We start from the raw sequence: 56,940 nt of genomic DNA on the forward strand, positions 1-56,940 counted from the left end.
GGGCCGCCGTAGGCGACGTCGACCTGCTGCGCCGAGGCGACGCGGCCGCTGTCCCAGACGTCCTTCCCGCCGGCGGAGACGACGAGCTGGTACGCCGACTGCCGCTGCTGCGCGGCCGCGGACGTCAGCTTCCAGCCGAACCGCGGCTGCGCCGGGTCGACGCCGAGCGGGTTCACCCGGTTCGCGACGGTCGCGCTCGCGACCGACAGCGGTGACGCGGCGGCGGGGTCCGGAATGGTGACACGGGTGCCCCACGGCATGGTGCCGTAGGCGCCGAGATCCTCGGCGTGGGTCCAGGTCCCGTCGGCGAAGCCGGGCTGTTCCCAGCCCTCCGGGACGGTCGGCGCGCTCTTCCAGCCGGTCCCGGTGGTCAGTTCGGTGGTGCCCGCCGCGGTCGTGATCCGCAGCCGCCCGAGCAGGCCGGCCGGGCCGGCGGCGTTGCGGACGGCGACGGCGAGGGTGTTGACGCCGGGCGTCAAGGCGGGCCGCAGATCCACCGGCAGCGCCGTGCGCCACGAGTCCGCGGTGCGGGCCGCCGAGGCGAGCGGCGTGCCGTTGAGCCAGACGTCGGCGGTGTCGTCGCCGGTGAGGACGAGCCGGGCGTCGGTGACCGCGCCGGCCGGGACGGTGAACGTGGTGCGGAAGTACCGGGTCCCGGCCGGCGCGGCGACGCGGGCGTTGCCCTCCGGGAACCAGATCCAGTGCGCGCCGCCGAAGTCCACCGGTGGCGCGGCACCGGCCGGGGGCGCCGCGGCGACCGGGAGAACGAGGACTGCGGCGAGCGCGGTGGTGGCGGCACGCCAGAGCTTCGAGGGCAGCATGCAGGCTCCCTTGCGGGGGGACGGCGCCGGATTTAGAACGTTTCAACCCAACGTGCCTGGTGACTGTAACCAGAAGCTCACGCCCCGGCAATACTCCACTGGTATGCACCAATGCGGGTCCTCGCGACGGCCTAAATCGTTTCAGGACGGCGGTGCCGCCGCAGCCGGATGACGGCGATGACCACCGCCGTGCCCGCCAGGACCAGCACGATCGGCAGCGCCGTCGGCCGCCACGGCCAAGCCCGGCCTTCGAAGACGACGCCGTCGGCGGGCAGCTCCAGCACCTTCGCTGTCCACCGGGCGGTGGCGACGTCGGTGCGGCGGGACAGCCCGCTCACCGCCGTGTCGTAGGGGAAGCCCGGCCGGTCGTGGACGTACTCGGGTGCCGGGCCGCCGGGCGGCGGGGTGACGCCGCGCGTGGCCCCGGGTACGAGCAGCCGGTCGAGATCCGCCGTGGCGAGGGAAGCCCGGGGCAGGAACGTCAGCCCGTGCCGCGACCGGATCGGACCGCCGTCGGCGCTCACGGCCAGCGTGCGCGAGGACAGCGACTGGCCTTCGGTGTCGAACACCGATGCCAGTTCGACCTCACCGACGCCGTCCGCGAGCAGGACGCCGATGGTGTCGGGGTTCCAGCGGAACCCGGCGTTGACGAGCGCGGCCGCGTCCGGCATCCCGGCCGGTGGGTGCACCGGCACCGCGGTGCCGTAGCGGCGCCAGCCGATGGCCGCCGCGGCGCCGGCCGCCACCTCGCGCCCGGCGAGCCGCTCGACCCAGTGCAGCGTGCCGTCGACGCCGGAGAGGATCCCGGCGGTGGTGACGACGGCGCCGTCGTCGACGAACCGCTCGCCGCGCACCCACCGCACCGCCGGGTACTCGGCGGCCCAGTCGTCGACCTTCAGCCAGTGCGCGGTGGCCGGCCGCCCGTCGAGCAGCCCCGCGGAGGCGAGCACCGCGCCGCCGTTGCAGACGCTCAGCAGCTTCGAGCCGCGGGCGGCCTGGTCCCGCAGCCAGGTGGTGACCGGTTCGGTGCTCGGCTCGCCCACGTCCGGGAACGCCGGTACGACGACGAGGTCCGGCGCCCGGGAACCGAGGCGCGCGGCGAGGCCCGCGAAATCGAGGTCCGGCACCAGGTCCAGGCCGCCGGTCAGCGGCTTCGGCTCGCGGTGCGGGGCGACCGTGTAGACGTTGAACCGGCCGGTGGCGGCCAGGATCTCGTAGGGGGCGAGCGCGTCGGAGACGACGGCACCGCGGTCGCCGACGACGACCACCGCGGTCGGTTTGGCCGGGTCGTGGGGGACCGGCGCCGCGGCGGGGACGGGCCGCGGCGGGCCGGCGGCGTAGAGGGCGTCGAACGCTCCCAGCGCGGAGACGGTCGCGCCCACGGCGGGGACCACCAGCACGGCGGCCACCGCGGCGAAGGCGAAGGCGAGGCGCTTCAGCACGGTCAGTGCCAGTACTCGGCGCGGCGCCACACCATGGCGGCCAGCATCAGCGGGAACATGACGACGTGCCCGGCGACCATCAGCGTGCCGCCGGAGACCGCGCCCAGCCAGTACGGCACGAGCAGCGCCACGAACGGCAGGTACATCACCGCGGCCATCTCGGCGATCCGCGGCCACGAGTGGCGGCGCAGCGCCATGGCCAGGACCATCGCGACGGTCATGTTCGTGGCCATCACGAGGGCGCCGACGTCCGGGCGCTCGAGCCAGGCGGCCGGCCACAGCGGGCCGAGCGCCACCATGCCGATGAGCATGGCGACGACCATTTCGACGTAGTGGCCGGTGAACCGGACGAGCTTGCGGGCGGTGGTCCGGGTGGTTTCGGTGGTGGTCATGGTTTCCCTCCAGGTTCGTTCCTGGACGAGAATCGCGCCCGGCGGCCGTGCGGCCAGGTGCCGGAAGTCATGACCGGGGGTCATGGTCTACAGCAGGCCGAGGTCCCTCGCCCGCAGGGCGGCCTGGGTGCGATCGCGCGCGCCGAGCTTGCCCAGCACGTTGGTGACGTGGTTCTTGACCGTGCCTTCGGCGAGGAACAGCGCGGCGGCGATCTCCCGGTTGCTGCGGCCGTCGGCGAGCAGCCGCAGCACGTCGAGCTCGCGCTCGGACAGCGGCACCACCAGCGGCTGGGGCCGCGGCTGGGTCGGGTCCGGCAGCTGCGCGAACCGCGCGACGACCTTCGCCGCCACCGAGGGCTGCAGCACGGACTCCCCGCGCGCCGCGGCCAGCACGGCTTCGACCAGACGCGCCGACGAGACGTCCTTCAGCAGGTAGCCGACGGCGCCCGCGCGCAGGGCGGCGAAGACGTCTTCGTCGTCGTCGAAGGTGGTCAGCGCGATGACCCGGATCTCCGGGTGGTCCACCCGCAGCCGCCGGGTCGCGGCCACGCCGTCGAGCACCGGCATGCGCAGGTCCATCAGGACGACGTCCGGAGCCAGCGATGCGGCTTCGCGCAGGGCTTCGTCCCCGTTGCCGGCTTCGCCGACCACGTCGATGCCGTCGTGGGTGGCGAGCAGGGTGGCGAGGGCTTCGCGGAACAGCGCTTGGTCGTCGGCGAGCAGGACGCGGACCGGCGTCATCCGGGGATCTCCATGGTCAGGGCGCTGCCGCGGCCGGGGGTCGAGGTGAAGGCGAGCTCGCCGCCGAGGTGGGCGGCGCGTTCCCGGAGCCCGATCAGGCCGAAGCCCGGCGACGCGCCGCCGTCGCTGCCGCGGCCGTCGTCGCGGACCTCGACCCGGACCGCCGCGGCGGCGTAGTCGAGGACGACGTCCACGGTGGCCGCGCCGGCGTGCTTGCGGACGTTCGTCAGGCCTTCTTGCGCGGCCCGGTAGAGCGCCTCGCGCGGCTCGTCCGGCAGCGGGCGTTCGAGGCCGGTCACGGTGAGCCGGGCGGTGACGCCGGCCGCCGAGGTCTCCTCGGCCAGGGCTTTCAGCGCCTCCGGCAGCGGCGGGACCGGTCGCGGTTCGCGCAGCGCCCGCACCGAGCGGCGCACCTCGGCCAGCGCGGTCTCGGCCTGCTCCTGCGCTTTCGTCAGCACCTCGTCGGCCTTGGCGGGGTCGGTCGGCAGCACCGCCCGCGCGGCCTTCACCTGCATCTGGACGACGGTGAGCGAGTGCCCGAGCCCGTCGTGGATGTCGCGGGCCACCCGGTTGCGCTCCTGCGCGGTCGCGAGCCGCTCCGCCTGGGCCGCGTAGTCGCGGAGTTTCGCGTGCGCTTCGGCGAGTTCGGCGCGCGAGCGCTGCTCCCGCAGGTGCAGTTCGGTGATGATGGCGGCGAACAGCACCGAGATGAGCGTGCCGATGCCTTCCCGCAGCCCTTCGCCGAGCGACATCCCGAGGTGCACCAGCGGGACCACGGCGATGACGAGCGCGATCGCGGGCCGCGGCAGCCGCAGCAGCACGCACTGGCTGACCAGCACGACGAGGAACAGCGTCGTCCCGACCCCGGCGTCGATCGTGAAGAGCACGAAGGCCAGCGGCAGCTGGACGGCGACGTAGGCCGCGCTCCAGGCGAGCCGTCCGCGGTCGCGCACCCAGCCGAAGCCCGCCGTGGCGAGCAGGGCGAAGACCGCGCCGAGCACGAGCGCGAGCCGGGGTTCCCCGGAGCCGAGGACCCCGAGCGCGATCGACAGCAGGGCGCCGCAGGTCAGCACCCCGAGGGCCCGGTTCATGCGGTCACTGTGGAGGCTGCGGCGCCCCGCGGTCAACCACGAAAGCGCTCACACGGCCGTTCGACACCCCGGCGCTTACGCTGGAACCGACGGCGAAGCCGATACGGGGGTTTGACATCGATGTCAGTGCTCTGGGGCGTCTCCTTCGACGCCACCCCGCTGTCCGGGGTCGTGGTCGAGTTCCTCAAGACGGCGCGCCGCTTCGCCGCCCGGGGGTACGACGTCCACCTGGACCTCGGGTACGACATCAAGGCCGACAAGGGCGCGTTCTTCCGGCCCTACCGCGACGAGGCCCGGCTGCTGCCGGAGTGGGTCACCCTCGACCGCGTCGAGGGGGTGGCGCGGATCCGGGGCTACGACCGCGGGTTCGTCGACCGGGTGCTGACCCGGTTCGTCCAGGCAGGCGACCGGACGCTGCGGCCCGAGATCGACCGGATCGCCGCCGAGCTGGCGGACCGGATCGTCGCCACCTGGGAACGTCTCGGCGTGACCCTGGTGATGGTGGAGAACGGGACCCTCCCGGAGAACGTCGCCTACACCGAGGCGCTGTACGCCGCGATCGACCGCTACGGCGCCCGCCACCGGCTCGGCCGGTTCGTGTTCTGGCGCGACCACGACCTGATGTGGCAGAGCGAACCCGGGATCGCGAAGTACGGCACGTTCCCGTACCCCGGTGTCCCCGCGCCGCGGAACTCCCCGCACATCCACTACTTCGCCCTGCACGAGGAGGCGAAGGCACGGACGCTGGCATGGGTGCCGGAGCTGGCCTGCCTCGACGTCCTGCCCAACTCCTTCGCCATCGCCCCCGCGCGGATCGACGAGCGCAACGCGGCTTTCCGGCGTGACCACGGCATTCCCGCGGACGTCCCGCTGCTGGCCCGGATCACCCGGATCATCCCGCAGAAGCGCCTCGACCGGGACCTCCACCTGCTGGCCCTGCTGCCGGACGCGTGGCTGTTCGTCGCCGGCGACGTCGACGAGACGCCCACCGAGCACGCCCGGCTCGTCGAGCTGGCCACGGACCTCGGCGTGCGGGACCGCGTCGTGTTCGGCGGCTGGCTGACCCCGTACGACACGACGGTCCCCGGCCGGTACTCCGTGCGGGACCTGCTGGCGCACGCCACCGTCGTGTCGTTCCTGACCTCCTACGACTACGAGAGCTACGGCAACCCGGTCAGCGAGGCGATCGCGTCCGGGACGCCGTACATCACCAGCGGGTACGAGCTGTACGACGTCGTCTACGGCCGCCACGGGTTCCGGGCCCCGGTGCTGGACATCCGGGCCCGCGACCTGCCGGACGCCGCGTTCGCGCGGGAAGTCGCCGAGCTGATCACCGACGAAGGGACACGGGCGGAAGTGGTGCGGGTGAACTCGGAACTCGGGCAGGCGCGGTTCGGCGCGCGCGTCGTCGACGACCTCGTCGACCGGCTGTACCCGCCGCCGATGGGCGCGGCGACGCGGCTGAGCGTCGTGCTGCCGGTGTACAACGAAGCCGCGAACCTCCCGGAGGTGCTGCGGACGCTGCACGACCAGCGTGCCGGGGACGCGCCCCTGGACAAGAGCCGCTACGAGGTCGTGCTCGTCGACAACAACTCCACCGACGACACCGTCGCCATCGCCCACGCCTTCGCGGCCGCGCACCCGGACCTCGCCCTGCACGTGATCCACGAGCCCGAGCAGGGGGTTTCCTGCGCGCGCCGGGCCGGCATGGACTTCGCCGCGGCCCGCAGCCGCAACCGGCCCGACAGCGACCCGGGGGAGCGGTTCTACCTCGTCTCCGCGGACGCGGACTGCCGGGTCGATCCGCAGTGGCTGAGCGAGCTGTTCGCCGCGATGGAGTCGAGCAAGGCCGCCATCGGCGTCTGCGACTACTACTACAACGCCGAGCACTTCCGGGGGCGGCCGCGGCTGTGGGACGCGATCCAGCGGACGCTGCGGTGCCGCGCCGTCACCTTCGCGCTCTTCGGCGGCTTCCCCGACGGCAAGGGCTTCGCCGTCGAGCGCGACGCCTACGAGCGCGCCGGCGGCATCGAGATCTTCTACCAGCTGCAGGACGGGAAGTTCGTCAACCACCTCTCCGACGACTGGGACTTCGGCATCAAGGTCGCCAGCGGCGGCGACGCGATCACCTACGCGCCGCGCTCGCGCGTCGAGATCAACCCGCGGCGGGTCGACCACGCCATCGACGAGGTCATCGCCGGCCGCGCCTACGGCTCCGACGGCATCATCGTCATGCGCGACATCCGGCCGTCGGCGCCGTCGGAACCGGTCGACCTCACCGAAGCCGAGGCCCGGCAGGCGTGGGAGTTCTCGATCAAGGACTTCACCCCGAAGAACACCATCCTGCCGGTGCTGCTGACGCCCACGCTGCTGGAGGACGACGCCGTCATCGCGTTCTTCGGGCCCGATCTCGCCGCGCGGCTGGCCCGGCGGATCAGCGAGATCCGGCACGAAATGCGGGTCGTCGACTTCACGCCGATCCACGCCTACAAGACGCCGTCGTACCGGCTGTACTTCGAGTTCGCCGACGAGTTGTTCGCGTGCCTGCGGCGGCACGTCGGCGAGGACATCGGCGTCCCGCCACCCCTCCCGCCGTGCCTGGCGGAGGTGCCGTCCGCGCGGTTCGCGGAATTCGTCCGCTACTACTGCGAAGACCGGGAGTCGGGCGAAGCCCACAACTACTTCGGCAACGGAGGGGTGTTCTGATGAGCCTGGGCTACGAAGAGGCGATCGGCTCGCTGCACACGATCGACCCCGCGTGGCCGCGGCCGGCCGTGCTCGACGTTCTCGAAGCGCCGGAGAACCGGCACCTGCTCGACTTCGTGCAGGAGGACCCGTTCGGGGCGCACGTGTTCCCGGGCAACGTCCCCGGCACGCCGGCGGAGTTCCTGCGCGACCTCGACGCGCAGCTGGCCGCGTCCGCCGGGCCGATCCACCTGTGGTCCTACATCCCCACCTGCGCCTACCGCTGCCGGTTCTGCCAGTACCCGGTGGTGCTGGTCAAGGGCAAGATCGAAAAGGCGGCGGACTGGGTCGACCTCAACATCGCCGAGGCGCGGCTGTGGCTCGAGGCCGTGCCGCACCTGGCCGGTGCCGAGGTGGGGGAGTTCAACGTCTTCGGCGGTACACCGTCGCTGCTGCCGGAGCCGGAGATCCGCCGCCTGCTGGAGTTCTACCGGTCGAACTTCGGGTTCACGGCCGACACGACGATCCGCTTCGAGGGCGACCCGAGCACGTTCACCCCGGCCAAGCTCGAACTGCTGCGGGAACTGGGCTGCACCAAGCTGTCCAGCGGCGTCCAGTCGTTCGACGACCACGTGCTGACCCTGTGCGGGCGGGAGCACACCGCGCGGATGTGCGTCGATTTCGTCCGCAACGCGAAGGCCGCGGGGTTCGAGTGGGTCAGCATCGACCTGATGTACGGGCTGCTCGACCAGACTCTCGACAGCGTCCGCCGCGACCTCGACGTCGTGCTGGAAAACGAAGTCACGGCGGTGGTGTGCACGAAGCTGCACCTGGCGTCCTACAGCGACACCCGCACCGGCGTCACCGGGGAGAAACCGGCGGCGTGGCAGCTGCCGTCCTACCGGGACAAGCTGGTGCGCGACGGGCACCGCTGGCCCACGCTCGGCGAGCAGTACCAGATGCGGGAGCTGCTCACCGAAGGCCTGCGCGCGGCCGGGTACACCGAACACCCGACGATGTACTTCGCGCGGGACGGCCTCGGGCCGGAGAAGTGGAAGGCCATCATGGTCGACCAGGACAAGCAGGGGCCCGAGGTCGCGATCGGGCTCGGCGGCAGCTCGAGCTGCCGCGCGTCCGAGGCGATCACCGACGTCAACTCGAAGCGCTACACCGAAACCGTGCGCTCCGGCGGTATTCCGCTGGGTTCGGCGACCAAGTTCACCCCCGAAGCGCAGGAAGCCCGGGCGGTCAAGATGGCGCTGACGACGCTGCAGCCGGTGCGGGATTCCGTGCACCGGGAACGCTTTCCGGGCCGCTCGCTGTTCGCGGAACCGTGGCTGGGCAAGTTCCGTTCGCTGGAATCGCGGGGCCTCGTCCGGTTGTCGCCGGACGTCGTCGAGCTGACCCCGGCCGGGGAAGTGCTCGTCGAGGCGATCATCACCACCGAACTCTGACTCACTACATCGGGTGACAGAAGGCTCGCGGTGCGCGACCCGGGCGGGCACCATGGATCGGAGGACGTGCCAGTACCGAGATCGGAGCGTGGATGAGCCGAACCGTTGCCGGACACGCTGAACAGGGGCGGTGGCGAACCCGGCTCGCGGCGGCGGGCGCGCTGGTCGCGCTGGCTCCGGTGCTCGTCGCCCCGCCCGCTTCGGCCGCACCGGACTATTCGCTGGCCGCGACGAACTACGCGGGCACGCAGATCGCGGCGCACGAAGGCGTCCACGGGAGTCCGCGCGCCGACGCCCCCGAGCAGACGCTCGGCCACGACGTCAGCGGGCACCAGGGCCCGGTCGACTGGTCCGCCGCGGCCGGCGCCGGCGCGAAGTTCGTCTACGTCAAGGCGACCGAGGGCACCGGCTTCGTCAACCCGCAGTTCAGCCAGCAGTACGACGGCGCGCACGCGGCGGGCATCATCCGCGGCGCGTACCACTTCGCCCGCCCGGACGTCTCGGGCGGCGCGGAGCAAGCGGAGTACTTCATCGCCCACGGCGGCGGCTGGCGCGCGGACGGCACCACGCTGCCCGGCGCCCTGGACATCGAGTACAACCCGTACGGCGTGCTCTGCTACGGCAAGAGCCCGGCCGACCTGACGGCGTGGATCGCGGACTTCACGCGCACGTACCTGGCCAAGGTGAAGCGCAGCGCGCTGATCTACACGAGCACGGCGTGGTGGAAGGTCTGCACCGGCAACACCGCCCGGTTCGGGAACACGGACCCGCTGTGGCTCGCCCGCTACGGCCCGGACGTGGGCGAGCTGCCGGCGGGCTGGGACAAGCACAGCATCTGGCAGTTCGCCCGCAGCGGCACCCTGCCGGGCGACCAGAACTACTACAACGGCCCGATCGGCCGGGTGCAGGCGCTCGCGAAGGGCTAGCGCCCGCGGGCGCGCAGGTCCGGCCACGGCGGCCGGTGCACCATGGCGATTCCGGCGAGGGTGGCGGCGACCAGCCCGACGCCCACCCCCAGCAGGGCGACGCGGGTGGCGTCGTAGGCCGGTTCCCACTTGGCCTGGCCGTCGCGGACGGCGAACACGCCGACCGGCCGGTGGACCGGGAGCACCGTGGTGCCGTCCGGGGTTTCGTACGGGTCGCCGAAGACGCGCGGTTCGGTCATGTCCACCATCGAACGGGAATCCCGCGTCGCTGACAAGATCGGACAAACCCTTGTCGCCTCCGTGACCGGCTGCTTACGATCGGCCGGGGAGCTGGTCGTCATTCGTCCTTTGTGGACTCAGGAGGCGTCGTGCGCAGGTTCGCCCTTCTCGCCGCGGTTTCCGTCGCCGCGGCCGCCGTCGTCTCCGCTCCGGGCGCCGCCGGGGCCGGGCGGGCGTGGTTCACGTCGTGGGCGCAGTCGCAGGACGGCCGGGCCGACACCGCCGTGACCGGCCAGTCGCTGCGGATGATCACCCACCTCAGCCAGGGCGGCGACGCCGTGCGCGTCCGGTTCCAGAACACCTTCGGCACCGGGCCGCTGACCATCGGGCACGCCACCGCCGGGCCGAGCGCGGGCGGCGCCGCGGTGGCTTTCGCGCGTGAGCTGACCTTCGCCGGCCGCCCCGGAATCACGATTCCCGCGGGTGGCGAGGTCTGGAGCGACGAGACGAGGCTCTCGACGCGTCCCGATTCGGACCTCGCGGTGAGCATGGCGGTCGAAGGCACCGCCGTGCCCGGCCGCCACGGTGCGGCGTTGCGCGACAACTACCTCACGCCGGCGGGCTCGGGCGACCACGCCGCCGACGTCTCGGGAGACGCTTTCACGGCCACCGTCGGGTCGACCTACGTCGTCAGCGCGGTCGACGTGCACAACGCGGCTTTGCGGGGCGTCGTCGTCCCGTTCGGCAGTTCCGTCGTCGACGGCATCGGCAGCACCAACTGCGGCCCGGGCTGCACCCAGCCGGGCGCGAACCGCCGGTGGACCGACGACCTGGCGCGGCGGATGGTCGCCTCGTCCGCACCGTTCGCCGTCGCCAACGCCGGCGTCTCGGGCACGACGAGCGCCCGGTCGTGCCCGGCGATGCCGCCGTCGGTCGCCGGCCTCGACGCCGTGAGCCGGCTCGACCGGGACGTCCTCGCGCTGCACGGCGTCACGGCCGTCATCTACTACTACGGCACCAACGACCTCGCGTACGGCTGCGACGCGGCGGCGATCCTCGACAGCTACCGGGCGGTGTTCGCGCGGCTGCGGGCGGCCGGCATCTCGGTGTACGTCACGCCGAGCACGCCGAGGCCGGGGTACGGCGATCAGGCGAACCTGGCCCGGCACGAGATCGCGCTGTTCGTCCGGCGCGGGAACACCTGCGACGGCACGTGTTCCGGCGTCGTGGATTTCGACACGGTGCTGGCGGATCCGCTGAAGCCGAACAGCATCCTGCCGGCGTACGACAACGGCGACGGCATCCACGCGAACGCCGCCGGCCAGCAGGCGCTCGCGGACTTCGTCTCGGTGCCGATGCTCACCCGTTCCGGGCCGGGTTCCCACCCGATGAGGTGACTCGGCGAGTCGGAACGACGGGACTGTGCCTGCGGGTCAGCAGAGTACCTCCGGTGATGAACGAGTCGATGGACGACGCCGGGTGCTGCCTGCTGTCGGTGGCCTGGAACGTCGCCCCGCTGGCCGAAGGAAGCCCCGGTTCCCGCCGCGCCGACCTGCGGCGCACGGTGGTGGCGGCGTGCCGGACGGCGGGCCACGGCGCCCGCGACTGGGCGGCGCGCCACGGGACGGGCACGGAGGCGGAGTACCGGCCGTTCCTGCAGCTCGCCGACGTCGCCTACGAGATCGCGACGCTCCTGCTGCTGGTCGAGGACTTCCTGGTGCCGGACCTGGAGCGCGAACACCGCCGCTGGGCGGAGATCGAGGAGCTGACCACCCGGCTGACGGAGCTGTCCGAGTGGACGGCGGCGTTCCTCTTGTCAGGCGCCCCCTTACGGCTGTAAGGTCCGGCCTGACAAGGGAGGTTTCCGTGAGTACTGCGGTGTTCGCGCGTTGTTCGTTCTGTTCGAAGCCCAACACGGAGGTCGACACGCTGGTCGCCGGGCCGGGGGTGTTCATCTGCGACGGGTGCGTCCAGCTGTGCGTGTCGGTGATCGACGGAAAGCCGGCGGACGCACCGCTGATCGCGCCGTGGGAGCACGATCTGCCGCTCGAGCAGGTGCTCTCGAACCTGACCCCGGTCTCGGCGGCGAGTGCCCAGGTCCAGGAGAACCTGGCGGCGTGGGTGGGCAAGGCCCGTGCCCTGGGCGGCACGTGGTCCCAGATCGGCGAGGCCTTGGGGATGACCCGCCAGTCGGCGTGGGAGCGGTTCGCCTAGACCTTGACGCCCACCCCGGCGTAGAGGCCGTCTTCTTCGGGATCGACGACGGCGGCGAGCCGATCGGGCCGCCAGTTCGCCGACGTGGTCAGCCCGGGTTCGACGAGCTCGAAGCCCTCGAAGAGGGCAAGCACCTCGTCCTTCGTCCGTGGGTAGATGTGGTTCTGGGTGTTGCGCATGGTCTCGGCCACCCGCGGATCGCTCAGGACGGCGAAGTCGTTGGTGAGGTGGGTGAGCGCGAGGTGGCTCCCGGGCGCCAGCGCGTCCCGGTAGGCGGCGAACACCCCGCGAACCTCGGGCAGGTAGTGCCCGAGGGTGATGGCGAGCAGCCCGACGGGCTTGCGCAGATCGAGCAGCCGTTCCACCTGCTCGGACTTCAGCACGGCTTCGGTGTTCGTGGCGTCGGCTTCCAGGGCTTCGGCGTGGGGGTTGTCCTTGAGGAGCATGCGGCTGTGCGCGACGGCCACGGGTTCGTAGTCGACGTAGACCACCTTGGCTTCGGGATCGACGTCCTGGGCGACTTCGTGCACGTTGCCGACGGTGGGGATCCCGGAGCCGAGATCGAGGAACTGCCGGACGCCCTGGTCGAGCATGAACCGCACGACGCGCCGGAGGAAGGCCCGGTTCCTCCTCGCCACGGCGGCGACCTGCGGCTGGATGGCCTCGAGCTGGCGGGCGACCTCCCGATCGGGCGTGAGGTTGTGCGCCCCGCCGAGCAGGTAGTCGTAGATCCGCGCGGCGCTGGGCCGCGAGAGATCCGCACCGGCCGGAATCCAGTCGGCACCTTCGTCGTCGGTCACGGTCATCCCCTCCCGCTCGGCGGCTGCGCCCACCCTATCGACCCGGCGGTGTCCCGTCAGGGGCCGCTCCGCCCCGGTCCTGCGGGCGATACGGACGCCGGCTCCTTGGTGCGCACGCTCGCGAGTGCGGGGTGGCCGCGGATCGCGTCGGTGGCCTGCCGCCAGGCGGGGTCGCCGGCGACCAGCGCCGATCGCAGGTAGGCCCAGGTCATGCGCTGGGTGACGGCGAGCCGTTCGGGGTCTTCGTCGTCGGTCTCGGCGAGGCTGTAGCCCATGATGCCGCCGAGGTAGTGCTTCGCGCCCGGGAGGGTCAGCAGGGCGTCGGCGCCCGGGCTGAGGTGGTAGGGCTCGGCGTGCCAGGCGGCGCCGCGGGTGGTGGCGACGGGGTTGCCGTCCTGGTCGCCGTAGACGACCAGGGTCCGGGTGCGCAGGTGGGAGAAGTCGGTTCCCAGCTCGGGGTACCGCTCGCGCAGGGTGTCCGTCATGCCGTCGGCGCTGCCGGTCGAGGCGAGCAGCACACCGGCGCTGATGCGGGGATCACGCAGGTCGGGGCCGGTGCCGCCGGCCGGATCGGTGGCCCGCGCACCGAGCAGCGCGGCGACGGTGTTGCCGCCCGCGGAGTGGCCGACGGCGGCGACGCGCGCCGGATCGAGCCGTCCGGCGACGACCGGTGCCTGGGCCTCGACGACGTTCAGGTTGTCGAGGATGAGGCCGAAGTCGTCGATCCGGGAGCGCCAGAACAGCGGGTGGCCCGGAGCGTTCTCGTCCAGGCCGAGTCCGCCGCCGGGGGAACTCAGATGGGTCGGTTGGATGACGGCGAACCCGTGGCTCGCGTAGAAGTCGACGAGGGGTGAGTAGCCGTCCTTGGACTTCAGGTAGTACGAACTGCCGCCGCCGTGGGACAGCAGCACGATCGGCAGGGCGTCGCCGTGCAGGGGTGCGGTGATCCGCAGCTCCAGCGGGAGGCCGCGGTCGGGGGCGGGCAGGGTGACCGGGTTGACCGAGACGGTCGGTACTGCCGGCGGGACGGGGATGCGCCGGGCGAGCCGGACGTGGTTGTCGGTCATGGACCTACCGTGCGGCTGGTCGTCGTGATCAGCCAGGACCGATCCGGTCCTGGCTGCGGCCGCGTCCGCGTGGGCATACTGGTGAGGTGATCGACCGCCCCGGACTCGCCGCGTTCCTGCGTCGACGGCGGGCGGGGCTTTCGCCGTCGGATGTCGGCCTGCCGGAGACGTCGCGTCGCCGGACGCCCGGCCTGCGCCGCGAAGAGGTCGCCGTGCTGGCCGGCGTGTCGAGCGACTTCTACGCGCGCCTGGAGCAGGCTCGCGGCTCCGACCCGTCGGAGTCGGTCGTGGCCGCGCTCGCTCGCGCGTTGCGGTGCACCCCGGACGAGAAGGACCACCTCTTCCGGCTCGCCGGTGTGCCGGTTCCGCCGCGCCAGGTCGCGCGTCACCTCGACCCGGGACTGCGCCACCTCGCCACGCACCTGGACGGCCTGCCGACGTGCGTCTACAACGATCTCGGCGAGGTGCTTTACACCAACGCGCTCGACGACGCCCTGCACGGCCGAGACGAGCTTCGCCCCGGCCGGGACAGCAATGTCTACTGGCGGTGGTTCACCTGCCCGGCCTCCCGCGATCGCGTTCCGGAGGCGGATCGGGCCCGCCTGTCGGCGGCGCACGTCAGCGACCTCCGCGCCACCTACTCCCGTCGCGCCGAAGACGCGCAGATCACCGGGCTGGTCGACGACCTCGCGGCGCACAGTGCGGAGTTCCGGATGCTGTGGGACCGGCACGAGGTGGCCGTCCGCCGCGTCGATCTGAAGGAGGTGCGGCACCCCACGGTCGGGCTGGTCCGGTTGCGTTGCCAGGTGCTCGTGACGCCCGAAACCGGTGTCCGGATGCGGATCCTCCTGCCGCTGGAGGGAACGGACGCCGCCGAGAAGCTCGAGCTGCTACGCGTGCTCGGCACGCAGAGGTTTTCGAGGCGGAGCGAAGACGCCGGTCACGCGCCACAAGGCCGCGCGCGGGGTGCCCACCACCGGTGAGGGCCGGCCGCCGCGTCAGGTACCCGCCGGCACGAGCGGGTCGACGAGGATGATCCTTCTCATGCGCAGAAGGGGAGGAGCCGGTGGGGTGTGGCGATTCGTGCCCAGGAGGGCATCGCGCGTAGGTCGTGAGGGGGACCCGGCCTCGGCGACCGCGCGGCTGCCGGGTGATCCCGTGCTCGCCGGGCTGTTCACGGTGCTGGCGTTCGTGCCGTGGATGGGCGCGATGAGCTCGCAGTTCGGTGACCTGCCTGCCCGGCCGTCCGACGCGTTCGCGGTCGTTCTCGTGCTGGCGCAGACCCTTCCGATCGCCGTGCGCGGCCGAAGGCCTGTCGCCTGCCTGGTCGTCGTCGGCGTCTCCTGGGCGCTTTACCAGGTGCTCGCGTACCCGCCGCAGTTCGGCACTGTGACCCTCTACCTCGCGCTGTACACGGCGGCGGCCCACCAGCGTCGCTTCCGGACCGCCACGGTGGTCGCCACCGTGACCGCGTACGCGCTGTTCTCGCTGCTCGTCCACCAGCTCGGTTCGCCGTACGGCCTGGCCGACTTCCTGGTCTTCCTCGTGCTGGTCGCCCAGTGCTGGGTGATCGGGGCGTACGTCCGCCGGTACCGGGAGGGTGAGCGGAACCGCCGCCGCCTGGCGGAAGCCGAGGCGGCGGCGGGGGAGCGGACCCGCATCGCGCGGGAGCTGCACGACGTCGTGACCCACCACGTGACCGCGATGGTGGTGCAGGCCGACGTCGCGCAATTGGTCCCCCAGCGGGAAGACGTGCTGCGGGTCATCGGCGACACCGGGCGGCGAGCCCTGTCCGACCTGCGGGCCCTGCTCGAGGTGCTGGAGGAGCCGCGCAGCGTACGAGAGCTGGTGGAGCACAACGCGCAGCCCGCCACCCTCACCGAGGAGTTCGATTCGCGGACGCTGCCGCCCGTCCTCCGGCTCGTCGTCTACCGCGTCGTCCAGGAAGGGCTGACCAACGCGGCCAAGCACGCGGCCGGGCAGCGGACCACGGTGCGGATCGCGCGGGACGGGGACACCGTCGAGGTCGAGGTGACCAACGCGGCGGGGACGCCGGTCGGCGGCCTCTCCGGCGGCCGCGGGCTCGCCGGGCTGCGGGACCGGGTCGGCGCGCTCGGCGGCACGGTCACCCCGGAGCTCCTGCCGGACGGCGGCTTCCGGCTGTGCGCGAGGATTCCCGCATGACAATCCGGGTGCTGGTCTGCGAGGACCAGGAACTGGTCCGGACGGGCTACGTCGCGGCGTTCGACTCCCAGCCGGACATGGTGGTCGTCGGCGAGGCCGCCGACGGGCCGGCGGCGGTCGAGGCCGTCGCCCGGCTCCGGCCCGATGTCGTCGTCATGGACATCCACCTGCCGTTGCTGGACGGCATCGAGGCCACCCGGCGCATCGCCGGGCCGGGCGTGCCGGACGCTCCGAAGGTGCTGGTGGTGACGACCTTCAACGTCGACGAGTACGTCTACCGCGCGCTGCGGGCCGGGGCCGGCGGGTTCCTGCTGAAGGACACGCCGCTGGCGGAGCTGATCCAGGGCGTCCGCACCGTCACCCGCGGCGACTCCCTGTTGTCGCCGGCCGTGACCAGGACCCTGATCGGCCGCTTCGCCGGTCGCATCCGGCCGGGGGAGACCGGCCACGCGCGCCCGCTCGACGTACTCGCCCCGCGTGAGCTGGAGGTCCTGCGGCTCATGGCCGGGGGTCTGGCCAACGCCGAGATCGCCGAGCGGATGACGATCAGCGTGCAGACCGTGAAGACCTACGTCTCGCGCATCTTCGCCAAGCTCGACCTGCGCGACCGCGTGCAGGCGGTCGTGCTGGCCTACCGCAGTGGCCTGATGGACGGCGAGGCTTGATCGCCGTGTCGCGGCGTCGCGGGAACGAACCTGCCCCGCCTGCGGGCCGCGACGAGCATCGCGCAGCCCGCCAGGCCACCGATGAGCACGGCGAAGGCACTGGCCTCGGGACCGAACTCGCCGCCGCTGACGAGCGTCGGACCCGAGGTCACGCCGCGCAGGAGGCCGCCGGCCGTGCCGGTGGAGCCGGACACCGTGGTGCCGAAGATCCCCGACTGCGCGAAGTTCCAGCCGAGGTGGAAGCCGATCGGGAGCCACAGGCTGCGGGTGAGCGCGAAGCACCCGGCGGTCAGCACCCCCATCTCGACCGCGAGCGCGACCGCACCCCACACCGTGGCCTGCGGATTGATCAGGTGGAGCCCGCCGAAGACCGCGCTCGACACGGCCACCGCCACGAGAGTGCCGGTCCGTTCCTCGAGAACGCGGAACAGCACCCCGCGGAACAGCAGTTCCTCACAGGTGGCGATGCCGGTCATCAACCCCAGCGTGGCCACCACACCGGCCGCTGAGCCCCAGCCGGCGTGGTAGCCGCCGCACGCGAAGATCAGCAGCATCACGAGGGAGAAGAGGCCCACTCCGAGCGCGACTCCGCGCCCCGCCTGCCGCACGAGGTCACGGGGGGCGACCTCCGTGGCCGTCCGTTGTTCCAGCCGGCCCACGACCTTCGTGTACGCGAACAACGCGATCGCCGCCGTGGCGACACCCGACACCAACCCGGTGACCGGGTTCCGGGCGGCTTGCACGTTGAGCCAGGCGAAGCTTCCGTCGATCACCACGAACAGCGTCAGCAGGACCGCAACCCTGATCCAGGCGGCCCCGCGCCGGTGGACCGGACCGGTCCGGCTTCCGGAGAACCCGTTCTCGACAACCATGTTCGCTCCTTCGGCACCAGCACGGACGTGCGTCGACGCGAAGAAAGCTATGCAGGATCCGGGCGCGGGAAATCACTCCGCGGGGGACAGGCGTTGTCCCTCCCGGGAGCGACAACGGGTCCCGAGTGCATCAGGGGGCCGGCCCGGCGTCCTCAGGAAGCCGGGACGTCCGCCGGTGACCGGGTCAGCCGCCGCGCCGCCTCCACGACGAAGGCTCGCCGCCGGGCCCGCTCGTCCGGGTCGTCGGCCTCGGCGCCGGTCAGCATGGTGGCGAGCTGCGGGACGCTGAACCACCACGCCGCGAGCCCGATGATCATGAACATGAGGTGGCCGGCGTCGATGCCGCCGGCGACGGACCCGTCGCGTTGGGCCTGGCCGGTGGCGGCGACCTTGCGGCTGTAGTGCTCGACGCGCGCGGTGGCGTTGACCGGCGGCGCGCCCCGCAGACCTTCCCACAACAGCAGGCGCGCCAGTTCGGGGTGGTCGCCGTAGTAGTCGAAGGTGCGGCCGGCGACCTCGCCCATGTCGCCGAAATCCACGCCGTCCGGCGTGACGACGCGGGAAAGTTCCTCCAGTGCTTCGGTGAGCACCTCGTCGAAGAGGGCGTCCTTGTCGCCGAAGTAGGCGTAGAGCCGCTCCTTGTTGACGCCGGCGCGGGCGGCGATGCGGGTCACGGTGGTGCCGTCGGACCCGTGCGCGGCGAACTCGACCATCGCCGCTTCCCTCAGCAAGCGGCGCGTGTCGTCGACGGTTCGCTTCATGGCCGAAGACTAACACCGACGCCAACGTTGCCGTTGGTGAAAGCGGCCTGTTATGGTCAGACCAACACCAACGTTGGCGTTGGTGACCTGAGACAGGAGAGTGCCGATGAAGCCGATCGAGGCGACGGCCTACACCGACCGGGACGGCATCGTGGACGCGGTGACGCGGATCGTCGAGGGCATCGACTTCGGCGACGAAGAGCTGCTGCGTTCCGCCTTCACCGAGGACGCCGTGTTCGACCTCGGCGGCATCGACGCCAGCATCCACGTGTTCGAGCCCTACGTCGGCCGCGAACAGGTCGTCGAAACGCTGATGCGGACCGTGGGAACCGCGATGGACACCTTCCACGCCTTGGCCAACATCCGGGTGTGGGTGGACGGCGACACGGCCCACCTGACCTGCTACCTCATCGGACAGCACCACCGGAGCGGCGAAGGGCCGTCGGTCGAGTTCCAGGACCACCTCCTGCTGGGCAACCGGTTCGAGACCGACCTGGTCCGCGACCACGACCGCGGGTGGCTGGTCCGCCGCAACCGGGTCAGCTCGCGCTGGTCGGTGGGCAATCCCGCGGCCGCCAAGATCCCGCCGACACCACGACCGGGAAGTGAGGACCGCGCATGCGGGCGATCGGCCTGACCGAGTTCGGCGGCCCCGAGGTGCTGCGGGTGATCGACCTGCCCGACCCCGTCCCGGGTCCCGGTGAGGTGCGCGTCCGCGTGCACACCGCGGCGGTCAACCCCACCGACGCCATGCTGCGCGCCGGTGTCGTGCAGGCCTGGTTCGGGGGCCGGCCCGGCCCCTACGTGCCGGGCATGGACGCGGCCGGCGTGGTCGACGCGATCGGCCCGGACACCGAGACCGCACTCCGGCCCGGCGACCGGGTGATGGCGATCGTCCAGGCCTACGGTCCGCGCGGCGGCGCCTACGCGGAATTCGTGGTGGCGCCGGTGGAATCGGTGGTTCCGATGCCACCCGGCGTGGACTTCCCGGCCGCGTGCACGCTGCTGATGAACGCGCTGACCGCCCGGCTCGCGCTGGACGCGGTCACGGTGCCGGCCGGCGGCACCGTCGCGGTGACCGGCGCGGCCGGCGCCTTCGGCGGGTACGCGGTGCAGCTGGCCAAGGCCGAGGGCCTGCGGGTGTTCGCGGACGCCGCGGACGCCGACGTCCGGCTGGTGCGCGAACTGGGCGCCGACGAGGTCGTGCCCCGGGGCGACGACGTCGCCGTCCGGTTCCGCGCGCTCGCGCCCGACGGCGTGGACGCCTTGCTCGACGGCGCGGCCCAGCACGAACTGGTCGTCGCGGCGGTCCGCGACGGCGGCGGGCTGGCCGTCGTCCGCGGCTGGGACGGACCGGCCGGCCGCGACATCCGGCTGCACAAGGTCTTCGTCCCCGACGCGGTGACCGATCACGCCCGCTTGCTGCGGCTGCGGGACCAGGCCGGCGCGGGCGAGCTGACGCTGCGGGTGGCCGACGTGCTGCCGGCCGGCCGGGCCGCCGACGCCCACCGACGGCTGGCCGAGGGCGGCGTCCGCGGCCGCCTCGTCCTGGACTTCACCACCATCTGAGCCGATCGGGCGGCCGGCCGTACCGATGCGGCGGCAACGAACCCGATTTGCGGCGTCCCACCGGGGTCCGTTCGAACCGGTCGCCGATCACCGGTCGGCGATGGCGGCGACGAGGAGCCTCCGGAGCTCGCGCCGATCCCGCTGGTCGAGCCCGGCCAGGACGCGATCCTCGGCCTTGGCCACCTCGGGGTCCAGGCGCGCGAGCATGGTCACGCCCTCCCGGGTCAACGTGGCGGGCAACGACCTCCCGGAGGGCACCGTGGCCGGTCGCGTCACCAAGCCGCGGTCCTGCAGCCCGCGAACCACCTTGTTCATCGCCTGGGGCGACACCTGGGCCTCGCGGGCCAGCTGGGCGTTGGACTTCGGGAACTGCGCCAGCATCCGCAGGCAGAGGTACTCGGGCCCCGCCAGCTCCGACGGCTCGAGCACCGCGGCGGCCACTTCCGCGCGCAACGCCGCCGTGACCCGGTGCAGCAGATAGCCGAGCGGTTCATCCCGGAAACCTTCCATGTCAACCATGTTGACATATATCAACCTGGTTGACATCGTGGGAGGTATGACACGCCCATCCAGCGACGCTCTGTACGACTCCGCCTATCGAGGCCAAGCTCCCGAGATGGGGCCGGGCTCCCGGCCGCCGTGGAGCCTCGGCGAACCGCAACCTGAGATCGCCGCCCTCATCGACGCGGGCGCGTTCCACGGTGAAGTCCTCGACGCCGGCTGCGGTGAAGGCGCGACCTCGCTCGCCCTCGCCGAGCGGGGCTTCACGACCGTCGGGCTGGACCTGTCGCCGACCGCGATCGCGCTCGCCCGTGCCGAAGCCGCCCGGCGCGGCTTGGCGAACGCCGGCTTCGCGGTCGCCGACATCAGCACCTTCACCGGCTACGACGGCCGGTTCGGCACCATTGTCGACAGCACCTTGTTCCACTCGATGCCGGTCGAGCTGCGCCGGCCCTACCAGGAATCGATCGTGCGCGCCGCCGCGCCGGGTGCGTCCTACTTCGTGCTGGTGTTCGACAACGCGACCGTGCCCTCCGGCCGGGTCAACTCGGTCTCCGCGCGGGAACTGCGGGAGGTGGTGGGCGCGTACTGGACGATCGACGAGATCCGGCCGGCCCGCATCCACGCCAACGTCCCCGAGAACTTCCCGGACTTCGCGGACTTCGCCGGCACGGACGTCCGGAACGAGGGCAACGGCCGCAAATCGACACCCGCCTGGCTGCTGTCGGCGCACTTGTCCTGACCGGGACGTCGTGGCGGGTACCCGCCCGGTTTTGTCCCCCACGAGAGCGACATCCAGGTGCCTGCTCAGGGGTGACGTTTCCGGGCCGTCGGAACACTAGCGTTCGGTGATCGACATCGGGCGGAGACCGATCGCCGCGGCCGTGGGGGGTGCAGAGGATGGGGGAGACCAGCGAGCCGACCCTGCGCGAGGCGTTGGCCGATTTCCTGCGTCGGCGCCGTGACGCGTTGCCACCGCAGGCGGTGGGGTTGCCGGTCGGTCCGCGGCGCCGCACACCGGGACTGCGCCGGGACGAGGTGGCGCGCCTGGCGAACATGTCCGCGACCTACTACGAGCGGCTGGAACAGGGCCGTGGCCCGCAGCCCTCCACCGCCATCCTCACCGGGCTCGCGCGCGCGTTGCGGCTGGACCCGGCCGAACGCGCCTACCTGCACCTGCTGGCCGGGCGCGCCGAGCCCGCGGCGCCGTCGCCGGACGGTGCCGTCGACCGCCGGCTCCTGTCGGTCATGCACGCGATGGAAGCGACCTCGCCGGCGTTCGCCGCCGACGATCTGGCCACCATCCTGGCGCAGAACGAGTTGCACGCGACGCTGTTCGGCCCGGTCGCCGGCCTGCCCGGCGGGGAGGGGAACCTGTTCTGGTGCTGGTTCGTCTCCCACCGCTGGCGGCGGGCCATGCTCAACCCGCCGGACCAGCAGGAGGCCATCGGCCGCGCCTACGTCGCGGGCCTGCGTGTCGTCGCGGCGGAACGGGGCTACGACGCGGCCGCGACCGCACTGGTCGGCCGGCTCCGGGCGGCCAGTGAGGAGTTCGCGCGGATGTGGACCGAGCACCGGGTGGCCAAGCCGTCGTCTTCGATGGTCGTGACCGTGGTGGACGAGCGTGTCGGCCGGCTGGACTTCGATCCCGCGCTGCTGGTCGGCCCCCGGTCACGTCAGCGCCTGCACTCCCTGCACGCCGCCTCCGGGACACCCACCCGGCAGCGGGTGAGCAGGCTCCTCGAACTCGTGCGGCGGCACTGATATCCCCGTATCGATAGTGCGTGGTTAGTTCCCCACCACCGGACGTAGCGTTTCAGGGAGAAGCTGACCGTCCGTTCCGAGTGCGGCAACTGATGCTTTGGGGTGTCGAGTTTGGATGACAGTCTCCTCGATCGGGCTCTCAGCAGCGCATACCAGCCAGGTGTGCTGTCTGTCGAAATCGAACACAGCACGCTGCCGGCCATGCCGCAGCCGCTGGAATGGTGGAGACGAACGCCGGGCGTGAGCGCCCCCGTCGACACCGAGGCGCTCGACTGGGTGCACGGCGGGGACGTCATCGACGTCGGGTGCGGGACGGGCCGCCATCTGGAGATGCTCGCGCGACGAGGCGTGCGTGGGCACGGGGTCGAGGTGAGCCCAGCCGCGGTGGCACTCGCGAAGGCGGCAGGTGTTTCGTGCGTCGAAGCCGACGCGTTGTCCTATCAGCCCTCGCACCCGGTGGACACCGTGATCGCCATCGGCGGCAACGGCGGATTAGCGGGCACTCTCGAGGCGCTGCCCGGGTTTCTGCTCCGGCTGTCATCCTGGCTGACCGAAACCGGCCGCCTTGTGCTCACCTGCTCGGACTGGACCAAGCTGCCGCCGGAACGGCTGAACGGCGACGATTCGCCCTCCCGCGCCTATCCCGGAGACGTGCGGATGAGGTTCCGGCTCGGCGACGAAGCCGGCCCGTGGTTTCCCTGGCTGCTTGTCGACGCCGACACTCTCGAGCGGGTCTGCTCGTCGGTCGGCTTGCGGATCGCCGAGCGCAAGCAGTGGCTGGGCGGCGCGGTCCACGGCGCCCTGATCGAGCGGGCTTCCGCCACCTGACCGCCCGCGAAGAGCCGGCGCACGGCTCCCCAGTTTCCCTGAAGCGTTCAGGGAAAACCGTGAAAAATCCGTAACCGGAAGGAACACGCCCATGAACTCCCTGGTGCTGCCCACGGCCGCCGAACTGGAAGCCGACATCGCGGACACGCGTCCCGAGCAGTTCTCGGCTTACATTTCCGTCTTCACCGAGGCGGCGTACGAGAACAGCGAACTCTGCGGCTGCTGATTCGCGCGTAGGGCTGGTGGCCCCGCTGTGCGGTGGCCACCAGCCCCGGCCCGCGGGTGCGCGGTGGACCCGAGATTCCGGCACGACGGCATGGGAGGAAAATGACACGGCAGATGGCTCGTGCCGGGGGAACGACCACCGGCCGGGACGACCCGGGCTCGGTCAAGGTGGTGTTCGACGGAACGCATCGAAGCCGCCTCCCCGAACAGACGTGGCAGTGGATCAGGCCGAAGCTGCCTGGGCTCGGCATCACCCGCGTCGCGGAGGTCACCTGGCTCGACGAGATCGGCATCCCGGTTTTCCAGGCCGTCCGGCCCAACGCCCGCACCCTGTCGGTCTCGCAGGGCAAAGGGATGAGCAAGACACTCGCCCGCGTTTCCGCCGCCATGGAGGCGGTCGAGTTGTGGCACGCGGAGCACCCGCTGCCGGCCCCGACGCAGGTGGGCACGGTCGAGGAGGTGGAGCGCGTGGTCGGCTATCGCGTGCGGGACCTTCCCCTGACCGGGCGGCACTACCTCAATCCGGACGCGACCCTGACCTGGCGGACGGCGCACCTGGTCGACGGCAACGCCGCGTCCCTGGTGCCGGCGGATCTGGTTCGGTTGGACTACCGGTTCGACCGGCGATGGCTCCCGCCGCTCTTCCGGGCCAGCAGCAACGGGCTGGCGAGCGGGAACACCCTGGCCGAGGCGCTGCTGCACGGCATGTACGAGACCGTCGAGCGCGATGCCATGGCGCGCGCGGGGTCGGGGAGCCAACCGCGTGCGGTGGATCCGGAGACCATCCACAACGCCGGCCTGGCGGCGCTTCTGGACCGGTACCGTGCCGCCCGGGTGCATGTCCGCATGCGCTTCCTGGACAACCCGTTCCGCATCCCGGTGTTCGACACACGGATCTGGAGCGACGCGTTCCCGGCGACGTTCGCCGGTGCCGGTGCGCACCTGGACGCCGCGGTCGCCCTGTCACGCGCCCTCACCGAAGCGGCGCAATCGCGCGCCACGGCCATCGCGGGGGCGCGGGACGACATCGGCAAGGCGCCGTACCGGGAGGCCCGCGTCTTCGGCGTCCGGCGCTCCTCGGAGTCCCCGCCGTTCGCCGGCCAGGGCGAACCGGATCTTCCGTTCGACGCCGTCGAGTCCTCGCCACTGTCCACTTTGGACGAGGAAGTGGCGCACGTCGCCGACAGGATCAGAGAAGTGACCGGTCACGCCCCCTTGTACGTCGACCTGACGCAACCCGGCATCGCGATCCCGGTGGTGCACGTCGTGTGTCCGGGAACTGCCCTGCAAGACCATTGACGAGAATTCCTCCAGCAGAGCGGACGATCATGCCCCGATGCCTCCTCTTCGTCGGCCCGAGTCTGCCGGACGCCGCCGAACTCGTGCGCAACCCGGCCGTCGAGGTGCTGCCACCCGTGTCCGCGGGCGACCTCCCGCGGCTGTCCTTGGCCGCCGGTGACGTGGTCGGCATCGTCGACGGCTACTTCCACCAGGTCGGCGCCGTCCGGCACAAGGAAATCCTGGCGTTGCTGAGCGAGGGTGTCCGGGTGCTCGGCGCCGCCAGCATGGGCGCGCTTCGCGCTGCTGAACTGGATAGCTTCGGCATGGAAGGAGTCGGCCGGATCTACGCGGACTACCGCGACGGACGGTTGGAGGCGGACGACGAAGTCACCCTGCTGCACAGCACGCCGGAGGAGGACTACCGGCCGCTCTCGGAACCGCTGGTGTGCATGCGGGCCACGCTTTCTCAGGCGGTGGAAGACGGTGTTTGTGACAGCGCGACCGCGGCACGGCTGGTCGCCACCCTGGCCGGCTGGCCGTTCGGACGCCGCTCCTACGGCGGCCTCGTCGCGGCCGGCCGGGAAGCGGGCATCGACGCTGACGTGGTTCGCCGGTTGCGTGAGTACTGCGTCACCCACCGGCTCGACCCGAAACGCGATGACGCACTCCTGGTGCTCGACGCCCTGCAGCGGGCGAGTCACGGCGAGCACTCCACACCGTCCGCCGTGCCCGCGGTCAACCGCACCTCCTTCCTCTACCTCTGGCAAACCGCCGCGTCGGGCCTCGACATCGGCGACTCCCCGCACCACGGTCACCTCGGAGCGCTGCGTGCCTGCCAGCTGTTCGCGGAGGAGTACCCCCGGTTCCACCGGGAGGTCGTCCTTCGTGCGCTGGCGACGGCGTGCGCCGAGGAATGCGGGCCGATCCCGCCCGACGGCGACGACGCGACCCTGGCGCGCATCGCACTCCGGCACGGCGAGCACCGCGGTCTCTACCGGCTCCCGGCCGATCCGGCCCGGCTCGGGTTCCTCGCGCAATGGCTGACCGGGACCGAACGTGACACCCTGGGCCCGGCCGAGCAGCTGATCACGTTCCTCGTCCGCAGTTTCCGCGTCAATCCCGGACTGACCTGGGAGGAACTGTCGATCCAGCGGCTGCGGGACCGGCCTTCCTGGAAGGACGCGCGCACCATCGTCCAGCTTGCCTGGGAGGTCAACGACCGCGTGTTCACCGAGCACCAGGAGCGCCACGTGAACGACCTGTCGTCCGAGAAGATCCTCGACCTGTTCGCCCGGCGATGGGGAGTCGCCCGCGCCGACCTCGAGCCGGCCGCGATGGACCGCGGCCTGGAATCGCTGGACAGCTTGACCATGGCGGCTCGGGCCTTCTACCTGCTGGCGCGCTACAACCCGGATCTCGTCCGGCTCGAGATCGCTGCCGTGTAGTGCCTAACGAACCGGGCCGGATCGACGGGCGGCGACCGGCCAGGTACTCGGCATGGTCCTGGGCGAGGAGCTGCATTCGCCCGCACCCAGGCCCGAGCCGTCTCACAGCAGCTTGTCGAGGGTGATGGGGAGGTCGTAAATCCGCTTGCCGGTGGCGTGGTGGACCGCGTTCGCGATCGCCCCCGCGACGCCGGTGATGCCCACTTCGCCGACGCCGATCAGGCCGAGCGGCATCGTCGGGTCCGGGTCGTCGAGGTAGCCGACGTCGATCGGCGGGATGTCGGCGTGCACCGGGACGTGGTACTCGGCGAGGCTCGGGTTCATGATCCGTCCCGTGCGCGGGTCGACCAGGGTCTCCTCGGCCAGCGCCATGCCGATGCCCATCACGATCCCGCCGCGCAGCTGGCTGGCCGCGGTCTTCGCGTTGATCACCCGGCCGACGTCGAACACCCCGACCCACCGCGACACCCGCACCTCGCCGGTGTCCGGATCGACGCGCACCTCGCAGAACTGGGCTCCGCAGGCGGCTTTCATCCACCGCCGCTGGTCGCGCACGAACTTCGCCATGAACTTCAGCTGCCCGGCCACCCGGCCGAACCGGGTGTCGGAGCCGACGGCGGCTTCGACCGACGGGACGCCGGCCTTGGCCAGGATCGTCGTCGGGCTCATCCCGGTCGCCCCCGAGCGTTTCGCCAGCGTGTCCAGTTCCCGCTTCAGCTTCTCGCACGCGGCCAGCAGGCTGTTGGCGATGCTCGCCGTCTGCATGGACCCGCCGGCGCCGGGGCTCACCGGCAGCGTGGAGTCGCCGTACTCCACCCGGACCGCCTCGAAGGGCACCCCCAGTGCGTCGGCGGCGATCTGCGCTTGCGCCGTCGCGCCGCCCATGCCCATTTCGTGGAAGCCGCACCGCACCAGGACGGTGCCGTCGACGGAAAACCGGACCGTGACGCTGGCGGGGAGCTGCCAGGAGGGGTGGTAGGCCGACGCGACGCCCATGCCGACCAGCCACCGCCCGTCGCGCATCGATCCCGGTTCGGGCGTCCGGTCGGCCCAGCCGAACCGCTCGGCGCCCCGCGCGTAGGCCTCACGCAGCATCCGGTGCGCGAACTTCTTGCCGTCGATGGGGTTGACCGCCGGTTCGTTCCGCATGCGCAGCTCGATCGGGTCGACGCCGACCCGGTAGGCGAGCTCGTCGATCGACGCCTCCAGCGCGTAGGTTCCGATCGACTCGCCGGGCGCGCGCATCGAGGTGTTCGAGAGCAGGTCCAGCTCGACCAGGTTCTGCTGCACCAGGATGTTTTCCGCCGCGTAGAGGTGCTTCGACTGCGACGTCACCTGCTCGGGTCCGCCGCCGACCCGCCCGGTGCGCGTCACGCTGGTGTGGATGAGCGCGGTCAGCCTGCCGTCCGTGCCGGCGCCGAGCGCGACCCGCTGCGTGGACGGCGTGCGCCCGCCGACCGTTCGGTAGACGCCTTCCCGGGTGAGCGCCAGCCGGACCGGCCGTCCGGTCGCGCGGGCCGCCAGTGCGGCGAGGATCGTGCCGGGCCAGACATTGACCTTGCCGCCGAAGCCGCCGCCGACGAAGGGGGCGATCACCCGCACGTTCGCGGCCGGGACGCCGAACCGCAGGGCGAGGTGCGTGCGGAGCCAGTCGATGCTCTGCGTGCCGTCGTGGACGGTCAGCCGGTCGCCGTCCCAGGCCGCGGTGGTCGCGTGCGGCTCGAGCGCGTTGTGGTGGTGCGTCGGCGTGGTGAACCGCAGGTCGAGCGCCACCGGGGCCGCGGCGAGGGCGGCCTCGGCGTCCCCCTTCTTCGCTCCGCCGGGCATGATCATGGTGCTTTTCTGCGGCTTCGCGTGCTTTTCCTCGGCCGCGAAGTCCACAGTGGACGGAAAAGTTTCGTAGGTCACGGTGACGAGCCCGGCGGCTTCGCGAGCGGCGTCGAGGGTGTCGGCGACGACGACCGCCACCGGCTGGCCGTCCCAGTGCACCTCGTCGGTGTTGAGGTAGTCGACCGAAGTTCCGGAGACCAGGGTGCTGAGGTTGAGCGGGCTCACCTTCGGGGCCGGTTTCAGCGGGGGAGCGTTCAGGTGGGTGAGCACCGCGACGACGCCGGGGACGGCCGCCGCGGCCCCGGTCTCGATCGCGGTGATGCGGCCGCGGCTGACGGTCGAGTGCACCAGCGCCGCGTGCGCCAGGTCGGGGAGGGGGTACTCGGCCGAAAAGAGCGCGGCGCCGGTGGTCTTGGCCGTGCCGTCGACCCGGTCGATCGGCCGGCCGACGACCGGGCCGCCGGTCGCCGTCGCGGGCAGGGTCCTGGTCATGCCGCACTCCCGTCGGTGAGCAGGCGGCGCAGCGTCGCGACGATCGTGCGCTGCGCCAGCTCGATCTTGAAGGTGTTGTCCGGTCGGCCTGCCGCGGGCGCGAGCTCGGCCGCGGCCGCCCGGTGGAACGACTCTTCGGTCGCCGGTGCGCCGAGCAGGATCCGTTCGGCCTCGCGGGCCCGCCACGGTTTCGCGGAGACGCCGCCGAGCGCCAGCCGGACGTCGGTCACGACGCCGTCTTCTGTCTCCATCGCGGCCGCGACGGAGACGAGGGCGAAGGCGTAGGACGCGCGGTCGCGCACCTTGCGGTAGCGGGAGTGCGCGGCCACCGGCAATGCGGGCAGCTCGACGGCGGTGATCAGCTCGTCCGCGGCCAGTGCGGTCTCGACCTGCGGCGTGCTGCCGGGCAGGCGGTGCAGCTCGGTCAGCGGGATGCGGCGGACGCCGCGCGTGCTCTCCACCTCGACCGTCGCGTCGAGCGCGGCGAGCGCGACCGCCATGTCGGAGGGGTGGGTGGCGATGCAGTGGTCGCTGACCCCGAGGACGCCGGCGTTGCGGGCGAACCCGCCGATCGCGGCGCAGCCGCTGCCCGGGGTGCGCTTGTTGCACGCGGCCGCCCCGTCGTAGAAGTACAGGCACCGGGTCCGCTGCAGCAGGTTGCCGCCGACGGTCGCCATGTTCCGCAGCTGCGCCGAAGCGCCGTTGAGGACGGCCTGGGCGAGCACCGGGTAGCGGGTCCGGACGCTCGCGTGGGCCGCCAGCCTGCTGTTGCGGACCAGGGCGCCGATCCGCAGGCCGCCGCCGGGCAGCTGTTCGATCCCGGTCAGCGGCAACCGGGTGATGTCGACGACCACGTCCGGCTGCTCGACGTCCTCCCGCATCAGGTCGACGAGGTTCGTCCCGCCGCCGAGGAACTTCGCGTTGGGCTCGGTCGCGATCGCGCGGAGCGCCGTCTCGACGTCCGGAGCGCTCAGGTAGGTGAACGACTTCATCGCGCGACCTCCTGGATGGCCTGGACGATCCCGTTGTAGGCGCCGCAGCGGCACAGGTTGCCGCTCATGCGCTCCCGGATCTCCGCGTCGGTCAGTTCGCCGGGACCGGCGAGGTGTTCGGTGACCGCGCTCGGCGCGCCCTCCGCGTGTTCGGCCAGCATCCCGATCGCCGAGCAGATCTGGCCGGAGGTGCAGTAACCGCACTGGAAGCCGTCGTTGCGGACGAACGCCCGCTGCAGCGGGTCGTCGACGCCCTCGATGGTGGTGATCTCGCGGCCGGTGTACTGCACGGCCAGCGCGAGGCAGGAGTTGATCCGCTCGCCGTCGGCGAGCACGGTGCACGCGCCGCAGGCGCCCTGGTCGCAGCCCTTCTTCGTGCCGGTCAGCCCCAGCCGATCGCGCAGCGCGTCGAGCAGGCTGACCTGTGGTGGGAGATCGAGCAGCTCGTCGACCCCGTTGACCCGCAATCGCACCTCGACCACATGGACCCCTTCGTTCGCGGTGGATCTCGCCAAACTAACAGGACGCCGTTCTCTTAACAAGAGGACGTTGTTCTGTTAAGTGGACCGTATGATGGCTGAGAAATGTCTCAGTCGATGTTCATGCGGGCCAGGCGGCCGGAGCAGAAGGAGCAGCGGCGCGCGGCCATCCTCGCGGTGGCCCGTGAGCTGGCCCTCGAATCCGGCGTGCGCAACGTGACCTTGGGCAGCGTGGCCAACGCCGTGGGGCTGGCCAAGTCCAACGTCACCCGCTACTTCGGCACCCGCGAGGAGATCTACCTCGAGCTGGCGTCCGCGTGCTGGCGCGACTGGGCGGACGAGGTCGGCCGCCGGCTCGCGGCCGGGGACGACGTCCTCGACGTGCTGGCCGAGACGCTCGCCGAACGGACGCTGTTCTGCGACCTGCTGGGCCACACCGCGACGTCGCTGGAGCACAACGTCTCGGTCGAGGCCGCCCGCGACTTCAAGCGGGTGGTGCTGGGCACCGTCGCCGAACTCGGCGCGGTGGTCGCCCAGGCGCACCCGGACTTGACCGAGGGTGAGGGGTTCGAGCTGGTCGCGGCGGCCAGCGGCTTGGCGGGGATGCTCTACCCGGCCGCGAACCCGCCGCCGACGCTGCGCGAGGTCTACGCCCAGAACCCCGACCTGGCCGCGGCGTGCGTGCCTTTCGTCCCGACGCTGAAGCGCGCGCTCGCCGCCTTGGCCGCCGGGCTGCCGTCCCTGCGCTGACGACCCCGGCAACGGGGAACCGGCGGCGAACCTAGCCGGTGTCCGCGGCGGGGTTCCGGTGGTGGGCGAGGCCGTCGAGGAACACCCGCACCAGCCGCTCCGCCGGCTCGCGCGTGACCAGTCCCGGCACCAGTGCCGCCTCGTGCATCTCGAACAGCAGGGCCAGGTCGGCGGGTTCGATGTCCGGGCGCACGGTGCCGTCGCGCTGGGCCGCCTCCAGCGCCGGGCGCAGCAGCGAGACCAGGGCGTCGGCGTGCCGGCGCCGGCTGCGCTCCGGCAGCTCGCGGAACAGCCGCACGAGCGGGCGGCGCCGGGCCTGCATGGCGAGCACCGATCGCAGCAGTTCGCGGAACGGCTCGCGGCCGCGGACCTGCGTCTTGAGCGCGGCGAGGTGGTGGGCGGCGACGGCGAGGGCGAGCGCCGTGCGGTCGGGGAAGTGGCGGTAGACGGTCGCGCGGCCGAGGCCGGTGCGGCGAGCCACGTCGTCCAGTGCGACGTCGGCGTCTTCGCTGAACGCTTCGTCGGCGGCGCGGAGGATCGCTTCGCGGTTGCGCCGGGCGTCGACGCGCTGGGGCACGGCCGCGGACGGTCGCACTGCGCGCATGGAACGGCACCCTACTCGCGAGTAGTGAGACGGGCAATCCGTTCCATCTCTCGGTTCGGGTTCCTACAGTCACCCAAAGTCACCAGCACCGCCGGAGGAGCCCGCCCATGCGCACCCTGAACCGCCGTACCGTTCTGCAGGGTGCCGTGGCCGTCGCGGGCGTCGCCGCGCTCGGAGCGGGCCGCGTGCCGGTCACCCGGGAGGAGCACCGGGTCGTGATCATCGGGTCCGGGTTCGGCGGCGGGGTCACCGCGCTGCGACTCGCCCAGGCCGGCGTGCCGGTGCTGGTGCTCGAACGCGGCCGGCGCTGGCCGACCGGGCCGGACGCCGAGACGTTCCCGCACCCGACGTCGGCCCCCGACAAGCGGATCTTCTGGCTGGGCTCGGCGCCCGCCTTGCCGGGCCTGCCGTCCCTGCCGCCGTTCGAGCGCTACACCGGGCTGCTGGAGCAGGTGAGCGGCCAGGGCATGAACATGATGTGCGCGGCAGGCGTCGGCGGCGGATCGCTGGTCTACCAGGGCATGACGCTGCAGCCGACGGCCGAGCTGTTCCACGCCTGCTTCCCCGAACAGCTCGACTACGCGCGGCTGGACGCCGAGTACTACCCGCGCGTCGCCGCCATGCTCGGCATCGCCACCGCTCCGGACGCCCTCGTCGAGAGCACGCCGTACAAGGCGTCCCGGATCTTCGCCCGCAACGCGCGCAACGCCGGCTATGCCGTCGAGAAGATTCCGATGCCGATCGACTGGAACTTCGCGCTGCGCGAGCTCGACGGCGAGATGAAGCCGTCCTACACCAACGGCGACTGCGCGCTCGGGGTGAACAACGGCGGCAAGCACTCGGTCGACGTCACCTACCTCGCGGCCGCCGAGGCCACCGGCCGCTGCACCGTCGCGAGCCTGCACAACGTCACCGGCGTCGCGCTGGCCCCGGACGGCCGGTGGGAGGTCCGCGCCGACCGCATCGACACCGCCGGGACCGTGCTCGAACGGAAGGTCCTGACCGCGAAGGCGCTCGTCATGGCGGCCGGCACGGCGAACACGACGCGGCTGCTGATGCGGGCGGGCGCGAAGGGCGACATCCCCGACCTGCCCGACGCACTCGGCACCGGGTGGGGCAGCAACGGCGACCGCATCTACACCTGGACGAACCTCGCCGACGACTTCGGTGCCCCGCAGGGCGGCCCGGTCGTCTACGGCAGCAAGGAGTGGGACGATCCCGCGACGGCCAACACCGTCATCCAGGCGTCGCTGCCGCCGCTGCCGGACCTGCGGACCACGATGCTCGTCGGCTACGGCATCAGCGAAGGCCGCGGCCGGTTCGTCTACGACGCGGCGAAGGACGACGCCGTCCTGCACTGGCCCGCGAACACCGACGCGAAGCTGAGCGCCCGCATCCACGAGCGGATCACCCGCATCGCCGGCCCGCTCGGCGTGCTGCTCGACACCACCGCCCTCGTGCCGAGCACCTGGCACCCGCTCGGCGGCGCGGCGATGGGCTCGGTCTGCGACCTGAACGGGCGCGTGCTCGGCCACCGCGGCCTCTACGTGCTCGATGGCGCCTTGATGCCCGGCACGACCGCCGCCTGCAACCCGTCGATGACCATCGCCGCCCTCGCCGAGCGCGCGCTGGACCACCTGATCGCCGAAGACGTCGACCGCGTCTTCTGAACCCGAGTCGGACTCAACGAGGAGTTCCCGTGCGCAAGAGGTCCCTCTGGACGGTTCTGCTGGCCGTCGTCGTCACCCTGTCGTCCACGGTGTCCGCGGGCGCCGTGGCCGCCGACCCGCCCCGCGGCCCGGACGGCGACGCCTTCTACACACCCCCGAGCCCGCTGCCGGACGGCGCCGACGGCGACGTCGTCCGGTGGCGGCCGCTGCCGGACTCCGGAGGTGCCAAGGGCTACCTCGTGCTGTACCGGTCGAGGTCGGCGACGGACACGCCGATCGCGGTGTCGGGCCGGGTCCTCGTGCCGGCGGCGCCGTGGACGGGCGCCGGCCCGCGCCCGATCGTCTCGGTGGCCAGCGGTACCCGCGGCATCGGCGACCGCTGCGCGCCGTCGAAGTTCCAGCCGGACTACGAGAAACCGCTGTTCGTCGACGCCATGCTGAGCCGCGGCTGGGCCGTCGCGATCACCGACTACGAGGGCCTCGGCACGCCGGGACGGCACACCTACGTCGTCGGCCGCTCGGAAGGCCACACGGTGATCGACGCCGCCCGCGCGGCCACCCGGCTCCCGGCCGCCGGCCTGGCGCCCGGCGGGCCGGTCGCGTTCTCCGGCTACTCCCAAGGTGGCGGGGGAGCGGCCTGGGCGGGCGAGCTGGCGCCGTCGTACGCACCGGAGCTGCATGTCGCCGGCATCACGGCCGGCGGCACGCCGGCGAACCTGGACGTGGTGGCCAAGAACCTCGACGGCGGCGTCGGCTTCGGGTTCCTGCTGCTGGCGTCCCTCGGCCTGGACGCGGCGTACCCGGAGTTGAATCTGCCGGCCTACCTCAACGACCGCGGCCGCACGCTGTACGCGACCCAGCAGGACGCGTGCGTCGACGCGGTGTTCGGCTACGCGTTCGGCCACATCGCCGACTACACGACGTCGAACCCGCTGACCACGGCGAAGTGGCAGGCACGGCTGGCCGAGAACGAACTGGGGGCCCACCCGCCGCAGGCACCGGTCTTCCTGTTCCACGGCAGCCTCGACGAGATCATCCCCCTGTCCCAGGCCCAAACCCTGCGACGCGAATACTGCGCGGCCGGCGTCGACGTCAAGTGGGGAACCTACCTCGGCGAGCACGTGACAACGCTGGCGTTCTCCGCGGGCGACGTCGTGAAGTACCTGGCCGACCGGTTCGCGGGCAAGCCGGCGCACTCCGACTGCTGAGCGAATCCGACGTTACGACGGAAGGCCGACCAGGCAGCTGACCATGTCGTTGAAGGTCTTCGTGTTGTTCGGGTAGTCGACGTAGACGGTGGAGAAATCGGCGTACTCGGTGTGCGCGCCGACCAACAGCGTCGGCCCCTGGCACGGGACGTAGTACCGCTCGTGGAGCTGGAACGGCCGGCCGGTGTTGTTGATCACCGAACTCGCCGAGTTGTCGACGCTGCCACCATTGTCGTAGCGCGCCAGGGACAGCCGCAGGATCTGCCCGTCATCGACGTAGCGTCCGCCGGAGAAGTAGCTGTTGCGGAACAGGCAAACCCGGTCGGCGGGGCAGGCGGGATTGTCCGCGGACGCCGGCGGCGCGAGGGCTGTCAGCGCCGCCGCTGCGAGCACGGGCACCGCGGCCGCGGTGAACGCGTGCCGAATCGTCTTGGGAAGGTTTTTCGTCGGCATGAATAGCTCCTGCTTCGTCCGAAGGTCTCTTGGGAAAGCCTAAGGAGGAACGTGGGGAAGAACAGCGGCATTCGGGTGGATTTGCGGTGAATGGATGACGGTATTTATCCCGTGGTGGCAGCGCTGCGGGTATTCTCTTCAGTACCATTTGCGGGGAACTGGAATGTGGGTAGTTTTGCCGAATTCATCGGGCAATCGGGTTTATCGATGCTGTCGTGGTCGCGTCGTTGCCGGGGTCGTCGCGCCCGCTTGAGGGTGGGATCTGAGCTGCCCGGGCGAGCTGCGGGCGGAAACGAAAAAGGCCACGCTCACTTGCGTGAACGTGGCCGATCCGGTCGGGCTGACAGGATTTGAACCTGCGACCCCTTGACCCCCAGTCAAGTGCGCTACCAAACTGCGCCACAGCCCGGACCCGCACTCCCTGAGTGCGTGAGAAGTACTTTAGCGTGCCCTCGGAACGCCTCTGCAAGCAGGGTCCATAGTCGCCCTGACCTGCGGGAACAGGTCAGGGCCACCAGATCATGCCGGGTTGGCGGCGTGGGTCAGGGTCTGCCATGCGACGAACAAGTTGTTCGAGCCCGCCGGGCGCTGGCGCTCCGTCAGCGTCTGCGTGTTCGTCATCGCGATGCCCATGCGCGTGTTCAGCGCGTTGAAGCCCACCTCCGTCACCGGGCCGAGGCCCAGGTTCAAGTGGCCCGAGCACAGCCACGACGGCACCGCCGCGCCCAGCTGGTACTTCGACTGGAAGCCCAGTGCCTGACGGAGGCGCGTGCCCACGTCCGTTCCGTACACGTCCTCGCCCTGGATGCGGAGCGTCTCCGCCACGTCCGCTATCGCCGCTATTCCGTAGCCCGTGTGGGTGAGGTCGCGGCAGGTTTCCTGGGTCAGGCCGTCCACGAACGTCGACTGGCCCTGCCAATAGCTCACGATCTGGTCCCGGGAGGTGAGGCCGCTGCCGGGGACCGTCTTCGGGAGTGCGCCGTCCGTGGACAAATACACGTACGCCGCGACGCGGTTGCGGTAGCGCGTTACCGCCTTGTCGTAGCTCGTCCTGTCTTCCAGGAACACCGCGATGCCGACCGCGGCCTCCATCATGGACAGTTCCCAGTTGCCGTTGTTGTTGGTGCCGTTGATGACCTTGCTCAAGTACACATCGCGCAGCATCGTCGCGAAGCGGCCCGAGTTCGGCCAGCTCGAATACGTGTACTTGATGATCTCCGCCGCCCGCGGCCACGACGATCCCGCCCAGCCCGTCTGCAGCGGGGCGTTGCTGTTCGTGTGGCTCGTGATCACCGCCGACCACGCGTCCATCAGTGCGATCGCCTTCTGCGCGTAACGCGTGTCGCCCGTGATGTACCAGATCAGCGCGTCCGTGTACGCCGCTATCGCGTCTTCGCGCTCGTCCGTGCAGCCGTAGTTCGGGTTCGAGTACGAGCCGCATTCGACCACCGCGCGCGGCTTCGGGGTTCGCGACAAGGATGCGTAGGGACTGGCCAGTGCCTGGTCGTACGCCGCTTTCCACGGCTGGGCGCCGGCGTTCACCTTGGCCTTGACGAAGTCCAGCTGGGGACGGCTCACCAGCACGCCCGGGTGGGTGAACGTCGCCGGGGCCGCGGGCGCCGGGGTGGCCGTCAGCCCCAGGAGCAGGGGGACCAACGCGAGGACCTTGCGGAAGCGGGACATGGCTCTCCTCGAGACGACGGTGTCTTGGGGTGCGCGCCGACCCAGTGTCATGGTCCAGACCACAAGTGGTCAAGCTTTTCCTTGTGTCCCAAGGAAAGCGTTCAGCCCGCTGAACAGACGTGTTCAGCGGGCTGAATCCGTGCGGGACGCGGTCAACGCCCGGAGAACGTCGCCTTGCCCGGTCCGTCGGCGAGGAACGACTTCACGGCGCTGCGCAGGTCCTCGGTCTCGAAGAGCTCGGCCGCGATCGTCGTGATGTGGGCGTTCGCCTCGGGGACGCCGCCGGCGGCGAAGTGGTCGAGGACGCGCTTGGTCGCCGCGTGGGCGCGAGTCGGTCCCTCGGCCAGGCGCCGCGTGAACGACCGCGCCGCGTCGTCGAAGCCCTCGTCCGGCAGCACACGGTTGACGACGTTCCAGCGCTCGAGCGTCGCCGCGTCGTAGGTGTCGCCGGTCATCACGAACTCCTTGGCGCGCCCGATGCCTGCGCGCGCCGCGAGCCGCTGGGTGCCGCCCATCGTCGGAGTCAGGCCGACGACCTTCTCGACCAGGCCGAACTTCGCGCGCTCCGCCGCGAGGATGACGTCGCAGGCCACAGCCACTTCGAACGCCCAGGTCAGGCACAGGCCGTGCGCGGCGAACACCGTCGGGAACGGCAGGGCCGCGATCCTGTCCGGCACCGCCAGCATCTCGTCGAACAGCACCTTGGCCTCGGCGGGCGAGCCCTGGGCGTCGAACAGCGAGACGTCCACGCCGCCGCTGACGATCTTGCCTTCGGCGCGGATCAGCAGTGCCCGCGCGGGTTCGGCCTCCAGCTCGCCGATCGCCGAGGCGAGCGACGCCTGCAGCGAAGCCGTGTAGAGGTTCAACGGCGGAGCGTCGACGGTCAGGACGGCGAGCCCGCCGTCACGATCGAGGCGGGCCTGCTCGGTCATGGTCACCCTGCTTCTTCGGCTTCGACGATGTCGTCCCAATACTGCTGGGCCTCGGGGCGCCAGTCGACGTGTTTGTGATGGAACAGTTCCGCCGCTTTCGTGCCGCTCCACTTCGCCGGCAGCAGCTCGGCCGGCAGCTGCGGGTCGAGGAACGGGAACCGCCGCCACTCGTGGACCAGCTCGGTCTGCGCGCGCAGCACCGCGCGGCCGCCCGTGGGGTGCAGGCCGGTGAACCGGTCGATGAAGTCCTCGTAGCGGTCCTTCAGCTCGGTCAGATCCCAGGACCGGGCGACCATGGACTCCTGCTCGCCGACCTCGCCGTACGCGGCGGTGAAGGACATCGCCTGCGCGTCGAGGCCGAGCTCGCTGACGATCTGCTGGGCCTCCCGCTGCCGGGACAGGTCCGGGCTCACCCAGACCCCGGCGACCGGTGAGCCGAAGCCCGCCCAGGTCAGCCGGGTGCGCAGCCGGTGGCGCAGGTCGCGCTTGGCCTCCGGCACCGAGACGATCAGCATCAGCCACTGCCCGTTCCAGTGGCGTTCCTCGCGGCCGAATGCGTAGATCCGGTCGGCGCCCTCGGTCAGCAGGCGGCGCCCCGGCGGCGTCAGCGACCAGCGCACGCGGCGCCCGACGCGCTCGGAGACGACCCAGCCCTCGGCGGCGGAGCGGGCCAGCGCCTGCCGCGCCGACTTCTCCTCGACGTCGAGGATGCCGAGCACCTCGACGAGCATCGACGTCCAGACCGGCTTGTCCCGCGGCAGCGCGTACTCGCCGAGGACGGTCATCAGCAGCGACCGCGCGCTGGCGTGACTGACCTCCCGGCGCCGGCTCACCGTCGGCCGTGGCGCGGACGGGCGGCTTTCCCTCGGCTTCGGCCTGCGGCCGAGGGTGACCGGGGGAGCGGGCTCGCCCATGCTGTTCACCGACCTCACTGTGTTGCGGCACTGACAAGCTGCGGGACTGACAACCGAACAGGGTACCCACAGTGAGTGATCAAAGCGCCACGGGACACACACCGTCGGTGGTTTTGACCTTGATCTGACCGTTCACCACGAGGTCGTAGACTCGGCTACCTCATGAGCGCAACTCTCGTCGCGAAGGACCTGGCCGCGGGCCACGGTGACCGCATCCTCTTCTCGGGCCTCGATCTCGTCGTCGCGCCCGGGGACGTCGTCGGCCTGGTCGGGGTCAACGGCGCCGGCAAGTCCACGCTCCTGCGGACCCTCGCCGGGCTCGCGAAGCCGGACAGCGGCGAGGTCCGGCTCACCCCGCCGACCGCGACCGTCGGCCACCTGCCGCAGGAGCCCGAACGGCGCGAAGGCGAGTCGGTGCGCGCGTTCCTGGCCCGGCGCACCGGCGTGTCGTCGGCCCAGGCCGAACTCGATTCGGCGACCGAGGCGCTCACCGCGGGCGCCGCGGGCGCGGACGACCTGTACGCCGCGGCCCTGGACCGGTGGCTCGCCCTCGGCGGCGCCGACCTCGACGAGCGGGCCGCCGAAGTGGCCGCCGACCTCGGGCTGGCCGTGGACCTGGACCAGCCGATGACGGCCCTGTCGGGCGGCCAGGCCGCGCGGGCGGGGCTCGCTTCGCTGCTGCTGAGCCGCTACGACGTCTTCCTGCTCGACGAGCCGACGAACGACCTCGACCTGGACGGCCTCGCCCGCCTGGAGCGGTTCGTGTCCGGCCTGCGCGCGGCGACCGTGCTGGTCAGTCACGATCGCGAGTTCCTGGCCCGGACGGTGGACCGGGTCGTCGAGCTCGACCTGGTCCAGCAGCAGGTGAACGTCTTCGGCGGCGGGTACGAGGCGTACCTCGAAGAGCGCGAAGTCGCCCGGCGGCATGCGCGCGAGGACTACGAGGAGTACGCCGACACGAAGGCCTCGTTGGAGGCGCGGGGGCGGATGCAGCGGGCGTGGATGGAGAAGGGCGTCAAGAACGCCCGCCGGAAGCAGCCCGACAACGACAAGGCCGCGCGCAAGTTCCGCACCGAGGCGACGGAGAAGCAGGCGTCGAAGGCGCGGCAGACCGACCGGATGATCGAACGGCTGGAGGTCGTCGAGGAGCCGCGCAAGGAGTGGGAGCTGCGGATGGAGATCGCCGCGGCACCGCGGGCGGGCGCGGTGGTCGCGACGCTGCGCGGCGCGGTGGTCCGGCGCGGCGAGTTCACGCTCGGCCCGGTCGACCTGCAGATCGACTGGGCGGACAAGGTCGCCATCACCGGGGCGAACGGGGCGGGCAAGTCGACGCTGCTGGCGGCGCTGCTGGGCCGGGTCGCCCTTGCGGACGGGGCGGCGGCGCTGGGGCCGGGTGTCGTGGTCGGCGAGGTCGACCAGGCGCGGCGGCTGTTCTTGGACGACGTCCCGCTCGCTTCGGCGTTCGCGCGGGAGGTGCCGGAGCTGGCCGACGCCGAGGTGCGGACGTTGCTGGCGAAGTTCGGCTTGAAGGCCGCGCACGTACTGCGCTCCGCGGCGACGCTTTCCCCGGGCGAGCGGACCCGGGCGGCCCTGGCGTTGCTGCAGGCGCGCGGGGTGAACCTGCTGGTGCTGGACGAGCCGACCAACCACCTGGATCTGCCCGCGATCGAGCAGCTCGAGGCGGCGCTGGACAAGTACCCGGGGACGTTGCTGCTGGTGACGCACGATCGCCGGATGCTCGACGCGGTGCATGTGACGCGCCGGCTGGTGGTTGAGGGAGGCAAGGTCACCGAGCGGTGATCTTGCCGTTGTGAGCGGTGCGCTAACCGAGAGCATTGCTCTCTGCCGGGAGTAGCGCTCTGGAAATGGATCACTGCTCTCTTATGGGATCGGTGCTTCCCATCCAGTGGTGGTCGGCGGGTGAGTGCCGCTCTTCACGGTGGCAACGCTCGCTCTTGTGTGAGAGCGCTGCTCCGGACGCGGAGCAGTGCCTGTAGGTAGGTGAGAGCACCGCTCCAAACTGGAGCAGTGGGCGCAGGCGAACGAGAGCAGTGCTCTCAAGTTGAAGCACTCGCTAGCGCAGAGTGAGAGCGGCGCTCTCGATTTAAGCTGCTGTAACCCGGCGAGAGCGGTGCTCTCGATAGAGAGCGTTGCTCTTGCGGAAATGGTTCGGTGAGACCGTGGTGGAGAGCACTGCTCTTGACGGCGTCCGCGACCGTCGAACACTGCTCTTGACGGGGGTCCGCGATCGCCGCGCTGACGAGAGCGGCGCTCTCCAGTGCATGCCCTGCTCTGATCAGACGGTGAGCAGTGCTCTCGCGAATGAGCGCTGCTCTCCTGTCAGGTGAGAGCAGTGCTCTCGCCAACGAGCGCTGCTCTGTGGCTAGGTGAGAGCGGTGCTCTCGTGGGGTGCGCTGCACTCCGGTGCGGATGAGCAGTGCTCTCGCAGGGCGGACTCTAGTGCAGGTGAGCAAAGCTCTCGGAGGTGAGCAGTGCTCTCGCGGGCGGCGGACTCTAGCGCGCGTACGTGCTCGACTCCCCGGTAAGCACCCATGCCCAGGTGCTGGTCAAGAAAAGCAACCCAGGCCAGGCGGGACATCCCGCTCACCGGCGTGGCCGCCGCCAAGCGGGATGTCCCGCTCGCCCGTCACGGCCGGTCGCTCAAATACCCGCCCATCGTCTTGAAGTACTCGTGCGCCGGCAGGTCGGTCCCGTCCGCCGTGCGAACGCGCTCGACGAGCAGGCCGGGGGACCGGCCGCGGCGGGCGTCCGGTCCGGCGACGATCACCACGCCGTCGCCTTCGCGGATGAAGATCCGGCCCGGCGTGCCGCCGTAGTGGCCCTGCGACACCGACGCTCGAATGATCCGCAGTTCCTCGCCGCGGTGGTAGGTGAACGCGTTCGGGTACGGGTCCGCCAGCGCGCGCACGAACCGCTCGATGTCCGCCGGCGGCTGCGTCCAGTCGATCAGGCTGTCCCGCTTGGCCCGCTTGTGGAAGAAGCTGGCCTTCGATCGGTCCTGCGGCACCGGCGTGTACCCCGTCTCGATCAGCGAGATGGCTTCGGCCGTGATCGGGGCGATGAGGTCGACCGTGCGGTGGAACAGGTCGGTCGTGGTGTCGGACGGCCCGACCGGGATCGCGCGCTGCAGCACGATGTCGCCGGCGTCGAGTTCGCCGTCCATCATGTGGGCGGTGACGCCGACTTCCGGCTCGCCGTTGATCATGGCCCAGATGAGCGGCGAGAAGCCCGCGTACGCCGGCAGTAGCGAGTCGTGGATGTTCAGGGTGCCGTGCCGCGGCAGCTCGAAGATCTCCGGTGGCAGCCAGGTGCGCCAGTTGTTGGCCACGATCAGGTCGAGGTCGGCGGCCTTCAGCTCGGCCAGCAGCTCGGCGTCGTCCGGGCGGTTGCGCAGCAGGACCCGGATGTCGTGCGCGGCGGCGAGGTCGGCGACCGAGTCGGCCCAGATCCGCTCGTAGGCGTGGTCGCTCTTCGGGTGCGTGACCACGAGGGCGACCTCGTGGCCGGCGTCGATGAGCGCCTGGAGGGTCCGGTGCCCCCAGGTCTGGTAGCCGAACATCGCCACGCGCATTCGAGAGTGCCTTTCATGGTCGGGGGACGAACATCACCACGAACGTACTAGGCGAGGCTCGCCTAACTTAGGTTAGGGTTCCCTGAACCGTACCGGAGCGCGCGAGGGAGCAACATGACTGCAGAGGTCCCGATCTACGACATCGTCGGCGTGGGCTTCGGACCGTCGAACCTGGCCCTCGCGATCGCCCTCGCCGAGCACAACACCGGACCGGGGGAGCCGGTGACCGCGCACTTCCTCGAGCGGCAGCCGCGGTTCGGCTGGCACCGCGGGATGCTGATCGACACCGCGACCATGCAGGTGTCGTTCCTCAAGGACCTGGTCACCATGCGGAACCCGACCAGCGAGTTCAGCTTCCTCAACTACCTGCACGCCGCCGGGCGGCTGGTCGACTTCATCAACCACAAGAACCTCTTCCCGCTGCGCGTGGAGTTCCACGACTACTTCGAGTGGGCGGCCGCGAAGGTCGACGACGTCGTCTCCTACGGCACCGAGGTCGTCGCGGTGACGCCGGTGTACGACGGCTCCGAAGTCGCGTACTTCGACGTCCGGGCCTCGGACGGCTCGGCACTGCGCGCCCGGAACCTGGTGGTGGGCACCGGCTTGCGGCCCCAGCTGCCCGAGGGCGTCACCGCCGGCGACCGGATCTGGCACAACAGCGAACTGCTGTTCCGCGTCGACGCCTTGCGCGGTGCCGACCCGAAGCGGTTCGTCGTGGTGGGGGCCGGCCAGAGCGCGGCCGAGGTCGCCGCGCTGCTGCACGAGGAGTTCCCGCGCGCCGAGGTGTGCGCGGTGTTCGCCCGCTACGGCTACAGCCCGGCCGACGACAGTTCGTTCGCGAACCGCATCTTCGACCCCGAAGCCGTCGACCAGTTCTACCGCGCGGGCGAGCCGGTGAAGGACCGCCTGATGCGCTACCACGGCGCGACGAACTACTCGGCCGTCGACATCGACCTGATCGACGAGCTCTACCGGCGCGTCTACCGCGAGAAGGTGCTGGGCGTGGAACGGCTGCGGCTGTTCAACGTTTCGCGCCCGGTCGAAGTGACCGACGCGGGAACGGTGACGGTCGAATCCCTGACGACCGGTGCGCAGACGGTGCTGGAGGCCGACGCGGTCGTCTACGCCACCGGATACCGGCCCGCGGACCCGACGCCGCTGCTCGGCGAGCTGGGCCCGCGGTGCCTGCGGGACGAGACCGGCCGCCTCCGCGTCGAGCGCGACTACCGGCTGGTGACCGACGCGCCCCTGCGCGGCGGGATCTACCTGCAGGGCGGCACCGAGCACACGCACGGCATCACGTCGTCGCTGCTGTCGAACACCGCCGTGCGGGTGGGGGAGATCCTGCAGTCCGTCGTGGACCGCCGCGTGGTCGCGGAGCCAGCCGGGGAGCTCGCGGTCAGCGCGCGCTGAGCTGCTCGCGGAGGATGTCGCCGTGGCCGGTGTGCCGGGCGAGTTCCTCGATGAGGAACAGGTAGACGAAGCGGAGGGTGACTTCGCCGACGGCCGGGTGCGTCCACCGGTCGTCGAGCGAGAAGCCCGCCGCGATTTCCCGTGAACGCGCGCTGGTCCGCTCGTACTCGGCGATGACGTCGTCGACCGTTTCGTCGTCGGCGACGGCGAAACTGGGGTCTCCGGGCGTCGAGGGGCCGTCGATCTCGGCTTCGCCGAGCCCGGCGATCAACCACTGGAACCACCGGCGCTCGGCGACGGCGGCGTGCTTGACCAGGGCGATCGGCGTGGTCAGGGACGGGACCAGCCGGCGCCGCGCGTCCGCTTCCGACAGGCCGCGCGCGTTGTCGACGAGCGCGCGGCGGTTGCGGTCGAGCATGGCCTCCAGTAGTTCGCGCTCGGAGCCGGTGGTCTTTTCGGGCAGCACGTACACGGCGATCAGCTTCCTGGTGGGGGATCCGGCCGGATCGGTCCTCGGAGACGGTGAGGAAGGCCGGGCCCCAGGATAGCGTCGATCCCGCGTCCGTGAACGGCTTTCAGGCCTGGTGCGCCGGCGCCGGGTGGTGGCGGCTGATCGGGATCACCATCGGGGTGCCGCTCACCGGGTCCGGGCTCACCCGGCAGCGGACGTCGAAGACCTCCTCGACCAGGTCCTCGGTGATCACCGACGCCGGCTCGCCGGAGGCCACCACGCGGCCCGCCTTCATCGCGATCAGGTGGTCGGCGTAGCGGCAGGCCTGGGGCAGGTCGTGCAGCACCATCACCACCGTGCGGCCTTCGGCGCGGTTGAGGTCCACCACCAGGTCCAGCACGTCGATCTGGTGGGCCAGGTCCAGGTAGGTCGTCGGCTCGTCGAGCAGCAGCACCGGCGTGCCCTGCGCGACCGCCATCGCGATCCACGCGCGCTGGCGCTGGCCGCCGGAGAGCTCGTCCACCGGACGGTCGGCCAGGTCGGTCAGCCCGGTGGCCGCCAGCGCGGAAGCGACCGCGCCTTCGTCCGATGTGGACCATTGGCGCCACCAGCTCTGGTGCGGGGCGCGGCCGCGGCCGACGAGGTCGGCCACCGTCATGCCCTCGGGCGCCACCGGGGACTGCGGGAGGATGCCGAGCCGCTGGGCGACCTGGCGGGTCGGGAGGTCCTGGATGGAGCGGCCGTCGAGGTACACCCCGCCCGCCTTCGGCGTCAGCAGCCGGGCCATGGTGCGCAGCAGCGTCGACTTCCCGCACGCGTTCGCCCCGACGATCGCGGTGATCTTGCCGGGCGGGATGTCGAGGTCGAGGCCGTCGATGACGACCCGGTCGTCGTAGGCGACGCGCAGCTCCCGCACGCGCAGGGACGGTGTCATCTTCTCAGCCTCCGGAGCCGGATCGGTTGGCCCTGGCCAGCAGCCAGAGCAGCAGCGGGGCGCCGAGCGCGCCGGTCACGATGCCGACCGGCAGCGGGGACGCGGTGACCGTGCGGGCCAGGAGGTCGCCGCCCAGCACCACGACGGCACCGGTGAGCGCGGACGCCGTCAGCGGCGGGGACGCCTGGCGCGCCAGGCGTTGCGCGATCTGCGGCGCGGTCAGCGCGACGAACGAGACCGGGCCCGCGGACGCCGTCGCGAAGGCCACCAGCCCGGCACCGGCCAGCAGCAGCCCCAGCCGGACCGGCTGCACCGGCGTGCCGAGGCCGGCCGCGACGTCGTCGCCGAGCTGCAGGGTGCGCATCCACCGCGAGAGGGCCAGCACGAGCGGCAGCAGCACCACCAGCGCGCCGGCCAGCGGGACGACGTGCTCCCAGCCGCGGTTGGCGAGATTGCCGACCAGCCAGCCCATCGACGCCTGCGCTTCGGTGATCTGCGCTCGGCTGAGCAGGTAGTCGGTCAGGCTGGTGCACATCGCGAAGATCCCGATGCCCACCAGGATGATCCGGTAGCCGGTGGTGCCGCGCCGCCACGCGAGGACGTACACGAGCAGGCCGGTCAGCAGCCCGCCCAGCAGGCCGAGCGTGGTGGTGCCGAGGCCGCCGCCGAAGCCGAAGGAGATCCCGGCGACGACGGCGGTGGCCGCGCCCGCGTTGATGCCGATCATGTCCGGGCTGGCCAGCGGGTTGCGCGTGACGGTCTGGAACACCGCGCCGGACGCGCCGAACGCGAGCCCGGCCAGCAGCCCGGTCAGCGCCCGCGGCAGCCGCAGCTCCCGCACGATGTAGCCGGTGCCGCTGTCGCCACCGCCGAACACGGCGGACAGGACGTCGGACACGCTCAGCGGGACGTCGCCGATCGTCATGCCCACGCAGAACAACGCGAACGCCAGCACGGCGAGCACCAGCGAGACGGCGACCGGCCGGAGCCGGATCCGCCCGGACACCGCGGGTTTCGCGAGGCGGAAGGTGACGCGGTCGCGCCGCACCTGCAGCAGGCTCATCAGGCCTCCACCAGCTTGCGGCGGCGGACCAGCCAGATGAAGAACGGCGCGCCGAGGAACGCGACGATCACCCCGGAGCGCACCTCGCCGGGCCGGGCCATGACGCGGCCGAGGATGTCCGCGGCCAGCAGCAGGCACGGCGCGAGGACCGCGGTGTAGGGCAGCAGCCACCGGTGGTCGGGCCCGACGACGAACCGCACGGCGTGCGGGACGATCAGGCCGAGGAACACGATCGGGCCGGCGACCGCGACGGAAGCGCCGGTCAGCAGCGTGATGGCCAGTGCGCCGCGCAGCCGCAGCGGCCCCAGCCGCCGCCCGAGGGCCACCGCGACGTCGTCACCGAGCGCGAGGCTGTTCAGCGCGGGTCCGCTCGCGATCGCCAGCACGACGCCGGCGACGAGGAACGGCAGCACCCGCAGCAGCGAACCGCTGTCGACGCCGGCCAGCGAACCGGCGGACCAGAACCGGTAGCGGTTGAGCGCCACGGGGTCCGACAGCACCATCGCGCTGGTGAACGACCCGAGCAACGCGGTCACGGCGGCCCCGGCGAGGGCGAGCTTGACCGGGCTCGAGCCGCTGCGGCCGCGGGTGCCGAGGAAGTAGACGGCCGCGGTGGCGCCGAGCGCGCCGGCGAAGGCGAACCAGATGTAGCCGTAGAGGGAGCCGACGCCGAGCACGGTGACGGAGAAGACGATGGCGAACGCGGCTCCGGCGCTGACGCCGAGCAGGCCCGGGTCGGCCAGGGGGTTGCGGGTCAGGGCCTGCATGACGGTGCCGGCCAGGCCCAGCGCGGCGCCGACCAGCACGGCCAGCAGGGTTCGCGGCATCCGGACACTGTGGATGATCACCGCGTCGGTCGAACCGTCGTCGTGCCGGAGCACCTGCCAGACGGCGCCGAACGAAATCTCCTTCGACCCCAGCCAAACGCTCAGCAGGCACAGGAAAACCAGGACACCGAGAGCGGCCAGCAGACCGAGGGCGCGGCCCGTGTGTGGCGGGCGTCGCTTGAGAGCGATCCCTCCGGGGTCTGTTCGCACCGCACCTCCGACTGGTACTCATTTTAGGTAAGGCTAACCGATGGTACAGGAGTGCATCCTCACCATCTGTTTGTTAGGGTCACCTAACTTCGCGTCCCGATCGGGGCGCCGTGAGCAGCGGGAGGCTGGTCTACCGGTGAGCAACGGTGACGCTGTGCAGCAGCAGGTGTCGAGGCTCGGATTCTGGCGCGACCGGCTCGCTTCGGCGCCGAAGGAGCTGCCGCTGCCGGTCGACCGGCCGTACCCGGCGGAGCCCGGCGCGCGGGCGCGGCTCACCCGGCCGCGGCCCGCGGCCGACGAGGCGGCCCTGCTGGCGGCGTTCGCCGTCCTGCTGTCCCGGTACGCGGGCACCCCGGACGTCGTGCTCGGCATCGGCGCGCTGGTGCCGCTGCGGGTCGACCTCGGCGGCGCGCCCGGTTTCGCCGACGTCGTCACCCGCGTGCGCGAGGCACGGGATGCGGCGCTGGCCCACGAAGTTCCCGTGGACGACCTGATCGGCGAGCTGGCACCCGAGCCCGGCCGCGGGGGATCGGTGCTCGTCAACGTCGGCTTCGGCGCGGAAACCGCGCTCCCGCTCGACCTGAACCTGCTCCTCGAGGGTGACGTGCTCGTCGCGGACTACCGTGCCGACGTCCTCGACGAATCCACTGTGGACCGCATGCTGGACCACTTCGGGCACCTCCTCGCCGACGCCCACGATCGTCCACAGTGGCCGGTGACCCGGCTGGACCTGATGACGGCGCCGGAACTGCACCGCGTCCTCGAAGAGTGGAACGACACGGACCTCGCGGCGCCCCTGGCCACGCTGCCGGAGCTGTTCGCCGCCCGCGTCCGGGAGGCACCGGACGCCGTGGCCCTCGTCTTCGAGGACGAGGAACTCACCTACGCCGAACTCGACGTCCGCGCCAACCGGCTCGCCCACGCCCTCGTCGGCCGCGGCGCCGGGCCGGAACGGGTCGTCGCCCTCGCCGTGCCGCGCTCGCCGGAGATGATCGTGGCCGAGCTCGCCGTGCTCAAGGCCGGCGCCGCGTACCTGCCGCTGGATCAGGACTACCCGGCCGAACGCCTCGCCTTCATGGTCGCCGACGCGCGCCCGGTGTGCGTGGTGACCACCGGCGAGCTCGCCGGCCGCTTCGACGGTGACGTCCTGCTCCTCGACGAGCTGGACACCGACGGCGAACCGGCGACGGACCCGGCCGCGGCGATCGTCCCGGCCAACGCCGCCTACGTCATCTACACCTCCGGCTCCACCGGGCGGCCCAAGGGCGTCGTCGTCTCCCACGCGGGGGTCGCGAAGCTCGTCGCGACGCAGTCCGAACGCTTCGGCGTCGGCCCGCACAGCCGGGTGCTGCAGTTCGCGTCCCCGAGTTTCGATGTCGCCTTCTGGGACCTGTGCCTGGGCCTGCTCTCCGGCGGCCGCCTGGTGATCGTCCCGGCCGAACGCCGGGTGCCCGGTCCGGAGCTGGCCGAATACGCGCACGCGCACGGCGTCGACTTCATGATCCTGCCGCCCGCCCTGCTCGCCGAATTCCCCGAGGACTGCGACCTGCCCCGGGACAGCGTGCTGCTGGCCGGCACCGAGCGGGTGTCGCCGGAGCTGGTGCGCCGGTGGGCGCCGGGGCGGCGGATGTTCAACGCCTACGGCCCGACCGAGGCGACGACCAACTCCACGCTCGGCCTCTGCGATCCGGAGATCGCCCCCGGCTCGGCGGTGCCGATCGGGGTGCCCGACCCCGGGACCCGGGCGTACGTCCTCGACGCGGCCCTCGCGCCGGTGCCGGTCGGGGTCGTCGGCGAGCTATACCTCGCGGGTTCCGGTCTGGCGCGCGGGTATCTCGGGCGTCCGGGGCTGACGGCGGAGCGGTTCGTGGCGGACCCGTTCGGGTCCGGTGGGCGGCTCTACCGCACGGGTGACCTGGTGAAGTGGTTGCCGGACGGCCGTCTGGTGTTCCTGGGCCGGGCCGACGACCAGGTCAAGATCCGCGGCTACCGGATCGAGCTGGGCGAGATCGAGTCGGTCCTGGCCGAGCACCCGCGCGTCGGCCAGTCGGTCGTCGTCGCCCAGGACGGGCAGCTGATCGCGTACGCGGTGCCCGTGCCCGACCGCGACCAGGCGGCCGAGCAGGGCCACGTCGACGAATGGCACGACGTCCACGAGGAGATGCTCGCCGGTTCCCACGGCATCGAAGAGAACTTCGCGGGCTGGAACTCCAGCTACGACGGCACCGAAATCCCCCTCGAGCAGATGCGGGAGTGGCACGCGGCGACGATCGAGCGGATCCGCGCGCTGCGGCCGGAGCGCGTCCTGGAGATCGGGGTCGGCAGCGGGCTGATCCTGTCGCGGATCGCGCCGGACGCCGAAACCTACTGGGGCGTCGACCTTTCCGAGAGTGCCGTCGAGAACGTCCGCCGCGAGGTCGCCGCCGTGCCGGAGCTGGCCGGCAAGGTCCACCTCGCCGCACGGCCCGCCCACGACCTGGGCGAACTGCCGGACGAGCCGTTCGACACCGTGATCATCAACTCCGTCGCCCAGTACTTCCCCAGCGCGGACTACCTCGCCGAGGTCGTCAGGACGGCCGCGGATCTGCTGGCCCCGGGCGGCACGATCTTCCTCGGCGACATCCGCAACCTGCGCTCGCTGCGGCCCTTCCGGACGGCCGTCGAGCTGCACCGCGGCCGGGCCGACGTCGCCGCGGTCGACCAGGCGATCGCCCGCGAGGGCGAGCTGGTCCTCGACCCCGACTTCTTCCCGGCACTGGCCCGTGGCCTCGACGGCTTCGGCGAGGTCGACCTGTGGGTGAAGCGCGGCACCGCGCACAACGAGCTGACCCGCCACCGCTACGACGTCGTCCTGCGGAAGGCGCCGCGGCCCGAGCCGGTCGACGAGCAGGTCGTCGCGTACGGCGACCTCGAGGCCGTGGAGCGGTTCCTGACCGCCGAGACGCCGGCGCGGCTGCGGGTCACCGCGATCCCGGACGCCCGGCTGGCCGGCGAGCTGGCCGCGGTCCGCGCCCTGGACACCGGGGACGCCGAGGCGGCCCTGACCGCCCTCGGCCGGCGCGACGGTGTCGACCCCGAAGCGCTGTATGAGCTCGGTGAGCGGATCGGCTACCGCGTGGCGGTCACGCCGGCGGCCGACGGCGGTGAACTGGAAGCCGTCTTCTCGAGGGGCGAAGACGGTCCCGCGTACCGCCCGGTGCGGCAGACGGGCGCGCCGGGGTCCTACGCCAACAACCCCGCGGCGCGGCGCGAAACCGGTGCGCTCGTGGCGTCGCTGCGGGCGCACGTGCGCGACCGGCTGCCGCTGTACATGGTGCCCTCGGCGTTCGTCGTGCTGGACAAGCTGCCGGTGCTCGCCTCCGGCAAGCTGGACCGCAAGGCCCTGCCCAGCCCCGAGCGGTTCACTGCCGGGCCCGGCCGCGCGCCGCGCACCCCCGTCGAGCAGCTGCTGTGCGAGATGTTCGCCGACGTCCTGGGCCTGCCGCAGGCCGGGCCGGACGACGACTTCTTCGCCCTCGGCGGGCACTCGCTGCTGGCCACCCGGCTGATCCAGCGGATCCGCGCCGCCGTCGGCGCCGAGGTGCCGGTGCGGGCGGTGTTCGACGCCCCGGCGCCCGCCGCGCTCGCGGAGCTGGTCACCGGAGCCGTCACCGGCACCGAACGCCGTCCGCTGACCCGCGTCACCGAACGGCCCGAGCGGCTGCCGCTGTCCTTCGCGCAGCAGCGGCTGTGGTTCCTGCACGGCCTGGAAGGCGGCTCGGCGACCTACAACGTCCCGCTGGTCATGCGCCTGGCCGGGGAGCTGGACGTCGAAGCGCTGCGCTCGGCGCTCAACGACGTCGTCGCCCGGCACGAGGCCCTGCGGACCGTCTTCCCCGTCGCCGACGGCGTCCCGTACCAGCGGGTCCTGCCCGAAGGAACGGTGGAGCTCACCGTCCGGGAAGTGGCGGACGCCGACAGCGAGGTGGCCCGGCTGGTCCGCGGCGTGTTCGACCTCGGCGCCGGGGTGCCGGTGCGCGCGGAACTGCTCACCGCCGGCCCGCGGCGGCACGTGCTGGTCCTGGTCCTGCACCACATCGCCGCCGACGGCTGGTCGCTCACCCCGCTGTGGCGGGACATCGCCACCGCCTACCGCGCCCGCCTCCACGGCGACGCTCCACAGTGGACTCCGTTGCCGGTGCAGTACGCGGACTACACGCTCTGGCAGCGCGAGCTGCTGGCCACGGAGGAGCCGGCCCAGCTCGCCTACTGGCGGAAAACCCTGGCCGGCCTGCCCGACCGCATCGCGCTCCCGCTCGACCGGCCGCACCCGCCGGTGTCGGCCCACCGCGGCGAGTTCTTCGCCTTCGCCTGGGACGCCGGGCTGCGGGCCGGGCTCGCCGGCCTCGCGCGCGCCTGCGGGGCCAGCCCGTTCATGATCGTGCACGCGGGCCTGGCCGCCCTGCTGTCGCGGCTCGGCGCGGGCACCGACATCCCGATCGGCACCCCGGTCGCCGGTCGCGGCGACCCGGCACTGGACGACCTCGTCGGCTTCTTCGTCAACACCCTGGTCCTGCGGGTGGACACCGGCGGCGATCCGTCGTTCCGCGATCTCGTGGCGCGGGTGCGCGAGCGCGGCCTCGACGCCTACGCCCACCAGGACGTGCCGTTCGAGCGGCTGGTCGAAGCGGTGAACCCGGCCCGGTCGCTGGCGCACCACCCGCTGTTCCAGACCATGCTCGCCTGGCAGAACACCCCCGGGACCGGCGTCGAGCTGCCCGGCCTGACCGTGACCGGGCAGCCCGTCGGCACCGGCACGGCCAAGTTCGACCTGTGGTTCTCCTTCACCGAGCGGGCCGACGGCCTGCACGGCCTGGCCGAGTTCAACGCCGAGGTGTTCGACCGGGCCACCGTGACCGGCCTGCTCGACCGCCTGGAAACCCTGCTCCGGCAGGTCGTCGCCGCCCCGGACCGGCGGCTCGGCTCGCTGGAGGTGCTCACCCCGGCCGAGCGCGACGGCCTCGAAAGCACCTGGTCGGGCGCGATCGAAGACGTTCCCGTGGTCACCGTCCCCGAGCTCTTCGCCGCCCAGGTCGCGCGGACGCCCGACCACCCGGCGCTGGTCTTCGAAGACGAACAACTCACCTACGCCGAGCTGGACGCCGTCTCCACCCGGCTGGCCCGCGTGCTGGCCGCGCGCGGAGCCGGGCCCGAACGCGTGGTCGCACTGGCGCTGCCCCGCTCCACGCACCTGGTCACGGCCATCCTCGCCGTGCTGAAGACGGGCGCGGCCTACCTGCCGCTCGACCCCGGCTACCCGGCCGGCCGCATCGCGTTCATGCTCGAAGACGCCGGCCCGGCGCTGGTACTGGCCGTCGCGGAGACCGCCGTCCCGGGCGCGCTGCTGCTGGACGACCCGGACACCCTGGCCGGAGTGCCGGACACGCCCCTCGACGTCGTGTGCCGGCCGGAGCACCCGGCCTACGTCATCTACACCTCCGGGTCGACGGGCCGGCCGAAGGGCGTCGTCGTCCCGCACGCCGGCATCGTCAACCGGCTGCTGTGGATGCAGGACGAGTACGGCCTCACCGCCGGGGACCGCGTGCTGCAGAAGACGCCGTCCAGCTTCGACGTGTCGGTGTGGGAGTTCCTCTGGCCGCTGATCACCGGCGCCACCGAGGTGCTCGCCCGGCCGGACGGCCACAAGGACCCGGCCTACCTCGCCCGGCTGATCCGCGAACGCGGCGTCACGACCGTCCACTTCGTCCCGTCGATGCTGCAGGTCTTCCTCCAGGAGCCGGCGGCGGGGGAGTGCACGAGCCTGCGCCGGGTGCTGTGCAGCGGTGAGGCGCTGCCGCCGGACGCGGTCGCGCGGTTCGGCCGGGTGCTGGACGCCGAACTGCACAACCTCTACGGGCCGACCGAAGCCTCGGTCGACGTCACGTCGTGGCGGACGTCCACCGAGGACACTTCGGTCCCGATCGGACGTCCGGTGTGGAACACCCGCACCTACGTCCTCGACGCCGCCCTGCGCCCGGTGCCGCCGGGCACGCCCGGCGAGCTGTACCTGGCCGGCGTCCAGCTCGCCCGCGGCTACCTCGGCCGGGCCGGGCTCACCGCCGAGCGGTTCGTCGCCGACCCGTTCGGCGCGCCGGGCACCCGGATGTACCGCACCGGCGACCTCGCCCGCTTCCGCCCCGACGGCGTCCTGGAGTTCCTCGGCCGCGGCGACGAGCAGGTCAAGATCCGCGGGTTCCGCGTCGAGCCCGGCGAGATCGCCGCGACCCTGTCCGCGCACGAGGACGTCGCCCACGCCGTCGTCGTCGCCCGGGAAGACCGGCCCGGCGACGTCCGGCTGGCCGGGTACGTCGTCCCGGCCGAGGACGGATTCGCCGGCCGGAGCACCACCCTGCCCGCGGACCTGCGCACCTTCGCCGCCGAGCGGCTGCCCGAGCACATGGTGCCCTCGGCGATCGTCGTGCTCGACGCGCTGCCGGTGACGGCGAACGGCAAGCTCGACCGCCGGGCGCTGCCGGCGCCGGAGGTGCGCGCGCCGGTCTCGGACCGCGAGCCGCGCACGCCGGTCGAACGGCAGCTGTGCGAGCTGTTCGCCGACGTCCTCGGCCTGCCGCGGGTCGGCCCGGACGACAGCTTCTTCGCGCTCGGCGGCCATTCGCTGCTGGCCACCCGGCTGATCGCCCGCGTCCGCACCGCGCTGGGGGCCGAGCTCGAGGTGCGGGCGGTCTTCGAGACACCGACCCCGGCCGGCCTGGCCGGGGTGCTGGCCACCGCCCGCGGGACCGCGCGGCCGCCCCTGGCCGCCACCCGCCGCCCGGACCTCGTCCCCCTTTCCGGTGCCCAGCAGCGGCTGTGGTTCCTGCACCACCTCGAAGGGCCCTCGGCCACCTACAACGTCCCGCTGGTCATGCGGCTCGAAGGTGACCTCGACGCCGAAGCGCTGCGCTGGGCGCTGTCGGACGTGGTCGCCCGCCACGAGGCGCTGCGCACCCGGTTCCCGCAGCGGGACGGCGTGCCGTACCAGGACATCCTGCCGCCCGAGGAGGTCCGCCTGCCGGTGCGCGAGGTCGCCGACCTCGATGCGGCGCTGACCGGCCTGGTCCGCGGCTCGTTCGACCTGGAGCGGCACGCGCCGATGCGCGCGGAGCTGCTGCGGCTGGGGGCCCGCGAGCACGTCTTCGCGCTGGTGTTCCACCACATCGCCTCCGACGGCTGGTCGATGGCGCCGCTGTGGCGCGACATCGCCACGGCCTACGCCGCCCGCCGGGCCGGGGAAACTCCACAGTGGACACCGTTGCCGGTGCAGTACGCGGATTACACGCTGTGGCAGCAGGACCTGCTCGGCCGCGAGGACGATCCGGACAGCGTGCTCAGCGCGCAGCTGGACTACTGGCGGACGGCACTGGAGGGCCTGCCCGACCGGATCGAGCTGCCGCTGGACCGGCCGCACCCGGCGACCGCGACGTTCCGCGGCGAGCTGCACACCTTCACCTGGGACGCCGGGCTCCACGCCGGGCTGGCCGGGCTGGCCCGCGAGTGCGGCGCCAGCGTGTTCATGGTCGTGCACGCGGCCCTCGCCGCCCTGCTCACGCGGCTCGGCGCGGGCACCGACGTGCCGATCGGCTCGCCCATCGCCGGCCGGACCGATCCGGCGCTGGACGACCTCGTCGGCTTCTTCGTCAACACCCTGGTCCTGCGGGTGGACACCGGCGGCGAGCCGACCTTCCGCGAGCTCCTCGCCCGGGTCCGCGAGCGCAACCTCGACGCGTACGCCCACCAGGACGTCCCGTTCGAGCGGCTGGTCGAGGTGCTCAACCCGGCGCGGTCCCTGTCGTACCACCCGCTGTTCCAGGTGATGATCGCCGGGCAGAACAACGCCCGCGCCGAGGTGACCCTGCCCGGCCTGGCCGTCACGGAGGTCCCGGTGACCACCGGGACGGCGAAGTTCGACCTGTCGATCTCGCTGACCGAGCGCGACTCCGGGATCGCCGGGGTGCTCGAGTTCAACGCCGACGTCTTCGACCACGCGGGCGCGAACGCGATCCTGCGCCGGCTCGAAGTGCTGCTGCGCGCGGCCTTGGCCGAGCCCGACCGGCCCGTCGGCGCCCTCGACCTGCTCGAGGGGGACGAACGGGACCGGGTGCTCACCGAGTGGGCCGGCTGCGTCGAACCGGCGGGCACCGAGACGTTCCCCGGGCTGTTCGCCCGCCGCGTCGCCGAGGCCCCCGGCGCCGTGGCGCTCGTGTTCGAGGACGTCGAGCTCACCTACGCCGAGGTGAACGCCCGCGCCAACCGCCTCGCGCACCTGCTGCTCGACCGCGGCGCCGGCCCGGAGCGCGTCGTCGCGCTGGCCGTGCCGCGGTCGGCGGAGATGATCATCGCCGAGCTGGCGGTGCTCAAGGCCGGAGCCGCGTACCTGCCCGTCGACGTCGACTACCCGGGCGACCGGATCGCCTACATGGTCGAGGACGCGGGCCCGGTCTGCGTGGTGACCACCCGGGACGTCGAGGCGAAGCTGCCCGCGACGCTGCCTCGGGTCCTCCTCGACGACCCGGCCCTCGACGCGGCGTCCACAGTGGACCCCGAAGTGACGGTCAGGCCGGAGAACGCGGCGTACGTGATCTACACGTCCGGCTCGTCCGGACGGCCGAAGGGGGTCGTCCTCCAGCACTCCGGTGTCGCGAAGCTGGTCGCCACCCAGGTCGACCGCTTCGGCGTGGGCCCGCACAGCCGGGTGCTGCAGTTCGCGTCCCCGAGTTTCGACGTCGCCTTCTGGGACCTCTGCCTCGGCCTGCTCTCCGGCGGCCGGCTGGTCGTGGTCCCGGCCAAGCGGCGGGTCGCCGGGCCGGCGCTCACCGAGTACGCGCACGCGCACGGCGTCGACTTCATGATCCTGCCGCCCGCCCTGCTCGCCGAATTCCCCGAGGACTGCGACCTGCCCCGGGACAGCGTGCTGCTGGCCGGCACCGAGCGGGTGTCGCCGGAGCTGGTGCGCCGGTGGGCGCCGGGGCGGCGGATGTTCAACGCCTACGGCCCGACCGAGGCGACCACCAACTCGACGCTCGGGGAGAGCGACCCGGCCGAGCTGGCGGACGCGACGGTCGTCCCCATCGGCGTCCCCGACCCGGGCACCCGCGCGTACGTGCTCGACGCCGGGCTGCGGCCGGTCCCGCCCGGGGTGGTGGGGGAGCTGTACCTCGCGGGTTCCGGTCTGGCGCGCGGGTATCTCGGGCGGCCGGGGCTGACGGCGGAGCGGTTCGTGGCGGACCCGTTCGGGTCCGGTGGGCGGCTCTACCGCACGGGTGACCTGGTGAGGTGGTTGCCGGACGGCCGGTTGGTGTTCCTGGGCCGGGCCGATGACCAGGTCAAGATCCGCGGTTACCGGATCGAGCTGGGCGAGATCGAGTCCGTGCTGGCCGAACACCCGGCCGTCGGGCAGTCGGTCGTCGTCGCCCAGGACGGGCGGCTCATCGCCTACGCCGTGCCGTCGGCCGGACGGGACGAAGAAGCGGAGCTGGACCACGTCGGTGAGTGGCGCGAGCTGCACGAGAACGTCTTCACCGAAGCGGCGTCCGGCGGGCTGGAGGAAAACTTCACCGGCTGGAACTCCAGCTACGACGGCACCGAGATCCCGCTCGAGCAGATGCGGGAGTGGCACGCGGCGACGATCGAGCGGATCCGCGCGCTGCGGCCGAAGCGGGTGCTGGAGATCGGGGTCGGCAGCGGGCTGATCCTGTCGCGGATCGCGCCGGACGCCGAGGAGTACTGGGGCGTCGACCTGTCCGAGAAGGCCATCGGCAACCTGCGGCGCGAACTCGCGGCGGCGCCGTTCGCGAGCAAGGTCCACCTGGCCGCGCGGCCCGCCCACGACCTGGGCGAACTGCCGGAGTTCGACACGGTGATCATCAACTCGGTCGCCCAGTACTTCCCGAGCGTCGGCTACCTCGCCGAGGTCCTCCGCACGGCCGCGGCGCACGTCCGGCCGGGCGGCGTGATCTTCCTCGGCGACATCCGGAACCTCCGTTCGCTGCGGGCGTTCCGGACGGCGACCGAGCTGCGCCACGGCCGCCGTGACGTCGCCGCCGTGGACCAGGCGATCGCCCGTGAAGGCGAACTCGTCCTCGACCCGGACTTCTTCACGGCACTGGATCTCGACGGCTTCCACGACGTCGACCTGTGGGTCAAGCGCGGCACGGCGCACAACGAGCTGACCCGGCACCGCTACGACGTCGTGCTGCGGAAGACCCCGAAGCCCGCCGCGGCCGCCGAGCAGGTCGTGCCCTTCGAGTCCGTCGGCGAACTGGACCGGCTCCTCGCCGCGCACCCGTCCCGGCTGCGCGTGACCGGGGTGCCCAACGCCCGGCTGTCCGGCGAACTCGCCGCCGTCGCCGCGCTGGCCGGTGGCGACGCCGGGACCGCGCTGTCGGCTTTGGACGACCGGTCCGGAGTGGACCCCGAGGACCTGCACGACCTCGGCGAGCGGCACGGCTACCGCGTGT

The 56,940-nt window shown here is 72.0% G+C and carries 47 protein-coding genes and 1 tRNA gene (1 of these 48 only partly in view); 23 read left to right on the forward strand and 25 right to left on the reverse strand.

Annotation, left to right across the window (positions count from 1 at the left end):
- The 5 genes from DV20_RS35000 to DV20_RS35020 form a co-directional block, all read right to left on the reverse strand.
- A partial coding sequence (locus tag DV20_RS35000; RefSeq protein WP_043787550.1) for a glycoside hydrolase family 78 protein occupies window positions 1-821 on the reverse strand: 821 nt, incomplete at its 3' end.
- A gap of 131 nt (window positions 822-952) precedes the next feature.
- The gene (locus tag DV20_RS44420) at window positions 953-2,263 is read right to left on the reverse strand and encodes a DJ-1/PfpI family protein (RefSeq protein WP_152603799.1); all 1,311 of its coding nucleotides are present in this window, start codon (window positions 2,261-2,263) and stop codon (window positions 953-955) included.
- Window positions 2,264-2,265: 2 nt separating this feature from the next.
- Window positions 2,266-2,655, reverse strand: coding sequence for a hypothetical protein (locus DV20_RS35010; protein ID WP_043787554.1), 390 nt, complete (start codon window positions 2,653-2,655; stop codon window positions 2,266-2,268).
- Window positions 2,656-2,742: 87 nt separating this feature from the next.
- On the reverse strand, window positions 2,743-3,396 hold the full coding sequence (locus DV20_RS35015; RefSeq protein WP_043787555.1) for a response regulator: 654 nt from the start codon (window positions 3,394-3,396) through the stop codon (window positions 2,743-2,745).
- Window positions 3,393-4,487, reverse strand: coding sequence for a sensor histidine kinase (locus tag DV20_RS35020; protein WP_043787556.1), 1,095 nt, complete (start codon window positions 4,485-4,487; stop codon window positions 3,393-3,395). Before DV20_RS35020 ends, DV20_RS35015 begins: the two co-directional genes overlap by 4 nt.
- Before the next feature lie 120 nt (window positions 4,488-4,607).
- Between DV20_RS35020 and DV20_RS35025 the strand changes: the two genes are divergently transcribed.
- The 3 genes from DV20_RS35025 (at window position 4,608) to DV20_RS35035 (ending at window position 9,552) form a co-directional block, all read left to right on the forward strand.
- A complete protein-coding gene (locus DV20_RS35025) occupies window positions 4,608-7,193 on the forward strand; it encodes a glycosyltransferase (RefSeq protein ID WP_235191069.1) in 2,586 nt (861 codons plus the stop codon).
- A complete protein-coding gene (locus DV20_RS35030) occupies window positions 7,193-8,626 on the forward strand; it encodes a radical SAM protein (protein ID WP_043787558.1) in 1,434 nt (477 codons plus the stop codon). Before DV20_RS35025 ends, DV20_RS35030 begins: the two co-directional genes overlap by 1 nt.
- A gap of 92 nt (window positions 8,627-8,718) precedes the next feature.
- Window positions 8,719-9,552 (forward strand): lysozyme, encoded by an 834-nt coding sequence (locus DV20_RS35035; protein WP_043787559.1) that lies wholly within the window; start codon window positions 8,719-8,721, stop codon window positions 9,550-9,552.
- On the opposite strand, the gene DV20_RS35040 is transcribed toward DV20_RS35035, so the two are convergent.
- Window positions 9,549-9,791 (reverse strand): hypothetical protein, encoded by a 243-nt coding sequence (locus DV20_RS35040; RefSeq protein WP_051736251.1) that lies wholly within the window; start codon window positions 9,789-9,791, stop codon window positions 9,549-9,551. The genes DV20_RS35035 and DV20_RS35040 overlap by 4 nt on opposite strands.
- A gap of 129 nt (window positions 9,792-9,920) precedes the next feature.
- On the opposite strand from DV20_RS35040, the gene DV20_RS35045 reads away from it, so the two are divergent.
- Genes DV20_RS35045 through DV20_RS35055 form a run of 3 tightly spaced genes read left to right on the forward strand, consistent with a single transcriptional unit; the run spans window position 9,921 to window position 11,985 of the window.
- Window positions 9,921-11,168, forward strand: a complete 1,248-nt coding sequence (locus DV20_RS35045) for a GDSL-type esterase/lipase family protein (protein ID WP_043787562.1) — start codon at window positions 9,921-9,923, stop codon at window positions 11,166-11,168.
- A 56-nt stretch (window positions 11,169-11,224) separates the two neighbouring features.
- The gene (locus DV20_RS35050) at window positions 11,225-11,611 is read left to right on the forward strand and encodes a hypothetical protein (RefSeq protein ID WP_043787563.1); all 387 of its coding nucleotides are present in this window, start codon (window positions 11,225-11,227) and stop codon (window positions 11,609-11,611) included.
- 26 nt (window positions 11,612-11,637) lie between these two features.
- Window positions 11,638-11,985, forward strand: a complete 348-nt coding sequence (locus DV20_RS35055; protein ID WP_084093822.1) for a ClpX C4-type zinc finger protein — start codon at window positions 11,638-11,640, stop codon at window positions 11,983-11,985.
- On the opposite strand, the gene DV20_RS35060 is transcribed toward DV20_RS35055, so the two are convergent.
- On the reverse strand, window positions 11,982-12,785 hold the full coding sequence (locus DV20_RS35060) for an SAM-dependent methyltransferase (protein ID WP_084093834.1): 804 nt from the start codon (window positions 12,783-12,785) through the stop codon (window positions 11,982-11,984). The two genes, DV20_RS35055 and DV20_RS35060, sit on opposite strands and share 4 nt — an antisense overlap.
- Before the next feature lie 56 nt (window positions 12,786-12,841).
- Window positions 12,842-13,852, reverse strand: coding sequence for an alpha/beta hydrolase family protein (locus DV20_RS35065; RefSeq protein ID WP_051736252.1), 1,011 nt, complete (start codon window positions 13,850-13,852; stop codon window positions 12,842-12,844).
- A gap of 86 nt (window positions 13,853-13,938) precedes the next feature.
- Between DV20_RS35065 and DV20_RS35070 the strand changes: the two genes are divergently transcribed.
- From DV20_RS35070 to DV20_RS35080, 3 genes are all read left to right on the forward strand, one after another.
- Window positions 13,939-14,835, forward strand: a complete 897-nt coding sequence (locus DV20_RS35070; protein ID WP_084093823.1) for a helix-turn-helix transcriptional regulator — start codon at window positions 13,939-13,941, stop codon at window positions 14,833-14,835.
- Between the two features lie 100 nt (window positions 14,836-14,935).
- Window positions 14,936-16,036 carry a sensor histidine kinase gene (locus DV20_RS35075; protein WP_235191070.1) on the forward strand — a complete coding sequence of 367 codons (1,101 nt, stop codon included), beginning with the start codon at window positions 14,936-14,938 and terminating at the stop codon, window positions 16,034-16,036.
- Complete coding sequence (locus tag DV20_RS35080; RefSeq protein ID WP_043787572.1) at window positions 16,033-16,701, forward strand: response regulator transcription factor; 669 nt, start codon at window positions 16,033-16,035, stop codon at window positions 16,699-16,701. Before DV20_RS35075 ends, DV20_RS35080 begins: the two co-directional genes overlap by 4 nt.
- Here DV20_RS35080 and DV20_RS35085 read toward each other — a convergent pair.
- Together DV20_RS35085 and DV20_RS35090 are read right to left on the reverse strand one after the other, a co-directional pair.
- Entirely contained in the window at window positions 16,668-17,573 is a 906-nt protein-coding gene (locus tag DV20_RS35085; protein WP_084093825.1) for a CPBP family intramembrane glutamic endopeptidase, read from the reverse strand. The two genes, DV20_RS35080 and DV20_RS35085, sit on opposite strands and share 34 nt — an antisense overlap.
- Window positions 17,574-17,725: 152 nt before the next feature.
- Window positions 17,726-18,334, reverse strand: a complete 609-nt coding sequence (locus tag DV20_RS35090) for a TetR/AcrR family transcriptional regulator (RefSeq protein WP_043787573.1) — start codon at window positions 18,332-18,334, stop codon at window positions 17,726-17,728.
- A gap of 106 nt (window positions 18,335-18,440) precedes the next feature.
- Here DV20_RS35090 and DV20_RS35095 point away from each other — a divergent pair, with 106 nt between their 5' ends.
- Together DV20_RS35095 and DV20_RS35100 are read left to right on the forward strand one after the other, a co-directional pair.
- Window positions 18,441-18,971 (forward strand): nuclear transport factor 2 family protein, encoded by a 531-nt coding sequence (locus tag DV20_RS35095; protein ID WP_043787576.1) that lies wholly within the window; start codon window positions 18,441-18,443, stop codon window positions 18,969-18,971.
- A complete protein-coding gene (locus DV20_RS35100; RefSeq protein WP_043787578.1) occupies window positions 18,953-19,903 on the forward strand; it encodes an NADP-dependent oxidoreductase in 951 nt (316 codons plus the stop codon). Before DV20_RS35095 ends, DV20_RS35100 begins: the two co-directional genes overlap by 19 nt.
- Before the next feature lie 87 nt (window positions 19,904-19,990).
- Here DV20_RS35100 and DV20_RS35105 read toward each other — a convergent pair whose 3' ends face one another.
- Window positions 19,991-20,413, reverse strand: coding sequence for a MarR family transcriptional regulator (locus DV20_RS35105; protein WP_152603800.1), 423 nt, complete (start codon window positions 20,411-20,413; stop codon window positions 19,991-19,993).
- Window positions 20,414-20,519: 106 nt separating this feature from the next.
- On the opposite strand from DV20_RS35105, the gene DV20_RS35110 reads away from it, so the two are divergent.
- The 6 genes from DV20_RS35110 to DV20_RS43290 all read left to right on the forward strand — a co-directional run bounded on the left by DV20_RS35110 (window position 20,520) and on the right by DV20_RS43290 (window position 25,947).
- Window positions 20,520-21,146: a class I SAM-dependent methyltransferase gene (locus DV20_RS35110; protein WP_326938518.1), complete on the forward strand. Its 627-nt coding sequence runs from the start codon at window positions 20,520-20,522 to the stop codon at window positions 21,144-21,146.
- Window positions 21,147-21,304: 158 nt separating this feature from the next.
- A complete protein-coding gene (locus DV20_RS35115; protein ID WP_051736253.1) occupies window positions 21,305-22,168 on the forward strand; it encodes a helix-turn-helix transcriptional regulator in 864 nt (287 codons plus the stop codon).
- A 162-nt stretch (window positions 22,169-22,330) separates the two neighbouring features.
- On the forward strand, window positions 22,331-22,996 hold the full coding sequence (locus tag DV20_RS43285; protein ID WP_084093826.1) for a class I SAM-dependent methyltransferase: 666 nt from the start codon (window positions 22,331-22,333) through the stop codon (window positions 22,994-22,996).
- A 91-nt stretch (window positions 22,997-23,087) separates the two neighbouring features.
- Entirely contained in the window at window positions 23,088-23,222 is a 135-nt protein-coding gene (locus DV20_RS47080) for a hypothetical protein (RefSeq protein ID WP_268747465.1), read from the forward strand.
- Between the two features lie 170 nt (window positions 23,223-23,392).
- Entirely contained in the window at window positions 23,393-24,520 is a 1,128-nt protein-coding gene (locus DV20_RS35125; RefSeq protein ID WP_160169773.1) for a YcaO-like family protein, read from the forward strand.
- Between the two features lie 29 nt (window positions 24,521-24,549).
- Window positions 24,550-25,947: a TfuA-like protein gene (locus tag DV20_RS43290; RefSeq protein ID WP_051736256.1), complete on the forward strand. Its 1,398-nt coding sequence runs from the start codon at window positions 24,550-24,552 to the stop codon at window positions 25,945-25,947.
- 102 nt (window positions 25,948-26,049) lie between these two features.
- Here the strand turns inward: DV20_RS43290 and DV20_RS35135 are convergent, their stop codons facing one another.
- The 3 genes from DV20_RS35135 to DV20_RS35145 are packed head-to-tail and all read right to left on the reverse strand — an operon-like array spanning window position 26,050 to window position 29,743.
- Window positions 26,050-28,269: a xanthine dehydrogenase family protein molybdopterin-binding subunit gene (locus tag DV20_RS35135; protein ID WP_043787581.1), complete on the reverse strand. Its 2,220-nt coding sequence runs from the start codon at window positions 28,267-28,269 to the stop codon at window positions 26,050-26,052.
- The gene (locus DV20_RS35140) at window positions 28,266-29,261 is read right to left on the reverse strand and encodes an FAD binding domain-containing protein (protein WP_043787583.1); all 996 of its coding nucleotides are present in this window, start codon (window positions 29,259-29,261) and stop codon (window positions 28,266-28,268) included. Before DV20_RS35140 ends, DV20_RS35135 begins: the two co-directional genes overlap by 4 nt.
- Entirely contained in the window at window positions 29,258-29,743 is a 486-nt protein-coding gene (locus tag DV20_RS35145) for a 2Fe-2S iron-sulfur cluster-binding protein (RefSeq protein ID WP_043787584.1), read from the reverse strand. Before DV20_RS35145 ends, DV20_RS35140 begins: the two co-directional genes overlap by 4 nt.
- A gap of 102 nt (window positions 29,744-29,845) precedes the next feature.
- Here DV20_RS35145 and DV20_RS35150 point away from each other — a divergent pair, with 102 nt between their 5' ends.
- The gene (locus DV20_RS35150) at window positions 29,846-30,490 is read left to right on the forward strand and encodes a TetR/AcrR family transcriptional regulator (protein WP_043787585.1); all 645 of its coding nucleotides are present in this window, start codon (window positions 29,846-29,848) and stop codon (window positions 30,488-30,490) included.
- A 31-nt stretch (window positions 30,491-30,521) separates the two neighbouring features.
- On the opposite strand, the gene DV20_RS35155 is transcribed toward DV20_RS35150, so the two are convergent.
- Window positions 30,522-31,094, reverse strand: a complete 573-nt coding sequence (locus DV20_RS35155) for a TetR/AcrR family transcriptional regulator (RefSeq protein ID WP_063607841.1) — start codon at window positions 31,092-31,094, stop codon at window positions 30,522-30,524.
- Between the two features lie 107 nt (window positions 31,095-31,201).
- On the opposite strand from DV20_RS35155, the gene DV20_RS35160 reads away from it, so the two are divergent.
- Window positions 31,202-32,764: a GMC oxidoreductase gene (locus DV20_RS35160; protein ID WP_043787587.1), complete on the forward strand. Its 1,563-nt coding sequence runs from the start codon at window positions 31,202-31,204 to the stop codon at window positions 32,762-32,764.
- 29 nt (window positions 32,765-32,793) lie between these two features.
- Entirely contained in the window at window positions 32,794-33,972 is a 1,179-nt protein-coding gene (locus DV20_RS35165; protein ID WP_043787588.1) for a lipase family protein, read from the forward strand.
- 12 nt (window positions 33,973-33,984) lie between these two features.
- Here the strand turns inward: DV20_RS35165 and DV20_RS35170 are convergent, their stop codons facing one another.
- From DV20_RS35170 to DV20_RS35190, 5 genes are all read right to left on the reverse strand, one after another.
- Complete coding sequence (locus DV20_RS35170; RefSeq protein WP_043787590.1) at window positions 33,985-34,425, reverse strand: peptidase inhibitor family I36 protein; 441 nt, start codon at window positions 34,423-34,425, stop codon at window positions 33,985-33,987.
- A gap of 335 nt (window positions 34,426-34,760) precedes the next feature.
- Window positions 34,761-34,834, reverse strand: a tRNA-Pro gene (locus DV20_RS35175).
- 110 nt (window positions 34,835-34,944) lie between these two features.
- A complete protein-coding gene (locus DV20_RS35180; protein ID WP_043787591.1) occupies window positions 34,945-36,108 on the reverse strand; it encodes an alginate lyase family protein in 1,164 nt (387 codons plus the stop codon).
- A gap of 152 nt (window positions 36,109-36,260) precedes the next feature.
- Window positions 36,261-37,040, reverse strand: a complete 780-nt coding sequence (locus DV20_RS35185; RefSeq protein ID WP_043787593.1) for an enoyl-CoA hydratase/isomerase family protein — start codon at window positions 37,038-37,040, stop codon at window positions 36,261-36,263.
- Between the two features lie 2 nt (window positions 37,041-37,042).
- Complete coding sequence (locus DV20_RS35190; protein WP_084093829.1) at window positions 37,043-37,954, reverse strand: PaaX family transcriptional regulator; 912 nt, start codon at window positions 37,952-37,954, stop codon at window positions 37,043-37,045.
- A 162-nt stretch (window positions 37,955-38,116) separates the two neighbouring features.
- Here DV20_RS35190 and DV20_RS35195 point away from each other — a divergent pair, with 162 nt between their 5' ends.
- On the forward strand, window positions 38,117-39,754 hold the full coding sequence (locus tag DV20_RS35195; protein WP_043787594.1) for an ABC-F family ATP-binding cassette domain-containing protein: 1,638 nt from the start codon (window positions 38,117-38,119) through the stop codon (window positions 39,752-39,754).
- Between the two features lie 847 nt (window positions 39,755-40,601).
- On the opposite strand, the gene DV20_RS35200 is transcribed toward DV20_RS35195, so the two are convergent.
- Entirely contained in the window at window positions 40,602-41,546 is a 945-nt protein-coding gene (locus tag DV20_RS35200) for a methionyl-tRNA formyltransferase (RefSeq protein WP_043787596.1), read from the reverse strand.
- 114 nt (window positions 41,547-41,660) lie between these two features.
- Between DV20_RS35200 and DV20_RS35205 the strand changes: the two genes are divergently transcribed.
- Complete coding sequence (locus DV20_RS35205) at window positions 41,661-42,959, forward strand: lysine N(6)-hydroxylase/L-ornithine N(5)-oxygenase family protein (protein ID WP_043787597.1); 1,299 nt, start codon at window positions 41,661-41,663, stop codon at window positions 42,957-42,959.
- On the opposite strand, the gene DV20_RS35210 is transcribed toward DV20_RS35205, so the two are convergent.
- The 4 genes from DV20_RS35210 to DV20_RS35225 form a co-directional block, all read right to left on the reverse strand.
- The gene (locus tag DV20_RS35210) at window positions 42,946-43,431 is read right to left on the reverse strand and encodes a DinB family protein (protein ID WP_043787599.1); all 486 of its coding nucleotides are present in this window, start codon (window positions 43,429-43,431) and stop codon (window positions 42,946-42,948) included. The genes DV20_RS35205 and DV20_RS35210 overlap by 14 nt on opposite strands.
- Before the next feature lie 103 nt (window positions 43,432-43,534).
- On the reverse strand, window positions 43,535-44,344 hold the full coding sequence (locus tag DV20_RS35215; RefSeq protein ID WP_043787601.1) for an ABC transporter ATP-binding protein: 810 nt from the start codon (window positions 44,342-44,344) through the stop codon (window positions 43,535-43,537).
- Window positions 44,345-44,348: 4 nt separating this feature from the next.
- Window positions 44,349-45,407 (reverse strand): FecCD family ABC transporter permease, encoded by a 1,059-nt coding sequence (locus DV20_RS35220; RefSeq protein WP_043787602.1) that lies wholly within the window; start codon window positions 45,405-45,407, stop codon window positions 44,349-44,351.
- Window positions 45,407-46,444 carry a FecCD family ABC transporter permease gene (locus DV20_RS35225; RefSeq protein ID WP_043787603.1) on the reverse strand — a complete coding sequence of 346 codons (1,038 nt, stop codon included), beginning with the start codon at window positions 46,442-46,444 and terminating at the stop codon, window positions 45,407-45,409. The genes DV20_RS35220 and DV20_RS35225 overlap by 1 nt, the downstream gene beginning before the upstream one ends.
- A gap of 154 nt (window positions 46,445-46,598) precedes the next feature.
- Between DV20_RS35225 and DV20_RS35230 the strand changes: the two genes are divergently transcribed.
- A protein-coding gene (locus DV20_RS35230) for a non-ribosomal peptide synthetase (RefSeq protein ID WP_235191071.1) crosses the window boundary here: on the forward strand, window positions 46,599-56,940 show its 5' portion. 6,704 nt of this gene lie beyond the right edge of the window; the window shows 10,342 of its 17,046 coding nt (coding positions 1-10,342); the start codon lies at window positions 46,599-46,601; its stop codon lies beyond the right edge, outside the window.

The organism is Amycolatopsis rifamycinica (assembly GCF_000695625.1).
Lineage (GTDB): Bacteria > Actinomycetota > Actinomycetes > Mycobacteriales > Pseudonocardiaceae > Amycolatopsis > Amycolatopsis rifamycinica.

What these genes read in the sequence shown, in the direction of transcription:
- DV20_RS35135 (WP_043787581.1), bottom strand. Translation starts at nt 28,269, where the DNA reads ATGACCAGGACCCTGCCCGCGACGGCGACCGGCGGCCCGGTCGTCGGC.
- DV20_RS35150 (WP_043787585.1), top strand. Translation starts at nt 29,846, where the DNA reads ATGTCTCAGTCGATGTTCATGCGGGCCAGGCGGCCGGAGCAGAAGGAG.
- DV20_RS35035 (WP_043787559.1), top strand. Translation starts at nt 8,719, where the DNA reads ATGAGCCGAACCGTTGCCGGACACGCTGAACAGGGGCGGTGGCGAACC.
- DV20_RS35030 (WP_043787558.1), top strand. Translation starts at nt 7,193, where the DNA reads ATGAGCCTGGGCTACGAAGAGGCGATCGGCTCGCTGCACACGATCGAC.
- DV20_RS35095 (WP_043787576.1), top strand. Translation starts at nt 18,441, where the DNA reads ATGAAGCCGATCGAGGCGACGGCCTACACCGACCGGGACGGCATCGTG.
- DV20_RS35190 (WP_084093829.1), bottom strand. Translation starts at nt 37,954, where the DNA reads ATGGGCGAGCCCGCTCCCCCGGTCACCCTCGGCCGCAGGCCGAAGCCG.
- DV20_RS35195 (WP_043787594.1), top strand. Translation starts at nt 38,117, where the DNA reads ATGAGCGCAACTCTCGTCGCGAAGGACCTGGCCGCGGGCCACGGTGAC.
- DV20_RS35220 (WP_043787602.1), bottom strand. Translation starts at nt 45,407, where the DNA reads ATGAGCCTGCTGCAGGTGCGGCGCGACCGCGTCACCTTCCGCCTCGCG.
- DV20_RS35160 (WP_043787587.1), top strand. Translation starts at nt 31,202, where the DNA reads ATGCGCACCCTGAACCGCCGTACCGTTCTGCAGGGTGCCGTGGCCGTC.
- DV20_RS35025 (WP_235191069.1), top strand. Translation starts at nt 4,608, where the DNA reads ATGTCAGTGCTCTGGGGCGTCTCCTTCGACGCCACCCCGCTGTCCGGG.
- DV20_RS35085 (WP_084093825.1), bottom strand. Translation starts at nt 17,573, where the DNA reads ATGGTTGTCGAGAACGGGTTCTCCGGAAGCCGGACCGGTCCGGTCCAC.
- DV20_RS35100 (WP_043787578.1), top strand. Translation starts at nt 18,953, where the DNA reads ATGCGGGCGATCGGCCTGACCGAGTTCGGCGGCCCCGAGGTGCTGCGG.
- DV20_RS35090 (WP_043787573.1), bottom strand. Translation starts at nt 18,334, where the DNA reads ATGAAGCGAACCGTCGACGACACGCGCCGCTTGCTGAGGGAAGCGGCG.
- DV20_RS43290 (WP_051736256.1), top strand. Translation starts at nt 24,550, where the DNA reads ATGCCCCGATGCCTCCTCTTCGTCGGCCCGAGTCTGCCGGACGCCGCC.
- DV20_RS35170 (WP_043787590.1), bottom strand. Translation starts at nt 34,425, where the DNA reads ATGCCGACGAAAAACCTTCCCAAGACGATTCGGCACGCGTTCACCGCG.
- DV20_RS35010 (WP_043787554.1), bottom strand. Translation starts at nt 2,655, where the DNA reads ATGACCACCACCGAAACCACCCGGACCACCGCCCGCAAGCTCGTCCGG.
- DV20_RS35155 (WP_063607841.1), bottom strand. Translation starts at nt 31,094, where the DNA reads ATGCGCGCAGTGCGACCGTCCGCGGCCGTGCCCCAGCGCGTCGACGCC.
- DV20_RS47080 (WP_268747465.1), top strand. Translation starts at nt 23,088, where the DNA reads ATGAACTCCCTGGTGCTGCCCACGGCCGCCGAACTGGAAGCCGACATC.
- DV20_RS35020 (WP_043787556.1), bottom strand. Translation starts at nt 4,487, where the DNA reads ATGAACCGGGCCCTCGGGGTGCTGACCTGCGGCGCCCTGCTGTCGATC.
- DV20_RS35115 (WP_051736253.1), top strand. Translation starts at nt 21,305, where the DNA reads ATGGGGGAGACCAGCGAGCCGACCCTGCGCGAGGCGTTGGCCGATTTC.
- DV20_RS35205 (WP_043787597.1), top strand. Translation starts at nt 41,661, where the DNA reads ATGACTGCAGAGGTCCCGATCTACGACATCGTCGGCGTGGGCTTCGGA.
- DV20_RS35200 (WP_043787596.1), bottom strand. Translation starts at nt 41,546, where the DNA reads ATGCGCGTGGCGATGTTCGGCTACCAGACCTGGGGGCACCGGACCCTC.
- DV20_RS35140 (WP_043787583.1), bottom strand. Translation starts at nt 29,261, where the DNA reads ATGAAGTCGTTCACCTACCTGAGCGCTCCGGACGTCGAGACGGCGCTC.
- DV20_RS35080 (WP_043787572.1), top strand. Translation starts at nt 16,033, where the DNA reads ATGACAATCCGGGTGCTGGTCTGCGAGGACCAGGAACTGGTCCGGACG.
- DV20_RS35065 (WP_051736252.1), bottom strand. Translation starts at nt 13,852, where the DNA reads ATGACCGACAACCACGTCCGGCTCGCCCGGCGCATCCCCGTCCCGCCG.
- DV20_RS35215 (WP_043787601.1), bottom strand. Translation starts at nt 44,344, where the DNA reads ATGACACCGTCCCTGCGCGTGCGGGAGCTGCGCGTCGCCTACGACGAC.
- DV20_RS35015 (WP_043787555.1), bottom strand. Translation starts at nt 3,396, where the DNA reads ATGACGCCGGTCCGCGTCCTGCTCGCCGACGACCAAGCGCTGTTCCGC.
- DV20_RS35050 (WP_043787563.1), top strand. Translation starts at nt 11,225, where the DNA reads ATGAACGAGTCGATGGACGACGCCGGGTGCTGCCTGCTGTCGGTGGCC.
- DV20_RS35180 (WP_043787591.1), bottom strand. Translation starts at nt 36,108, where the DNA reads ATGTCCCGCTTCCGCAAGGTCCTCGCGTTGGTCCCCCTGCTCCTGGGG.
- DV20_RS35110 (WP_326938518.1), top strand. Translation starts at nt 20,520, where the DNA reads ATGGGGCCGGGCTCCCGGCCGCCGTGGAGCCTCGGCGAACCGCAACCT.
- DV20_RS35105 (WP_152603800.1), bottom strand. Translation starts at nt 20,413, where the DNA reads ATGGAAGGTTTCCGGGATGAACCGCTCGGCTATCTGCTGCACCGGGTC.
- DV20_RS35185 (WP_043787593.1), bottom strand. Translation starts at nt 37,040, where the DNA reads ATGACCGAGCAGGCCCGCCTCGATCGTGACGGCGGGCTCGCCGTCCTG.
- DV20_RS35040 (WP_051736251.1), bottom strand. Translation starts at nt 9,791, where the DNA reads ATGACCGAACCGCGCGTCTTCGGCGACCCGTACGAAACCCCGGACGGC.